General features: G+C 60.0%; 56 protein-coding genes (2 of these 56 running past the window's edge). 23 read left to right on the top strand and 33 right to left on the bottom strand.

Annotation, left to right across the window (positions count from 1 at the left end):
• The 10 genes from H035_RS0102710 to argS all read right to left on the bottom strand — a co-directional run.
• Positions 1-2,958 carry the 5' portion of an efflux RND transporter permease subunit gene (locus H035_RS0102710; protein WP_022947469.1) on the bottom strand. Its footprint begins 93 nt before the window's first position, so the window shows 2,958 of its 3,051 coding nt (coding positions 1-2,958); its start codon is at positions 2,956-2,958; the stop codon falls past the left edge of the window.
• A 1-nt stretch (position 2,959) separates the two neighbouring features.
• A complete protein-coding gene (locus tag H035_RS20670) occupies positions 2,960-4,039 on the bottom strand; it encodes an efflux RND transporter periplasmic adaptor subunit (protein ID WP_161623997.1) in 1,080 nt (359 codons plus the stop codon).
• Between the two features lie 8 nt (positions 4,040-4,047).
• Positions 4,048-5,349, bottom strand: coding sequence for a TolC family protein (locus H035_RS0102700; RefSeq protein WP_022947467.1), 1,302 nt, complete (start codon positions 5,347-5,349; stop codon positions 4,048-4,050).
• Positions 5,350-5,434: 85 nt separating this feature from the next.
• On the bottom strand, positions 5,435-5,818 hold the full coding sequence (locus H035_RS21940) for a hypothetical protein (RefSeq protein ID WP_161623996.1): 384 nt from the start codon (positions 5,816-5,818) through the stop codon (positions 5,435-5,437).
• Positions 5,819-5,960: 142 nt separating this feature from the next.
• Positions 5,961-8,348 (bottom strand): sucrose synthase, encoded by a 2,388-nt coding sequence (locus H035_RS0102690; RefSeq protein WP_022947465.1) that lies wholly within the window; start codon positions 8,346-8,348, stop codon positions 5,961-5,963.
• On the bottom strand, positions 8,348-10,513 hold the full coding sequence (locus H035_RS0102685; RefSeq protein ID WP_026596195.1) for an HAD-IIB family hydrolase: 2,166 nt from the start codon (positions 10,511-10,513) through the stop codon (positions 8,348-8,350). The genes H035_RS0102690 and H035_RS0102685 overlap by 1 nt, the downstream gene beginning before the upstream one ends.
• On the bottom strand, positions 10,510-11,412 hold the full coding sequence (locus tag H035_RS0102680) for a carbohydrate kinase family protein (protein WP_040574325.1): 903 nt from the start codon (positions 11,410-11,412) through the stop codon (positions 10,510-10,512). The genes H035_RS0102685 and H035_RS0102680 overlap by 4 nt, the downstream gene beginning before the upstream one ends.
• A gap of 306 nt (positions 11,413-11,718) precedes the next feature.
• Complete coding sequence (locus H035_RS0102675) at positions 11,719-12,897, bottom strand: DesA family fatty acid desaturase (protein ID WP_235044532.1); 1,179 nt, start codon at positions 12,895-12,897, stop codon at positions 11,719-11,721.
• A 166-nt stretch (positions 12,898-13,063) separates the two neighbouring features.
• On the bottom strand, positions 13,064-13,711 hold the full coding sequence (locus tag H035_RS17915) for an SPOR domain-containing protein (RefSeq protein ID WP_022947462.1): 648 nt from the start codon (positions 13,709-13,711) through the stop codon (positions 13,064-13,066).
• The gene (gene argS / locus H035_RS0102665) at positions 13,712-15,469 is read right to left on the bottom strand and encodes an arginine--tRNA ligase (protein WP_022947461.1); all 1,758 of its coding nucleotides are present in this window, start codon (positions 15,467-15,469) and stop codon (positions 13,712-13,714) included.
• A gap of 76 nt (positions 15,470-15,545) precedes the next feature.
• Between argS and H035_RS0102660 the strand changes: the two genes are divergently transcribed.
• A complete protein-coding gene (locus tag H035_RS0102660) occupies positions 15,546-15,761 on the top strand; it encodes a dodecin (RefSeq protein WP_022947460.1) in 216 nt (71 codons plus the stop codon).
• Here H035_RS0102660 and H035_RS0102655 read toward each other — a convergent pair.
• Genes H035_RS0102655 through H035_RS0102595 form a run of 13 tightly spaced genes read right to left on the bottom strand, consistent with a single transcriptional unit; the run spans position 15,752 to position 24,284 of the window.
• Positions 15,752-16,198, bottom strand: a complete 447-nt coding sequence (locus H035_RS0102655; protein WP_022947459.1) for an acyl-CoA thioesterase — start codon at positions 16,196-16,198, stop codon at positions 15,752-15,754. The two genes, H035_RS0102660 and H035_RS0102655, sit on opposite strands and share 10 nt — an antisense overlap.
• Positions 16,195-17,124 carry an LpxL/LpxP family acyltransferase gene (locus H035_RS0102650; RefSeq protein ID WP_026596192.1) on the bottom strand — a complete coding sequence of 310 codons (930 nt, stop codon included), beginning with the start codon at positions 17,122-17,124 and terminating at the stop codon, positions 16,195-16,197. Before H035_RS0102650 ends, H035_RS0102655 begins: the two co-directional genes overlap by 4 nt.
• Positions 17,121-17,849, bottom strand: coding sequence for a glycosyltransferase family 2 protein (locus H035_RS0102645; protein WP_026596191.1), 729 nt, complete (start codon positions 17,847-17,849; stop codon positions 17,121-17,123). Before H035_RS0102645 ends, H035_RS0102650 begins: the two co-directional genes overlap by 4 nt.
• Positions 17,846-18,202 (bottom strand): ApeI family dehydratase, encoded by a 357-nt coding sequence (locus tag H035_RS0102640; protein WP_022947458.1) that lies wholly within the window; start codon positions 18,200-18,202, stop codon positions 17,846-17,848. The genes H035_RS0102645 and H035_RS0102640 overlap by 4 nt, the downstream gene beginning before the upstream one ends.
• On the bottom strand, positions 18,195-18,743 hold the full coding sequence (locus tag H035_RS0102635; RefSeq protein WP_022947457.1) for a COG4648 family protein: 549 nt from the start codon (positions 18,741-18,743) through the stop codon (positions 18,195-18,197). The genes H035_RS0102640 and H035_RS0102635 overlap by 8 nt, the downstream gene beginning before the upstream one ends.
• 7 nt (positions 18,744-18,750) lie before the next feature.
• Positions 18,751-18,996, bottom strand: a complete 246-nt coding sequence (locus tag H035_RS0102630) for an acyl carrier protein (RefSeq protein WP_022947456.1) — start codon at positions 18,994-18,996, stop codon at positions 18,751-18,753.
• A complete protein-coding gene (locus H035_RS0102625) occupies positions 18,993-19,256 on the bottom strand; it encodes a phosphopantetheine-binding protein (RefSeq protein ID WP_022947455.1) in 264 nt (87 codons plus the stop codon). The genes H035_RS0102630 and H035_RS0102625 overlap by 4 nt, the downstream gene beginning before the upstream one ends.
• Positions 19,207-20,010, bottom strand: a complete 804-nt coding sequence (locus H035_RS21190) for a lysophospholipid acyltransferase family protein (RefSeq protein ID WP_084684812.1) — start codon at positions 20,008-20,010, stop codon at positions 19,207-19,209. The genes H035_RS0102625 and H035_RS21190 overlap by 50 nt, the downstream gene beginning before the upstream one ends.
• Entirely contained in the window at positions 20,003-20,755 is a 753-nt protein-coding gene (locus H035_RS17910) for a beta-ketoacyl synthase chain length factor (RefSeq protein ID WP_022947453.1), read from the bottom strand. Before H035_RS17910 ends, H035_RS21190 begins: the two co-directional genes overlap by 8 nt.
• Entirely contained in the window at positions 20,748-21,971 is a 1,224-nt protein-coding gene (locus tag H035_RS0102610) for a beta-ketoacyl-ACP synthase (RefSeq protein ID WP_022947452.1), read from the bottom strand. Before H035_RS0102610 ends, H035_RS17910 begins: the two co-directional genes overlap by 8 nt.
• Complete coding sequence (gene fabG / locus H035_RS0102605) at positions 21,971-22,702, bottom strand: 3-oxoacyl-ACP reductase FabG (RefSeq protein WP_022947451.1); 732 nt, start codon at positions 22,700-22,702, stop codon at positions 21,971-21,973. Before fabG ends, H035_RS0102610 begins: the two co-directional genes overlap by 1 nt.
• Positions 22,699-23,166 carry an ApeP family dehydratase gene (locus tag H035_RS0102600; protein ID WP_022947450.1) on the bottom strand — a complete coding sequence of 156 codons (468 nt, stop codon included), beginning with the start codon at positions 23,164-23,166 and terminating at the stop codon, positions 22,699-22,701. The genes fabG and H035_RS0102600 overlap by 4 nt, the downstream gene beginning before the upstream one ends.
• Positions 23,163-24,284 carry a beta-ketoacyl-ACP synthase gene (locus H035_RS0102595; RefSeq protein WP_026596187.1) on the bottom strand — a complete coding sequence of 374 codons (1,122 nt, stop codon included), beginning with the start codon at positions 24,282-24,284 and terminating at the stop codon, positions 23,163-23,165. The genes H035_RS0102600 and H035_RS0102595 overlap by 4 nt, the downstream gene beginning before the upstream one ends.
• A 169-nt stretch (positions 24,285-24,453) precedes the next feature.
• Here H035_RS0102595 and H035_RS0102590 point away from each other — a divergent pair, with 169 nt between their 5' ends.
• The 10 genes from H035_RS0102590 to H035_RS17895 all read left to right on the top strand — a co-directional run bounded on the left by H035_RS0102590 (position 24,454) and on the right by H035_RS17895 (position 32,169).
• Complete coding sequence (locus H035_RS0102590) at positions 24,454-24,768, top strand: hypothetical protein (protein ID WP_022947448.1); 315 nt, start codon at positions 24,454-24,456, stop codon at positions 24,766-24,768.
• A 466-nt stretch (positions 24,769-25,234) separates the two neighbouring features.
• Entirely contained in the window at positions 25,235-25,549 is a 315-nt protein-coding gene (locus H035_RS0102585) for a hypothetical protein (RefSeq protein ID WP_022947447.1), read from the top strand.
• A gap of 65 nt (positions 25,550-25,614) precedes the next feature.
• Positions 25,615-25,947 carry a hypothetical protein gene (locus H035_RS0102580; protein WP_022947446.1) on the top strand — a complete coding sequence of 111 codons (333 nt, stop codon included), beginning with the start codon at positions 25,615-25,617 and terminating at the stop codon, positions 25,945-25,947.
• Between the two features lie 39 nt (positions 25,948-25,986).
• Positions 25,987-27,621 (top strand): DUF4384 domain-containing protein, encoded by a 1,635-nt coding sequence (locus tag H035_RS0102575; RefSeq protein WP_022947445.1) that lies wholly within the window; start codon positions 25,987-25,989, stop codon positions 27,619-27,621.
• On the top strand, positions 27,618-27,920 hold the full coding sequence (locus H035_RS0102570; RefSeq protein WP_022947444.1) for a hypothetical protein: 303 nt from the start codon (positions 27,618-27,620) through the stop codon (positions 27,918-27,920). The genes H035_RS0102575 and H035_RS0102570 overlap by 4 nt, the downstream gene beginning before the upstream one ends.
• Positions 27,921-27,952: 32 nt before the next feature.
• The gene (locus H035_RS17905) at positions 27,953-28,525 is read left to right on the top strand and encodes an OmpA family protein (protein ID WP_022947443.1); all 573 of its coding nucleotides are present in this window, start codon (positions 27,953-27,955) and stop codon (positions 28,523-28,525) included.
• A 3-nt stretch (positions 28,526-28,528) separates the two neighbouring features.
• Positions 28,529-29,227: a head GIN domain-containing protein gene (locus H035_RS20665; RefSeq protein ID WP_022947442.1), complete on the top strand. Its 699-nt coding sequence runs from the start codon at positions 28,529-28,531 to the stop codon at positions 29,225-29,227.
• Positions 29,208-29,624, top strand: coding sequence for a hypothetical protein (locus H035_RS0102555; protein ID WP_022947441.1), 417 nt, complete (start codon positions 29,208-29,210; stop codon positions 29,622-29,624). Before H035_RS20665 ends, H035_RS0102555 begins: the two co-directional genes overlap by 20 nt.
• Positions 29,625-29,629: 5 nt before the next feature.
• A complete protein-coding gene (locus H035_RS0102550) occupies positions 29,630-30,805 on the top strand; it encodes an O-antigen ligase family protein (RefSeq protein ID WP_084684811.1) in 1,176 nt (391 codons plus the stop codon).
• Positions 30,802-32,169, top strand: a complete 1,368-nt coding sequence (locus tag H035_RS17895; RefSeq protein ID WP_022947439.1) for an autotransporter outer membrane beta-barrel domain-containing protein — start codon at positions 30,802-30,804, stop codon at positions 32,167-32,169. The genes H035_RS0102550 and H035_RS17895 overlap by 4 nt, the downstream gene beginning before the upstream one ends.
• A gap of 110 nt (positions 32,170-32,279) precedes the next feature.
• Here the strand turns inward: H035_RS17895 and H035_RS20660 are convergent, their stop codons facing one another.
• Positions 32,280-35,123 carry a caspase family protein gene (locus H035_RS20660; protein ID WP_022947438.1) on the bottom strand — a complete coding sequence of 948 codons (2,844 nt, stop codon included), beginning with the start codon at positions 35,121-35,123 and terminating at the stop codon, positions 32,280-32,282.
• 124 nt (positions 35,124-35,247) lie between these two features.
• On the opposite strand from H035_RS20660, the gene H035_RS17880 reads away from it, so the two are divergent.
• The 5 genes from H035_RS17880 to H035_RS17875 all read left to right on the top strand — a co-directional run bounded on the left by H035_RS17880 (position 35,248) and on the right by H035_RS17875 (position 41,198).
• On the top strand, positions 35,248-36,108 hold the full coding sequence (locus H035_RS17880; RefSeq protein ID WP_200861521.1) for an alpha/beta fold hydrolase: 861 nt from the start codon (positions 35,248-35,250) through the stop codon (positions 36,106-36,108).
• A 101-nt stretch (positions 36,109-36,209) separates the two neighbouring features.
• Positions 36,210-37,034, top strand: a complete 825-nt coding sequence (locus tag H035_RS0102525) for a sigma-70 RNA polymerase sigma factor region 4 domain-containing protein (protein ID WP_152485951.1) — start codon at positions 36,210-36,212, stop codon at positions 37,032-37,034.
• Between the two features lie 27 nt (positions 37,035-37,061).
• Positions 37,062-37,949 (top strand): anti-sigma factor family protein, encoded by an 888-nt coding sequence (locus H035_RS0102520; protein ID WP_022947435.1) that lies wholly within the window; start codon positions 37,062-37,064, stop codon positions 37,947-37,949.
• A 199-nt stretch (positions 37,950-38,148) separates the two neighbouring features.
• Positions 38,149-39,930, top strand: a complete 1,782-nt coding sequence (locus tag H035_RS0102515) for a M48 family metalloprotease (protein WP_022947434.1) — start codon at positions 38,149-38,151, stop codon at positions 39,928-39,930.
• On the top strand, positions 39,915-41,198 hold the full coding sequence (locus H035_RS17875) for an AMP-binding protein (RefSeq protein ID WP_161623995.1): 1,284 nt from the start codon (positions 39,915-39,917) through the stop codon (positions 41,196-41,198). Before H035_RS0102515 ends, H035_RS17875 begins: the two co-directional genes overlap by 16 nt.
• A 122-nt stretch (positions 41,199-41,320) precedes the next feature.
• Here H035_RS17875 and H035_RS0102505 read toward each other — a convergent pair whose 3' ends face one another.
• Positions 41,321-42,841 carry a phytoene desaturase family protein gene (locus tag H035_RS0102505; RefSeq protein WP_022947432.1) on the bottom strand — a complete coding sequence of 507 codons (1,521 nt, stop codon included), beginning with the start codon at positions 42,839-42,841 and terminating at the stop codon, positions 41,321-41,323.
• 2 nt (positions 42,842-42,843) lie between these two features.
• Positions 42,844-43,272: a hypothetical protein gene (locus H035_RS21935; RefSeq protein WP_022947431.1), complete on the bottom strand. Its 429-nt coding sequence runs from the start codon at positions 43,270-43,272 to the stop codon at positions 42,844-42,846.
• Positions 43,273-43,354: 82 nt separating this feature from the next.
• Between H035_RS21935 and H035_RS0102495 the strand changes: the two genes are divergently transcribed.
• The 3 genes from H035_RS0102495 to H035_RS0102485 are packed head-to-tail and all read left to right on the top strand — an operon-like array spanning position 43,355 to position 46,495.
• Positions 43,355-43,600, top strand: a complete 246-nt coding sequence (locus H035_RS0102495; RefSeq protein ID WP_022947430.1) for an acyl carrier protein — start codon at positions 43,355-43,357, stop codon at positions 43,598-43,600.
• The gene (locus tag H035_RS20655; RefSeq protein ID WP_022947429.1) at positions 43,597-45,060 is read left to right on the top strand and encodes a hypothetical protein; all 1,464 of its coding nucleotides are present in this window, start codon (positions 43,597-43,599) and stop codon (positions 45,058-45,060) included. The genes H035_RS0102495 and H035_RS20655 overlap by 4 nt, the downstream gene beginning before the upstream one ends.
• Before the next feature lie 4 nt (positions 45,061-45,064).
• A complete protein-coding gene (locus tag H035_RS0102485; protein ID WP_022947428.1) occupies positions 45,065-46,495 on the top strand; it encodes an amino acid adenylation domain-containing protein in 1,431 nt (476 codons plus the stop codon).
• A 78-nt stretch (positions 46,496-46,573) separates the two neighbouring features.
• Here the strand turns inward: H035_RS0102485 and H035_RS0102480 are convergent, their stop codons facing one another.
• Positions 46,574-48,556 (bottom strand): hypothetical protein, encoded by a 1,983-nt coding sequence (locus tag H035_RS0102480; RefSeq protein WP_022947427.1) that lies wholly within the window; start codon positions 48,554-48,556, stop codon positions 46,574-46,576.
• A 236-nt stretch (positions 48,557-48,792) separates the two neighbouring features.
• Between H035_RS0102480 and H035_RS17865 the strand changes: the two genes are divergently transcribed.
• Positions 48,793-49,881 carry an acyl-CoA dehydrogenase family protein gene (locus tag H035_RS17865; RefSeq protein ID WP_235044531.1) on the top strand — a complete coding sequence of 363 codons (1,089 nt, stop codon included), beginning with the start codon at positions 48,793-48,795 and terminating at the stop codon, positions 49,879-49,881.
• 83 nt (positions 49,882-49,964) lie between these two features.
• Here H035_RS17865 and H035_RS20650 read toward each other — a convergent pair whose 3' ends face one another.
• Positions 49,965-50,684 (bottom strand): calcium-binding protein, encoded by a 720-nt coding sequence (locus tag H035_RS20650; RefSeq protein WP_152485950.1) that lies wholly within the window; start codon positions 50,682-50,684, stop codon positions 49,965-49,967.
• Positions 50,685-51,172: 488 nt separating this feature from the next.
• Between H035_RS20650 and H035_RS0102465 the strand changes: the two genes are divergently transcribed.
• On the top strand, positions 51,173-51,826 hold the full coding sequence (locus H035_RS0102465; protein WP_022947424.1) for a phosphoribosyltransferase: 654 nt from the start codon (positions 51,173-51,175) through the stop codon (positions 51,824-51,826).
• Positions 51,827-51,997: 171 nt separating this feature from the next.
• On the opposite strand, the gene H035_RS0102460 is transcribed toward H035_RS0102465, so the two are convergent.
• The 5 genes from H035_RS0102460 to H035_RS0102445 all read right to left on the bottom strand — a co-directional run bounded on the left by H035_RS0102460 (position 51,998) and on the right by H035_RS0102445 (position 56,470).
• Entirely contained in the window at positions 51,998-52,939 is a 942-nt protein-coding gene (locus H035_RS0102460; RefSeq protein WP_022947423.1) for an MBL fold metallo-hydrolase, read from the bottom strand.
• Between the two features lie 16 nt (positions 52,940-52,955).
• A complete protein-coding gene (locus H035_RS0102455) occupies positions 52,956-53,801 on the bottom strand; it encodes a nucleotide-binding protein (RefSeq protein ID WP_022947422.1) in 846 nt (281 codons plus the stop codon).
• A gap of 69 nt (positions 53,802-53,870) precedes the next feature.
• Positions 53,871-54,167, bottom strand: a complete 297-nt coding sequence (locus H035_RS22700) for a FeoC-like transcriptional regulator (RefSeq protein WP_161623993.1) — start codon at positions 54,165-54,167, stop codon at positions 53,871-53,873.
• A gap of 1 nt (position 54,168) precedes the next feature.
• On the bottom strand, positions 54,169-56,208 hold the full coding sequence (gene feoB / locus H035_RS0102450; RefSeq protein ID WP_022947421.1) for a ferrous iron transport protein B: 2,040 nt from the start codon (positions 56,206-56,208) through the stop codon (positions 54,169-54,171).
• Positions 56,198-56,470, bottom strand: a complete 273-nt coding sequence (locus H035_RS0102445; RefSeq protein WP_022947420.1) for a FeoA family protein — start codon at positions 56,468-56,470, stop codon at positions 56,198-56,200. Before H035_RS0102445 ends, feoB begins: the two co-directional genes overlap by 11 nt.
• An 82-nt stretch (positions 56,471-56,552) precedes the next feature.
• Here H035_RS0102445 and H035_RS0102440 point away from each other — a divergent pair, with 82 nt between their 5' ends.
• Complete coding sequence (locus H035_RS0102440) at positions 56,553-56,990, top strand: hypothetical protein (protein ID WP_040574323.1); 438 nt, start codon at positions 56,553-56,555, stop codon at positions 56,988-56,990.
• Positions 56,990-57,424 carry the 5' portion of a hypothetical protein gene (locus H035_RS0102435; RefSeq protein ID WP_022947418.1) on the top strand. 66 nt of this gene lie beyond the right edge of the window, so the window shows 435 of its 501 coding nt (coding positions 1-435); its start codon is at positions 56,990-56,992; its stop codon lies beyond the right edge, outside the window. The genes H035_RS0102440 and H035_RS0102435 overlap by 1 nt, the downstream gene beginning before the upstream one ends.

Raw genomic sequence — 57,424 nt, 5'->3', positions numbered from 1 at the left:
CAGGGGACGTTGGATTTCCGAACCCGGACCGGTGGCGAACAAGAGCGGTACCAGACCGAAGGCGGCGATGCTTGCGGTCATCAGCACCGGCCTGAGACGGCGCATCGCCCCTTCCACCACGACTCGCTCGATGGGCCGCCCCAGGGCGCGGAGCTGATTGAAATAAGTCACCAACATCACGCCGTTCAGGACCGCGATCCCCAGCAAGGCGATGAATCCCACCGACGCGGGCACCGACAAGTACTCGCCGGACAGCCACAGCCCCACCACGCCGCCGATCAGGGCCAGGGGAATATTGCCCAACACCAGCAGCGCCTGGCGCACCGAACCGAAAGTGGAGAACAGGAGCAGAAAGATCAGCCCGATGGCGGCCGGTATCACCAGCGCCAAACGCCGGGCGGCGCGCTGCTGATTCTCGAACTGGCCGCCCCACTCCAGAAAATACCCAGTGGGCAATTGGACCTTTTCGGCCACTTTGCGCCGCGCCTCGGCCACGAAACCCACCAGGTCGCGGCCGCGAACATTGGCGCGAATCACCGCGTAGCGCTGCCCGCGTTCCCGCCGGACGGACACCACACCCTCCCGTTTCTCCAAGCGGGCCACCGCCGAGAGCGGAATGACCCGACCGTCGGGAAGCGTCACCTGCAGGTTGCGCACCTGGTCGGGATCTCCCGGTCCCCGCAACAAGAGAGGCGTGCGCTGGACGCCCTCTTGCACGATGCCCATTCGCAACCCCTCGATCTGGCTGCGCAGCAAGCGACCCAAGGTATCCCCGTCGAGCCCCATGCGACCGGCGGCGAGACGATCGATGACGATATCCAGATACTGTACCCCTTCGTTGCGGCGGGTCATCACATCCACCGCGCCGGGTACTTGCTGAATCACCTGAACCAGCTCTTCGGCTTTGCGATTCAAAGTCTCCAGGTCGCTGCCGAACAGCTTCACCGCCACATCGCCGCGCACCCCGGTGAGCATCTCGGTCACCCGCATCTGAATCGGCTGGGTGAAACCGAAGACGATTCCCGGGAACTGTCTCATCACCTCGCGCAGCTTGTCGATCAAGGCTGGTTTGTCGGGCGCTTCCCATGCTTCACGGGGCTTGAGCACCAAGAAGTGGTCGGTCTCGTTCAGCCCCATGGGATCCAGGCCGATTTCGTCCGCCCCCACCCGGCTGACCACCCGCTTCACCTCCGGCACTTCTTCCAGCAGCGCTTTTTGGATCGCCTGGTCCAAGCGCACCGTCTGTTCCAGATTGATGGAAGGCAGTTTTTCGGTCTGGATGACGATGTCCCCCTCGTCCATCTCCGGCATGAAGGTCTTGCCGATTTGGGTGTAGAGCCCGGCGGCCACCACCAAGCCGATTCCGGCGCCGATCAATACCACTCGTCCGTGGGCCAAACTCCAATGCAGCACCGGTTCGTAGAGGCGATGCAACACCCGCGGCAACCAGGGCTCCCGGTGGGGAAGCTGTTTCAAAATATAGGACGCCAGCACCGGGATCACGGTCAAAGACAGAATCAAGGAGCCGGCAAGCGCGAAAACGATGGTCAAGGCCACCGGAATGAACAGCTTCCCTTCCAGTCCTTGCAGGGTCAGCAAGGGCAGAAACACGATCACGATGATCAAAATCCCCGAAGTCACCGGCGCCGCCACCTCCCTGACGGCCCGATAAATGATATGCAAGTCCGGCAGCCGAGAGGTCTTGTCCTCATGGCTAAGATAGGTGGCGATGTTTTCCACCACCACCACCGCCGCGTCCACCAGCATCCCGATGGCGATCGCCAACCCCCCGAGGCTCATGAGATTGGCGGAGAGGCCGAACCGGCGCATGAGAAAAAACGTAAACAAGGCCGCCAGGGGCAAAATCAGCGCCACCGTCACCGCGGCGCGCAAATCCCCCAAAAACAAAATTAGCAATACCAGCACCAGCACGATCGCCTCGGTCAACGCCTTGACCACCGTATGGACGGCCCGATCCACCAGCTTGCCCCGATCGTAGAGCTCCTTGATCTGGATTCCCGGGGGGAGGGTCGGGGCGATTTGGTCCAGTTTGGCGCGCACGCCTTCCACCACTTGGCGGGCATTGGCGCCGCGCAGGCCCAAGACCAAGCCCTCCACCGCCTCGCCGGTTCCGTTTTCGCTCAACGCGCCGTAGCGGGTCAGGGCACCGATGCGCACTTGGCACACATCGCCGACGGTCACCGGAACGCCGTCTCTTTCCGCCACCACGATCCGGCGCACATCGGACAAGGTCTGAATCCGTCCCCGGGAGCGGACCAACAAGGCTTCCTCCCCCACCTCCAGCCGACCGGAACCGAAATTGCGGTTGTTGCTTGTCAAAGCCGCGGCCACTTGATCCAAGGTCACGCCGACCGCCGCCAGTTTGTCCGCTCGGGGATGGACTTCGAAGCTGCGCACATAGCCCCCCAGCGCGTTCACATCGGCCACGCCGGAGACGGTGCGCAAAGCCGGCCGGAGAACCCAATCCAGCAAGCGGCGCTTTTCCATCAGGTTTAGGGTCTCCCCTTCGATGGTAAACATGAACATCTCCCCCAATGGGGTGGTCAGCGGCGCGATGCCCCCGGTCACTCCCGCCGGCAACGCTCCCCACACGTTGTTGAGACGCTCGGCCACCTGCTGGCGCGCCCAATAGACGTCGGTCCCTTCCTCAAAGTCGATGGTAATATCGGTGAGGGCGTATTTGGCGATGGAACGCAGCATTTTCTGGTGAGGCAGCCCCAAAAGCTCCAACTCGACGGGAAGGGTGATGCGGGACTCCACTTCTTCCGGGGTCATGCCGGGCGCCTTGACGATCACCTTCACCTGGGGAATGGACACGTCGGGAAAGGCGTCGATGGGAAGATTGCGGGCGGCGTTCCAGCCCAGGCCCGCCAGCACCACCACCGCCAACAGCATCAACAGGCGCTGGGTGAGGGAAAACCGAATCAATCCACCCATCTCATTCCTCCTCGCCCAACCAGGCCGCCTTGAGCGCGGCCACGCCCCGGCTGACCAGCAGCTCTCCTTTCCGGAGACCTTCCCGGATAAATACCGCCTCGGCCGTCTCGCCCGCCAGGGTCACCGGCCGAACCCGGAAGCCTTCCGGCGTGCGCACGAACACGTAGTGCTGCTGCTGATGTTCCACCACCGCCGCCTGGGGAGCTTTCCACACCGCATCGGCGGAGGACTCGTACAACCACACCGACAGTTTTCGCCCCGGCTTCAAGTCTTTCGGATCGATCAAACGGGCGCGCACCAACACGGTTTGCGTCTCCGGGTCCACCGCGCCGCCGATCAGAAACACCCTGCCCGATGCGACCCGCGCATCCGTTTCCACGCTCGCTCCCGACTCGAGCCTTTCGGCCTGCGCCACCGGCACCGCCATTTCCAGCCATAATTCTTCGGTCCCGGTGATGGTCAAAAGAGGCATCAAGCGTTCCAATCGCTGCCCGACCACGGCTTCCCGGGCCGTGACCACGCCCGTCGCCGGCGCCTTTAACGCCAGCACGCTGTCCAGTCGACCGGTCTTCAGCAAGCGGTCGATGGCATTCGACCTCATTCCCATAAGCGCCAGCGCTTCCCGCGCCTGCTCGAAGGCGGTCCGGGTCTGACGCAGGGTTTTGCGGGTTTCGAGCCACCGGCTCTTGGCAATAATCCCCTCTGAATACAAAGGCTTTTCCCGGGCGTAACGGGCTTCGGCGACTTGCACTTCCTGCCAAGCGTCGAGAAAGTGCTGTTGATGGGTCAAAAGTTCCGGACAGTTGAGGCGCGCCACCGCCTGCCCCGCGGTCACCGACTCTCCCCGAGTCACCTGCACCGCCTCCACCAGACCGGCCAAAGGCGCGCTGACCACCGTTTCGGCCTGCGGCGGAACGGTGACCTGCGCCGGCACCAACCCCAGCGGAATTTCGTGAACCGATTCGGGCGCCGTCCACTGCAGACCCAATCGATCGATTTGGGCCGCATCCAAAGACAAAACGGGTAATTCCGCAGCAACCGCCGCCGTCAAACCCAAGCCAAGCAATCCGATTGCAGTCATCCAGTTCATCATGGCAATTCCCCCACCGCTTGGTTATAACGGGCGATGTCCCGCTGTACCTGGACCCGCCAGCGCTGGGCATCGCGCAACGCCTCCTGGGCGAACACCTGGACCTTGAGCAGATCGATCAGATTCATCTCCCCGGCCTCGAACGCCTTGCGGCTCAAATCCAGATTGGCCTGCGCCAATTGACGCCGGGTCTCGGCCTGCTCCAACTGCACCCGGTCCACCTGCAGAATGTGTTCGGTTTCGTGCAGATCCCGCTCCAACTTGCGATACAATTCGCCCCGCCGGGTCTCGGCCTCGGCCAAGGCGGTACGGACGGCGGCCACGTTGGGCGCTTGGTAGGCACCGCCCCCGAAAGGGACGGTGAGATTGGCGGCGATGCCGTTCAAACTGGGACCGCCGCGGGTGGTGTGCTGGTGCCGGCTGCCTACGGAAAAATAAATCTGCTGGTTGCCGGTATCCGACTCGAAGCGGGTGAAGCGAAGCCGCGCTTTTTCCTCTTCGATCCGCGCCGACGCGGCCGTCAGCAAGGGATGCTCCACCGAGATGCTTTGCCGGGCGCTGAGTGCTTCCTCGAAATCCGCCGGGGCGCGGTCGATTCGGGTCAAATTCAAGTAGCGCCTGCGGGCGTGCATCCATTCGGCCTCCGCTGACATCGCCTGGGAACGATGCTGGAGGAAGTCGGTCTTGGCCAACAATAAATCGGTGCGGGGCAAATCCCCGGCATCCACCCGCTTGCGTACCGCCTCGGTGAGCTTTTCGCTCACCGCCAATACTTGGTCGGCGGTCTCGTATGCCACCCGCTTCAATTCCAGATCCCAAAGCGCCTCGCGGACGCTACCGGCCACCTGCAAATACAGCGCCTTTTGGTAAAGCCGGGCATAACGCGCCGCTTCCCCCGCCACTTCCTCGGCGGCGGCGCGCTGGCCCCATTTCCAGATCATGAAGGTCAAATCGGTATCCAGCGACCATTGGCCGCTGTCGTCCCCCACCTGATCGCCGCTGTAGGTGACACCGAACAGGGTCGGGCCGGCCAGCCACCCATTGGCCCGCCGATCCCAGGCCCGGGCCTCTTCGTCGAAGGCGCGCGCCAGATGGGTGCGGGGAAAATGGGTCACGGTGGTTTGGACCACTTCACCCAGGGTCAAGGCCGGATCGTATTCCAGTTCATCCACATGGGGGATCAGCATGCTGTCTCCTACCGGAGGCGGAGACGTTTCCGCCCGCACCGAAGGAGGTATCCCGGCGATCAATTGCGCGGCGCAAAGAAGCACCGCCGGCAATCGCAATTTTTCAATACACATTGCGGTTCTCTTCTCAGTAGAAACAACCAGATTCGCCGCCAAGTTTCCAGGAACACGCAGGCGACGACAACGACAAGAAGAGAATTTAGGCGGGAGGAGCGCGAGGGTAGGCAGAGAGGGTGAAATCGAATGCCGCGATTCGTGGCGGCCCCCGACGAGGTGGACGGAGCCTTGGTTCGACAATATCCGGAATCGGTTCGACGGGCAGCGCGACCAAGGGCGGACAAGCCAAGATTTGGCGGCGAATCCCGCCATCCGAGCGAACCACCACCCCCTGCCAACCGGAGGCCAGGGAATTTCCTTTCAGAGCGGATTCGTCGGTTTCTTGGAAGTAAGGCTCCCATCCGGGCACGTGCACGACCCGAGGCGAACCGTCCTCACCCACATGCGCATGCAGCAGGGGCATGAACGCCTGCGGCAGGCTTATCAGCAAGAGGGCGAGGATTCGCAAATAGGGCACGCTAGGCACGCTAGCCTCCAAGAGATACTTGATGCTATTTTAGCAAGCCAGGGGGAGAACGACAATAGCCGCAATTAGCAGGTTGGATAGACAAAGGACGGCGAGAACGATCCTGAACATTCCCGCCGGTTCCATTTCAATTGTGGCTGGATCAATCCCTGCCGATCGCCGCCGCCAAGGGGCGGTACTGAAGTCCGTAGATCACTTCGAGGTAGCGCCGGGTTTCGTCCCGCTCCAGGTTGGTGATGTATTTCCAGAAACCGTAAATCCGCGACAAGGTCATGATGCGCTCGGCGTACAGGGACCAGGTATAACGGCCTTTGATCCGCTCGATCCCGGCGTCGGAAATATGCCGCCATTCCTCCGGATTTTCCGCCGCCCGGGCGAGAAAATTGCGGATCAGCCGCGCGGCTTCCTCGCCGTGATTGGGATCGATATGGAATCCCGATACCCCGTGCTCGATGATTTCCAACGGCCCCCCGTAGCGGGTGGCGAAGGTGGGCAAACCGGAAATCATGGCTTCGATCACGGTCAAACCGAAAGCCTCGAACAAGGCCGGTTGGACGAACACCCCGCGGCGGTCGGCGATGTAGCGATAGAGTTCGCCGGCCAAGGGCTTGTCCAGGCGCGTTCCGAGCCATCGCACCTGATCGTCCAGACCGTAGCGGTCCATGAGTTCATGCATAATCCCGATCTGCTCGGCCTCCTCCTTGTCGCCGGAATGGGAAGCATCCACATAACCGGCGATGACCAGAAGATTCGCCTGGCTGCGCAGTGGTTCGTCCCGGGCAAACCACTCCACCAACCCGGTGATGTTTTTGATCCGGTCCAAGCGCGCCATGGTAAACACCAAGGGCCGGTCCGACTCTTTCAACACGCCCCGGGCATCCTCCCGGGGACCGCCTAAAATGAGATCCTCGATTTCGGCATGCAAGCTGGCGAGGCGATGCGCCTTTTCGGTATGGGGAAAATAGGTATTTTCATTGGCCCCGGGGGAGACGATATTGAATTTGGGATCGAAGATGTTCACCCCGTTCAAAACCCGGTAGAGGCCGGGCATGGTGAAAGTCTGATAGCTTTCATATTGCCCCACCGTGTCCTCGCGACCGGCGATCTCCTGATAGGTGCTGGTGATGATGAAGTCGGCCGCGTTCATGGAGATGAGATCGGCGGTGAACTGGCAGGAGAAATGATAGGCGTCGTCGTTGTCCCGCCAATACAGATCCGAGAACAGGTATTTGGGCTTCTCCAGAGCGTGGGCGATGTTGCATTGGGTGATTCCCAGGCGCTGCGCCATCAAAGTGGCCACCAGATTGCCGTCGGAATAGTTGCCGATCACCAGATCCGGCCGGCCCCCGAGTTCGGCCAACATCTCTTTTTCCGCTTCCAGGGTGAAGCGTTCCAGATAGGGCCAGATTTCGAAGCGGGAAATCCAATGGGGCACCACTTCGCCGGATTCGCTCCGGAAGGGCACCCGCAGGATATAGGCGTTTTCCGTGCCGACGATATGTTCCAGATGCTGATCGCAAGCGGTGCCGGCGGCCTCGGGAATCAGTCGACTCACTACCAGGATGCGGGGAGTGATGTCCAGCCCCTGTTCATCCAAGCGGCGGCGCATTTCCTTCTCCAGGGCCTGCACCTGATCGAGAATGTAGACCACCTGGCCGCCGGTATCCGGCCGCCCCAGGACATTGGCCTGGCCGAAATAACCGTGCACCGAAAAGATGGCCAGCTTGAAAATCATGGGGATGCGGCCGAGAAACCGCTCCAGGTTGGCCGGGTCGGGCGCCTCCAGGATGTCACTGAGCAGATGCAGGGTGTCTCGCATCCGGCTTGCCGTGCGCCCCCAGCCGGCCTCGAAACCGAGACTCCGCAAACGCTGACCCACCGTGTCCCACTCCGCCTCCGGCGACTGGCCGGAGAGGTAATCCTCCGCTTGGCGCAGCGCCCGGCGCAAGGTGGGCACGTCGCGGATGGTTTCCCCCAGCATGAGCTGACGTCCGTCGATTTGGTGGACCCGCAGAAACTCCAACAGCCAGCGCTCCCCCTTGCCGACCTCCTGGAACAATTGGCTGGACAGCCGGCGATTGAGAAACTCCACCCCGCGGCCGATGGAGCGCGATTCCACCATGCGCGGGAAATCCCGATTGAAGGGGCCGAAGTCGATCTCCATCACCCAATCCTCGCCGGCGTCGCGCCCTTCCACCAAGCGTTCCTTGAAGGCGAGGTAGTCGCGCACCGGAATCTCCTCGTGCTCCATTGCTTCCACGTGAAAGCGGATATACCGCCATCTGCCGATACGCGGGCGCATGGCCACGCACAGCCAGGGAGAATCCATGGCGGCTTCCTGCATGCGCGAGATTACCCGGGAAAAGGCGGGATCGCAGACGCCTTCCGAGCCAACCTCGGCGCAAAAGGACTGAAATTCGTCCCACAAATCCGAACGCAGCAAAAAAGCGCGATCGATCGCTACGTAGCGCCGCAACAAGAGATAGAAAGCATCGTGCTTGACGGACAGCAAATCAGAAAGTTCTTCCATCAAAAATCCTCGGTTTCTTCAGGCAAATCCATACTTCCCAGGAAATGGTAATAGTCGAGTCCCTCCAATATCCCGCCGGCATAGGTCGCCTCGGCGAAATAAATCCGCGGCTTGCCCCGCAAGCGCTCCAGTTCAGGGCTGTAGTTGCCGACCACCACGCCCAGGGTATCCCCCACCAGCATTTCCGCGTCGTTGCCGGAATCCCCCGCCACCAGGATTCGCTCCAAGGGCAAGCCCCAGCGCCAGGCGAGAAAGCGGATCGCCAATCCCTTGGAGGCGCGGATGGGCAGCACGTCGAGGAAGGCTTGGTGGGAATAGATCACATTGGCGTGCAGATCGAGCCGGCGCAAGTGACGCTTGATCTCCGCCACCGACGGCGCCTTGCCCGGCTCCATGTAATAGCTGATCTTATGCGCGCGCTGCTCGCTGCGCGGCTGCAGGGTCAAGCCGGGCAGATTGATCATCGCCTCGTGCACGGCCTTGGGCTTCCAGCGATAGTCGATATGCCGCTTCCAGGCTTCTTCCTCCAACAAGCGCCGGCCCAGGTGGCCATAATGGATTTCGCTGCCGACGGCGCTGATGAGCACATCCGGCCGGGGCACGCCCCATTCCTTCAGGACCTTGACCGCCGCCTCCACGCGCCGACCGGTGGCGATGCCGAATCCCGGTCGCACCGAATTGGTTCGCAAACGGTTCATGAGCGCTTCCACGGCTTCCCGGCTTCCGCCGATCAGGGTATTGTCGATGTCGCTGATCAAAAGCCGCTCCACCGTGGGCAGACGGCTGGGGGTGGGCGCGCGACGTGCGCGCTGGCGCTTACCGATGACCCGATGCAGCTGACGCAGATATTTTTCCACGTGCGCCTGCCAACTGTAATGGCGATGGACGCCCCGGAGGCCGCTGCGCGCCCAGCGCCGCCAGCGGTCTTTTTGGGCGAGCGCCTCCTGCAAGGTTCGGCCCATGGCCTCGGTATCCAGGGGATCCACCAGCATCCCGTTGCGGCAGTGCCGGACGATATCCCGCGGCCCGCCGTCCTCGGTGGCGACAATGGGCAAGCCGCTGGCGGCCGCCTCCACCAGCGTCAGGCCGAAAGGCTCGGTGAGCGCCGGGTTGACGAAAACGCCCCGGGTCCGGGCGGCGATGCGATATAGATCGGGCACGTCTTCGGATTGATGATGCTTGGGATAGGCGCATTTGCCGTATAGGTCGTAGCGATCCACCGCCAGCAGAATCTGGGTCAGCACCTCCCGGGGGCCGCGTTCCAGGGTTTTGATATCCTCCCGATTGCCGGCCACCAGGACCAGATTGGCCGCTTCCTGCAGTTCGGGATTTTCCCCATAGGCGCGGATCAGGCCGGTGTGGTTTTTGCGCTCGTCGGCACGAGCCAGCGCGAGGATCATGGGTTTGCGGGGACGCGTCAGGAAGCGGGACAGCTCGTCGAAAATCGACGGCCAAGACTCGCCGCGGCGAGGCGGCTGAAAGCGGGACAAATCCACGCCCGGCGGAATCACCCCCATGTCGCGAGGCTGATAGTTATCGTACAGGGCGTACTGCTCTTCCACCTCCTGGCGCGTGCTGGCGACCACGAAGGCCGCAGTATCCAGAGCGAATTCCTCGGCTTCGATCCGCTGCGAGATATTGTAGCGGTCTTCGATGGTCTTGGGTTTCAACCCCCTCGCCTGAAGGCGCTCGCGCTTGACTCGCCCCAGGGAATGGCCGGTATAGACGAGCGGCACGCCCAGCAGCGAAGCCAGACGCGCGCCGGCATAGCCGGCATCGGCGTAATGGGCGTGAATCACATCGGGGACCCTTCCCACCGACCGGATATGCAAAAGGGCGTGATCCACGAAGGTATCCAGATAGGGCCACAGGGTCTCCTTGTATAGATAACGGCGGGGGCCGCAGGTCACCCGTACGATGCGGGCCTTGTCGCTCAAGGATTCCTCGGGGCGGGCGTAGTCGGAAGAAATTTTGGCGTCCTGGACGCGGCGGGTGAGCAAATCCACCTGCGCCACGTCGGGATGCTCGGCCAGATGGCGCGCCAGTTCCACCACGTAAAGCACCTGACCGCCGGTATCGGCGTCGCGGCCGAGTTCCAGATCCTTGCCGCGGATCAGCCCGTGCACGCTGATCAGGACGATATAGAGTCCATCCCTTTGCTTCATTGCCATGCCTCCAAAAAGCGCCGGTACAGGGAAGGATTCTCGGCGGTGGCGCCCTTCTGGGCACAGAGGGCGGCGGCGAAAGTATTGGCCCGCTTGAGAGTCACCTCCAGACCCCAATCACGCATCAAACCCAGAACCATGACGGCGCTGAAACCGTCGCCGGCGCCCACGGTATCCGCCAACCGGCTTACCGGTGCGGGGGGCACCGTCCACCGTTCTTTCTCCTTGACCAGCAACCCTCCCTCGGCGCCTAAAGTCACCACGACGAAATCGAGCCCGTGAGCGGTTAGCAAGCGACGCGCCGCATCCGTTTGCCCTTCGCTCTGCAAAGAAGAGGGCGCCGCCAGTGCGGTCAATTCATCGTCGTTGAGCTTGAGCCACCGCGAATGATCCAGAAGCGCTTTTACCCGATCCATCCGCCACCACGGCTCGCGCAAGTTGATGTCCATGAATACCGGCAATTGCAAATCACGCTTCACATGTTCCAACGCCGCCCAGCCGGCGTCGGTGCGCGCGATCAGGGAGCCGTGATACATGAGGCTGAAATTGTCGCCGGCACAGGCCGCCAGCACGCCATTGGGGTCGATGCGATCGTAAGCCTGGTCGGGCAATATATCGAAGCTGGGTTGCCCTTCCTGCAGGGCGACCTGAACCCGTCCGGTCGGCTTTTGCGGATCTTCCTGCAGGAAACGGAGATCCATCCCCCAACGCAGCATGGTCTCCCGCACCTGCTTTCCCAGGTCGTCGCGACCGATACGGGAGACGAAACAGGGTTCGAGTCCGAACCCCTGGAGATGCCAGGCGACATTGAAAGGGGCGCCCCCCAGGACGCAGTCGCCGTCCTCGAAACAATCGAACAACACTTCCCCGTAAATCAGTGGCCTTCGCACCGACGCCATATCCTACTCCTTGTTGTTTTAGAGGCGGTTGACAACACGGAAGCAGAGCCGGCAAGAATCCATGTCAACCTCCCCAGGCTTGCTTGTGTGCCGCAATTATGGGAGGGGGATGTTCCCTTTATGAGCCTCTACTCGATTGAAGGATTGATGTAGAACTGATTTACATAGCCAAAGCAGAGGCGGTTCATCCAAACCTCGGTAGCCACCCTCTTGAAAAAGCATATCATAAGGATAGGAAAATCGATAAAACACGGTGGGGCCGGACGAAACCAGCCCTTCGATCGGAGTAGTGAACGTCGACAGGTTCTAGCGAGCCGGGCGGAAGGTATAACCGCGCAGCAAGACGGCAAACTCGTGCAGCGCATCGATGCCCGACTGCTCAGCTTCCTGGCACCAGGTTCTCAAGCGTTCGAGACGGGTTTCGGAATACAAGCCGTGGCGGGTCCAGATTTCCTTCAACCGGAGCTTGAAGCGATAGACGGTTTGCAGGCGCTCGTTGTCCCCGATGGCAGCGAGGATCACCTGTTCCTTGCAAGGCTTCAGCAATAGAATATCCTCGCGCACCAACAATGGCTTGACTTGCTTCAGGGATTTGCGAAGCTTGCGGTCGGCGCACCGGTATTCCCTTTTCAACACCGGCAGGACCACCGTGCGGGCGTACAGAGTCAAGACGTGGAAACGGTTTCTCATCAGCGCCTGCACGGTATCACCGTCGAGCGTCGCCCGGCGATGAGGTTGAATTTGAATCCTCGGCGCGACTCGCTTGACTCTTGCCAACCGTATCAAAGCAAGCAAACGGATATACAACCATCCCAAATCGAACTCCCACCACTTGTTGGACAACTTGGCCGAGGAGGGATAGGCATGATGGTTGTTGTGCAGCTCCTCGCCCCCGATCAGGATGCCCCACGGGATCAGGTTGGTCGCCGAATCGGTGGTCTCGAAGTTGCGGTAGCCCAGATAGTGTCCCACTCCGTTGATCACGCCGGCGGCCCAGAAAGGAATCCACAGCATCTGAATCGCCCAGACGGTGATGCCGATCGCTCCGAAAGCCGCCACGTCGATAAAGAACATGAGGGCAATGCCCAGCTGGGACATTATTTGATGGCCGTACACATGACGCTCCAGCCAATCGTCCGGCGTCCCCCATCCGTATCGCTCGATGGCATCCCGGTCGGCAGCGGCGGCGCGGTACAGTTCGGCGCCCTCCAGCAGAACTTTCTTGATGCCGAGCTGCTGGGGACTGTGAGGATCTTCGGTGGTTTCGCATTTGGCGTGGTGCTTGCGGTGAATCGCGGCCCAATCCTGAGTGCGCATGCTGGTGGTCAGCCACAGCCAGAAACGAAAGAAGTGACTGACGATGGGATGCAAATCCAACGCCCGGTGGGCCTGACAGCGGTGAAGATAGATAGTCACCGCGGCGATGGTAATATGCGTTAGGGAAAGAACGACGAGAAAATAGCCCCACCAAGAAAGTTCAAACAAACCGTGTAACATCGTCTAGAAAATGGATAGATAACTACCGTTAGAGTGTAAGCGAGTCACACCCGGAATACAATCCAATGTTCAATAGCGCGCCCAGAAAGGCTGGTAGGCGTAGATCGCATTCAGATGATGCATAAAGGCTGGCGGGTCTTGGTTATCCAAAGCTTCATCGCTTAGCCGTTTGCACCACGCTGTCGATTCGATGCTCGCGCAGCCGGGCCCGGATCGATTGAACCTCGCGGATACTCTGGAAGGGCCCCATGCGCACCCGGTGCCAGACCGCGCCGCCGATCTCGGCCTTTTCGATGCGCGACTCCACCCCCAGCAGCGCCAGTTGCGCCTTGAGGCGGTCGGCGTCCTCGTAATTGCGGAAGGATCCGGCTTGAATGAGGTAATTGTCCGGCTTGGCCGTACCCAAGCTTTCGGCGCGTTTGCGCGCGCGCACCTCCCCGTCCGGAATCACGACTTCCTTTTCCGGCAGCATGGTATAGAAAGTGAAGCGCGGTTCTTCAGGCTTGGGCTTTGCCTTCGGGGGTGGCTTGGCGGGCTTTTGCTTCGCAGCGGTTTCCGCTTCGGCGGATGCCGATTCCACCTTCTGCCGAGGGGGCGCCGTATCGGAAGGGACGTCGGTCGCCAAGTGATACAAAAAATAAGCGAACGCCCCCAGGAGCACAATCCCCAGTACCCACTGCCATGCAGGTGCCGGGCGGCGCTCGCCGCGCAGGTGGCGCGGCGGCTTCCGCTCGGCGACTCTTCGAGGCCGTCGCGACGCGGCGGCGGAGCGGCGGTTGCGTGGGGCGGGTCGACGAGCCATCTACATCGACTCGGGCGCGGAAACGTCCAAAATTTTCAGACCGTTGGCGATGGTCCGGCGCACGGCGTCGATCAAATTCAAGCGGGCATCGCGCAAGTCGGCGTCCTCCACTAAAAAGGTATGGGCATTGTAATAAGTATGAAACTCTCCCGCCAATTCGCGCAGATAATGGGTCAATTGATGGGGTTCGCGCTGCCGGGCGCAGCGCTCGATCACCTCGGGATAGCGCGCCAGGGCAGTCAGCAATGCCTGCTCGTGGGCTTCTTCCAGGCGGGACAGGTTGCCCTGACCGCGCGCCACGTCCCGCGCCCAGCCTTTTTCCTGCAATTGCTTGAACACGCTGCACACCCGCGCATGAGCGTACTGGACGTAATAGACCGGATTGTCGTTGGAGCGGGAGACCGCCAATTCCAGATCGAAGTCCAGGTGCTGTTCAGCCTTGCGCATGCAGTAGAAGAACCGGGCCGCGTCCTTGCCCACCTCTTCGCGCAGTTGACGCAGGGTGACGAACTCTCCCGCCCGGGTGGACATGGAGAGCTTTTCCTTGCCCCGGTAGAGGGATGCGAACTGGACCAGCCGCACCTCGAGGCGCTCCGGCCGGCTGCCGAGCGCCTCCATGGCGGCCTTCAGCCGGGGCACGTAGCCGTGGTGGTCGGCGCCCCAGACATCGATCGAATAATCGAATCCCCGTTCCCGTTTATCCAAGTGATAGGCGATGTCGGAAGCGAAATAGGTCATTTGGCCGTTGTCCCGCACCACCACGCGATCCTTCTCGTCTCCGAATCGCGTGGACGCGAACCAAACGGCGCCGTCCCGCGGGTAAAGATAACCGGCTTCCTTCAGCCGCGCCAAGGCCTCTTCCACCCGATTCGATCGAACCAGGCTGCGCTCCGAGAACCATTCGTCGTAACCCACGCCGAAGGCTTCCAGGTCTTCGCGGATATCGGCGAGGATCGCCTCCAATCCCGCTCGGAAAACCGCTGCATAAGCTTCCTGCCCCAACAGTGCCTTGGCCCTGTCGACCAAGGCGTCGATATAAACTTCCTTATCCCCTTCCGGCGCATCAGGAGGCAAATCCTGCAGCACTTCCGCCGCCGGTTGGCTATATCGATCTCCGACTCGGCCGGCCAAATCTTGGGCGATTTCTCGGATGTAGTCGCCGCGATAAGCATTTTGAGGAAAAGGCAAGGATTCGCCGCGACACTCCAGATAGCGCAGCCAGATGCTTGCCGCGAGAATATCCATTTGCCGGCCGGCGTCGTTCACGTAGTATTCCCGATGAACCTCGCAGCCGATCGCTTCCAGCAAATTGGCCAGCGTCGCGCCATAGGCGGCGCCGCGGCCGTGGCCCACGTGCAAGGGACCGGTGGGATTGGCGGAAACGAACTCGATGTGAATCTTCTGCCCCCGACCGGTCTCGCTGCGACCGAAGCGTTCCCCCTCCTCCAGAATCCGTCCGATGATTTCGAACTGGGCGGCCGGATCGATGAAGAAGTTGATGAAACCGGGACCGGCGATTTCCACCTGCCGTACCGCCGAATCGGCCGGCAACGCCTGGACGATCTTTTCGGCCAATTGGCGGGGCGGAATCCCCGCGGGCTTGGCCAGAACCAGGGCGATATTGGTGGCGAAATCCCCGTGGGAAGGATCGCGGGCTCGATCCACCCGTACCGGGACGTTCGGTTCCGAAGGCAACCCACCCTGCTCCCGCAGTCGGGTCAGGGCTTGCCCCACAAGCTTTTGTAAACGTTCTTGCATTCATTCACCGGGATGGGAAAAGTGCGGTATTATCCTCGAATCCTAAGACGGGTTTCAATCAAAGTGGAGGAAAACCATGTCCGAACACGTTTATAAGGTCATCGAAATCGCCGGTTCGTCCACCCAAAGCATCGACGATGCCATCCGGGGCGCGGTCGAACGGGCGTCCCAAACCCTTCACAACCTCAACTGGTTCGAGGTGGTGGAAACCCGCGGCCATATCCAAGACGGCAAAGTCGCCCACTTCCAGGTGGTTCTGAAGATCGGCTTCCGTCTGGAGGATCATTCCTGAGCGGCGACAAAGGTCTCCAGTTTATCCAAAAACACCCGGGGAGAACCGAAGCACATCTCCCCGTCGTCCACCGAGACCGCCACTTGCACGGTGGTGCCGCGGGCAAGGCGATCGCCCGTTTCGGCGGCGCGGATCTCGTAGCCGATCTTCATGCGGTATTCGTATTCCTTCAGCACCGCACTGACCTTCAGCGTCTGACCGAAACGGGCGGGGGCCAGGTAGCGGATTTGCAGATCCACCACCGGCCACACGTAACCGGTGGCTTTCATGGTCAGATAATCGTAACCGATCCGGTCCAGCAACGCACAGCGGGCAACCTCGAAATATTTGACGTAATGTCCGTGCCAGACGATGCCGAGCATGTCCGCATCGAAAAACGGCACCGTCAGGGTCACCTCGCTCCCGGGCAAGGACGCTACCGGCAACGCCTCGTTCATGTCCGCCTCCAAAAAGGGTAGAAATTGAACCACTGGAGCGGCGCTTCCAGACAGTGGGATTCGAGGCGCTCGGCGAATTCCCGCGCATAACGGGCCATCGGCTCCATGCGGGCGGCGGGCTTTCGTGGCAAGCGGATACGATCGGCCCATTTGTCGAAATAAATCTGATACTGCCCGTCCCCGCCGAGATAGCAGAACAGGGTATAAACGGGGCATTGGAGCAAATGGGCCAAAAGATACGGTCCTTGGGGAAAGTCCGCCGCCTCCCCCATAAACGGTACCGTCACCACCCTATCCGGACTGCCCACCGGGATTCGATCGCCCACCAGCACCACGAACTCGCCCGCCTGAATCTTTTCGTACAGTTGAATCGCCACCGCCGGGGTGATTTCGGTCACCTGGATCAGGGTCATCTGTCGGGCCCGATCCACCCCGGCCAGGAGGCGATTGAATTTTTCCGCGTGTTTGGTGTGGACCAGGATATTCAGCCTGAGCCGACGCCTTTCGTCCGCCAGGGCGCGGCACACCTCGAGATTGCCCAGATGGGCGGTGACCAGCAGCGCCCCCCGTCCGCTGTCCAGCAGATCCAAAAACACTTTCCGCTGGTGAAACACGACCGATTCGGTGTCGAAGCGGCCCAGCCAAACCACGAGCTTGTCCAATAGACATTCGGCGAAGCTGAGGAAATGGCGGTAACTGTGCCACAGGCGGCCCTTCAAGCCCAACCGGGGGGCGAATCGATGGAGCTGGTCGAGATAGTCGCGGGAAGCGGCCCGGGCGCGATGATTGGTCAGAAAATAGTAGCCCACCACCGGGTACAGAAACAGGCGGAAGAACGGTTTTCCCAGGAGTAGATAAACCCCCAGCAGAAAACGCATTCCCCACAGAATGCCCCGCTCCTCCATGGTCGCCCAGTGATCGCTCACAAATACCCCATCCCCAGCCGCCGACGCAGCATTCCAAAAAACAAGCGGGCATGCATGCGGCTGATATGCCAGTTATCTTCCAGCGGCCTGAAGTGGGATACCCCGTCGGCGTGATAACGCACCCGGGTCGGCAACCAGGTCATCGCCACCCCGCGCCAGTGCAGTCGCACCAGGATCTCGATATCGAAGTCCATCCGATCGCCGAGCGCTTCCCGGTTCAACAAAGGCATGACCTGCGTCAGCGGATATACCCGAAAACCGCACATGGCGTCGGGAATAGCCAGAGACCCCGTATTGATCCAGACCCACAGATGGGTCAGATAGCGGCTGTAATAGCGACCCTTGGGGATGGAGGCGTCGAACACCGGCCGGCCGCAAATCAGCGCTTCCGGATCGGTTTGCGCTCGGGCAAGGAAGATTTTCAGATCGTCCAGATCGTGCTGACCGTCGGCATCGATCTGGACGGCGTGACTGAATCCTCGTTTCCCGGCGGCTTGGAGGCCGGTCTTGACCGCCGCGCCCTTGCCCCGGTTGACGGGATGGGTCAACACCTCGATTCCTGAATCGGATTCGCCCAAGGAACGGATTAGCTCGGCGTGTTCGGGCGTACTGCCGTCGTCCACCACCAGACAGGGCAAGTCCTGCCGGCGCAGCCGATCCGCCACCGCCGCCAACGAGGCACCGTGGTTGTACACCGGGATCACCGCGCAGGGACGAAAATTCATTTTTTACTCCAATACAAGCGGCCGGAACTGTTTTCCACCGAGCCGGCACGGTAATGGAAAGCCAAACGCAAACGTTCGGGATCGTAATCCAATTGCAGGGTCACCTCCATTTCCGGCACCAGCAGGCGTTTGAATTTGACCACCTCCATGCGCTGCAAAACCAAGTCCGCGTCGAATTCGCGCAGAAACAGCAAGCCCGCCCAGTGAATCTGCACCACGCCGGGCAGAATCGGGCAGTCCTCGAAATGCCCCTCGAAATAAGCCAGCTCCCGCGGCAAGCGAAGCCCCAGGACGATGCTGTTCCCGTCCCGTTCTCGCCCCCGGATCTGCGGCCACACCACCGGCTCAGGCATGTCCGTTGACGCGCTTCATCCGACGCCGCACCCAATATTCCACTGCCATCAGCAATCCCATCAACAAATAGGCCAGCAAACCATTATAAAAAGTCCACAGCTCCAGGTTCCCGAGCGCCACGGTGATCGCGGCGACAGACCCGTTGAGAAGAAAGAAACCGCTCCATACCCAGGTCACCCGACGGGTATAGCGCACCCCTTCGGGAGGCAAATCGGGATCGCTCAGGCGCGCCAAGCGCTCGACCATGGAAGGCGGGCGAATCAGAGAGACGGCGAACCACAGCAAAAAGAACCCATTGATCAATACCGGATAGAGCATGACCGACAACTGCCTGCCCCAGGCCATCAGGCCCAAGGCCACCAGAGCGGGACCCCAGCCCATCACGCCCCAGCCGGCCCAAGCACCGCGCAACCCCAGCAAAGCGGCCAGCATCGCCAGCAGCCAGCGGGGATCGAAGCGCTGCAGGGAAAAGTAGATCAGAACCGGATAGGCCAAAGTCAACAGCACCAAGACGAATAACCCGATTCGCCGGATCGTCACGCTGCGGTCACGGCCTCTGCATGCGATGGATGACCGCCACCACGTCTCCCACCGTCTGGATGCCCTTGAAGTCTTCCGGGCGGATGCGCCGACCGATGATCTCGTGCAGACGCACCATCAGATCCACCGCATCGATGCTGTCGATGTCCAGTTCGCGGAAACTGGTGTCGAGCTCGACCTGAGCGGGATCGATTTCGAACATTTCCTCGAACAATTGTTTCAAGGTGACGAGAATCTCGTTTTGGTCTTTCATTCGGATGGTCGGGAGCGGCGGATGAATCCGGCCAGGTCGGAGACCGAGGCGAATATCTCGCGGACCTGGGGGGTTTGATGGGTAATGCTGATTCCGTAGCGTTGTTTCAAGGCCAAACCTAATTCTAGCGCATCGATGGAATCGAGGCCAAGACCGGCACCGAATAAAGGCGCCCCGCTGTCGATATCGGCGGGGGCCAAGCCTTCCAGATCAAAGATTTGGATGATCAACAGTTTGATCTCTGTTTCCAACGAATCCATGCCGGCGCTCCCAGGCTGTGAAATAACGTTCCAACCAGCGGCTCAGCCGCCGGCTGGCGATGGAAAGCGGCAACTCCTCCCCGATGATCTCGGCGGGTTGGATTTCCTCGCCGACCGTCATCCGGACCCGGGGCTTGACCGCGGGAACATGGTACCAGCGCTGGTGCTTGCCAAAAAGCAGCGGCCGATAATCGAAATAGACCGGCACCATGGGCACGCCCGCCTCCAGGGCAATGCGGGCCACGCTGCGTTGAAAGCGAATCTCGCGACCCGGCAGCGTCCGGGTGCCCTGGGGAAATAAAATCAAACACGCCCCTTCATGCAGCGCCCGAACCGCTTCCGACACCAGCACTCGCGAGTCTTCGGCGGGCAAGTGCCTGCAGCAGCGAATCGGGCGTCCCACCAGCGGCACCGCCGCCAAGCTCGGCTTAACGATGCAAACCGCGTTTTCCAGCCGGGAAAACAACAGCAGAATATCCAGAAACGAGGGATGATTGGCGACAACGATCCGCCCGGATTGCTGGAGCCTATCCGCCTTCTCGACCTCATAACGCCACATGCCCACCCACGCCATGAAACCGGTGAGAAAGCGGAACGCCCGATGACTCAGGCGACGGGCGTACGCTCCCCGCCGAGCCGGCAGCACCCGCCAGAAGGTGAGCGGATAGACGCCGTACCAGAGCAGCAGGGAGCCCAAGCCGTAGACGCCAAAACTCAAAGCCGTGGCGATCACCCGCCAAGCGCGATCAAACATGTTCCAACTCCCAGTGCCACTGGGCTCCCTCGGCCGCCGATATCCATCGATCAACCCCGGCGCTAAATCCCTCGATCACCCGTACCAACGGGCTTTTTTCCGCCGATCGATCCGTCCCCTTCCCCGGCACCCGATCAACCGTTAGGGCGGTGCCTTGTCCCCGCCAAGCACCCAAGCGCACCGCCAAGGCCATTACGCCGGGAGGATCAGGCGCATAAGGATGATAGACGGCGGGCAAGGGTTGCTCGTGCCAGAGTACGAGCACTTCTTGCGAGGCGCTCATTCCCTCGCCTCCCCCACCTTCCTGAAACAACAAAAAGCCGGCCGCATCCAACAACGCCGCCGCATAGCCCTCGCTCCCCGGCGCAATGACCAGACACGGCGCTTGGCTTCCGATCAGCTGAGTCAGCAAACCGCCGACCGCACTATGCACCGACAGAGCGAATTGGCTCGGCGAGACTTCGTCGGCCTCGGCCAAAGCGCTCAAAATGCCAAAGCAATGGCGGGTTTCTCCGTGCAGCGAACAACAGATGACGGGAATTTCAACCTCTTTCGCCAGACATGGCCAAGCCGCTGCGACCGCGGCCCGGGCCATGGGCGACAGCCGCCGTCGCTGCATCAAGGGAAGAAAGGACACATCCGGTGCATCGCCCGGCAACAGCGCGCCCACTTTCGATGCCACCGGGTCGGGACGCAGCTCCGGCGGCAGCCAGGCGCGCCAACATTTGACCTGAAACTTAATCATGCCGTCGGAAAATCAAGGCGGTGTTGATGCCCCCGAAGGCGAAATTGTGGCTCGCCACCGCTTCGCAACCGATGGGACGCATATCCCCCACGATGTAATTCAGCGGCGCGCATTCGGGATCGACGGCGGTGAGGTTGAGATTGGGATGAAAGACGCCGCCCCGCATCATCTCGATCGCCACCCACGCCTCCAGCGCACCGCACGCGCCCAGCGTATGGCCGGTATAACTCTTGAGGGTGCTGACCGGGACCCGATCGCCGTAGACATCGCAAGTGGCCCAGCTCTCGGCCACGTCTCCATGGCGCGTCCCCGTTCCGTGGGCGCTGACATAGCCGATCGCCTCCGGCGGCAGGTCGGCGTCGGCAAGGGCCAATTCCATCGCCACCCGCATGGTGGCACGCGACGGCTGGGTCACGTGGGAACCGTCGGAGTTGGTGCCGAAACCGATCACTTCGGCGTATATCGGCGCCCCCCGCGCCAAGGCCCGTTCCCGCTCTTCCAAAACCAAGGTGCAGGCGCCCTCGCCCAGCACCAGGCCGTCGCGCTCGGCGTCGAAGGGGCGCGGCGTGGCTTCGGGGCAGTCACGGGTACTGGCGGCATAAAGCGTATCGAATACCGCCACCTCGGTGGGACACAACTCCTCGGCACCCCCGGCGATCATTACCTCCTGGCGGCCGTTCTGAATCGCCTCATAAGCGAAACCGATGGCCTGGCTGCCGGAGGTACAGGCGCTCACCGCCGGAATGACCCGTCCCTGGACCTGGAAAAACAGGGCCACGTTGACGGCGGTGGTATGGCCCATCATTTTCAGATAAGTGTTGGCGTTGAGGGCACCGATTTTGTGCTTCAACAACATATAACCGAAGTCGGCGATGGCCGGCGTCGACCCCACCGAGGACCCGTAAGCTACTCCGGTGCGCCCCGAAGCCACCACCGGATCGCCCAGCAGACCGGCGTCGTCCAGGGCCCGCTCGCTGGCCCGCACCGCCATCAGGGCCACCCGCCCCATGCTGCGGGTCTGCTTGCGGGTGTAATGGGCGGGCGGCTCGAAATCGGTCACCGGCGCCCCCAACTGGCAATGCAACCCCTCGTAGACGGCCCAATCAGGCATGCGCCTGACGATATTGCGCTGCGCTTCCAGACGGGCAAGAATGGAGGGCCAGTCGTGCCCCAGCCCGGAAATTCCCGCCATACCGGTCACCACCACCCGCCGCATCAACACAAGCCTCCATTGACGGAGATCACTTGGCGGGTCAGGTATGCTGCCTCTTCCGAGAGGAGAAACGCCACCAAGCCCGCCACCTCTTCGGGTCGGCCGAGGCGTCTTTGCGGAATCATGGCCTTGATTTCGTCCAAAGGCAGTTCTTCCACCATATCGGTTTCGATCAACCCCGGTGCAACGCAGTTCACGGTGATCTGACGCTTGGCCAGCTCCAACGCCAGCGCCTTGGTAGCACCGATAATGCCCGCCTTGGCGGCGCTGTAATTCACCTGGCCGCGATTGCCGATCAAGCCGGACACCGAGGCCAGGGTCACGATGCGGCCCGGCCGGCGCCGCCGGATCATGGGCATGACCAGCGGATGGAGGACGTTATAAAAACCGTCCAGATTGGTGTGGACCACCTGATCCCAATCCTCGTCGGTCAGGGCCGGAAAGACGGCATCCCGGGCCAGACCGGCGTTGCAAACCACCCCGTAATAGGCCCCGTGGGCCGCCATATCGCGCTCCAATGCCGCGCGCGCGCCGCCGCGGTCGGCCAGATCGAATTGCAGCAGGCGAATCCAAACATCCTGAGCTTCGCGCAACTCCTCCGCCAAATCCTCCAACAAAGACAGCCGGCTTCGGCAATGGAGTACCAGATCGTAGCCTTCGCGCGCCAGACGACAGGCAATGGCGCGGCCGATCCCCCGGCTCGCGCCGGTGATCAAGACGGTTTTTCGGCTCATGATGTCATTTCTCCTCGCAGGAATGGCTTCAGGTCGGGGGGCAACAACACGTTCAAGCGGGCCCGGGCCACGGGCCTGGAATCCTCGATCACGCAATCGAATACGCACATATCGTTGGCGGCCTCGAACACCCGCTCTCCCCGCACCGTCAAGGTGCTGCCGCAGGCAAATTCCGCCGTCTCGAGGTCGAATCGGCGGGAGCCCAACAACAGGCCGGGCCGGATCGGTTCCCCCCGGCGGCGACAGTGATAGCCCGACCAGGCCGCCACGGCCTGGGCCATGTACTCCAAACCCACCCATGCCGGCACGCTGCCGCCGGGCAGGGAAAACAGATGATCGTCCCGGACCGTCAAGGCGGCGGTGGCGGCTTCATCGGTCACTTCCAGCAAACGGTCGAGCAGCAGCATATCGCCGGACTGGGGCAACAGGCTGGCCAGGGGAAAACGGCGGGGATCGTAATTCATAAATCCGCGCGGCCCAAGATCAAGGAAATGTTGGCGCCGCCGAAAGCGTAGGTGTTGCTCATACAGAATGGTTTATCCGGATTAATTTTTTCACGCCCATCGGTGAAATGCAACGCGGGTAATTCCGGGTCGCCGCAACCGTCCCATTCGTGCCGAGGCAGGGGTTTGTCCAAATCGAGCAATGCCTCCCCGCAAATGGCCGCCTCCACCGCGCCGGACGCCCCCAGGCAGTGGCCGGTAAGCGGCTTGGTGCTGCTGCTCGGCGGCGGCGCATCTCCAAACAGGGCACGCACCGCCCGGGCCTCCATGGCATCGTTATGCCCGGTGGCGGTGCCGTGCAAATTGAGATAGCCGATATCCTGCGGACCCAAGCCGGCCTCTCGCAGCGCCCGGGACATCGCCAGCTTTGCGCCGCGACCGGCGGGATCGGGCGCCGACAGGTGATAGGCATCCGAACTCATTCCCGCTCCCATCAAAGCCAAAGGCGCGAAATTCCGGGTAAGCAGAAATACCGCCGCCCCTTCGCCCAGTATCGTGCCGTCGCGGTGGCGACTGAAGGGATTGCAGCGGGTTCCGCTCAACGCCCCCAGAGAAGCGAACCCTTGCACGGTGGTGCCGGATAAGGTTTCCACGCCGGCGGCGACCACCGCGTCGCATATTTTCAAGCGTAGCAGATTTCCGGCGCAGACCAGGGCATGCGCCCCGGAGGCGCAACTGGTGGATACCGTATAAGCCGGCCCCCGAATCCCCAGCCAACGGGCGGCAAACTCCGCCGCCCCGCCCAACTCCTGCTGTTTATAGTGAAACCATGGCGGCATGGCGCCTCGATGCAGCCGATATTTCAGCGCCGCCTCGCCTTCCGCGATCCCCGCGCTGGAAGTGCCGATGACTACCCCAATCCGATCCGGAGGGTACCCCCTCAGTCTTTCTCGAACCTCGTCCAGTACCGTCATCAGCAGGCGATTGCTGCGGGAACGATAGCGGGCCTGCGAGGACGGCACTTCCGCCAATCGTGCGTCTTCGATGGCAAAAACCGCCCTCGAAACCGGACCTGAAAGCTTGTGGCCCGCCTGTTTACCCGACTCAGAAACGGCATAGAAAAAGCATGGAATATACATATAAAAAAATACCATAAACAATTTTGGCGGAAAAAACATTTCGCGTCCGTGTTACAAGGGCGAGAGACAGAGGACGCCGCAACGAATTCATTTTTAATTCCTCTCGACTCAACTACAATCGAGATTGCCAACAGGCAAGAACACTCAAATGTCAATAGGAGATCTAATCATGAACAAAACCTTCACCGTACTGACCGCAGCGATCCTGGGCATGAGCATGGCTACCGGCGCGATGGCCGCAGGTTCCAAGATCAAAAACTCCACCATCACCAACCGGGCCAACATTAAGAACTCCGCCAACATCGCCCAAGGCGGGCTGTTGGGCGACGCCGAAGCCAACCAGGGTTCGGTCAAGATCAAGGGCTCCACCGTGAAGAACTCGACCATCAGCAACCGGGCCAACGTCCAAAATTCCGCCAACGTCGCCAAAGGCGGACTGTTGGGCGACGCCCAGGCCAATCAAGGATCGATCGTCGTGGAATAAATTTTCCAACCTCGGGAATCAAACAGCCAGGGACGGCTTACCCGGGGAATCCAGGCGTCCCTCAAGCGCTTGCCGAACTCCGCCCCTCTCCTAAATTCCACCTTTCCTGCCTCCTTCGCGGACCTAAAACACTCCGCCTGGATTCTCGATTCGCACTTCCCATTGACTCCATCTCCCCTTATCGTCGCCGCACTTTCACCGCCGATCCCCTTTGGCAACGCGAAAAAATGCTCTTTTCCGCCGATATGCTCCAATTAGCGATCGCTCCTACGAGTCAACATAATCATATATACATATGCAAAATTCTTATAAATTTTTTGGCGGAAAATACTCGTCGTGTCCGTGTATCAGAGACGAGTAAGAGAGAACGAAATGACACTCACGCCTTATATGTTTCTCTCGACTCAACTACAATCAATTTTGCCAAGAGGCAAATACACAGCCAACTACCACAGGAGATCTAATCATGAACAAAACCTTCACCGTACTGACCGCAGCGATCCTGGGCATGAGCATGGCTACCGGCGCGATGGCCGCAGGTTCCAAGATCAAAAACTCCACCATCACCAACCGGGCCAACATCAAGAACTCCGCCAACATCGCCCAAGGCGGGCTGTTGGGCGACGCCGAAGCCAACCAGGGTTCGGTCAAGATCAAGGGCTCCACCGTGAAGAACTCGACCGTCAGCAACCGGGCCAACGTCAAGAACTCCGCCAACGTCGCCAAAGGCGGACTGTTGAGCGACGCTCAGGCCAATCAAGGTTCGGTCGTCGCGGAATAATTTTCCAACCTTCGGGAATCAACCAGCCAGGGACGGCTTCCCTATTTGCAATCAAGGAGGGCTCCATGAGCACAACCACCACTTTTCCCAAACTGCCATTAGGCATCGCCCTAAGTCTATTGCTCATTCCCGCAATGGCTTGGAGCTCGGACCTGGACGACGGTATTCCCCTGGATACTCCCATCGACGATTCCTTGAAAACCGGCCTCAACGACTCCTTCATCCTGATGAAAGCGAAAGGGAAGGAATTGTCGGGAAACCGAAAGACCCTGATCACCAACGAAAGCAATAGCGCCGGTCAGGGCAATATTATTCTGGGACCCGGGACCAAACTCGCTCCGGGCACCATCATTCTCAACAATTCCGACAACCGTGGCGCTACGGCGGTCGCCAAATAATCCTTTTTTCAACCGCCCCGGATAACCTGAGGCCGCACGATGAACACCTCACTCCATCTAGCCAAGATTTTAGGTATCAGCTTTTTGACAGTCTGGATCGGCGCTTGCGGGGTAAACCCCCAAGACGTGGACCTGGATCTAAACACTTCTTTGCCGGAAGTGAAAACCACCATCTTCACGCAAGCAGTGCGGGATCTGGGGCGGGCCAATGTCATTTACAACCGGGGGCTGCTCAAAGTGATGTCCAAGCCGGCGATCGACCGAACCGGCACTTCCCTGCCGACCAGCGGAGAAATTCCCCAGGACATCAGCGAGATGGTCAAAAGCACGCTCAATTCCATCGGCGGGAATATTCTTTATGTCCCCTACGATCCGGAATTCATGCTCAATACGGCCCAGACCGGCTACTCCGAATGGGGAGACAAACTGCTACCCGACGTGGTTTTGGTAGGCGGCTTGACCGAATTCGACCGCGGACTGGTGACGAAGGAAGAAAATCTGGACCTGAGCGGGACAGTCGAGGAGCTCGGGGTTCCCATGGGCTTGGATTTCGCCGACGTCCGCAAAAACTCGCTGGCGAGCATTACCCTCGATTTCAATTTGATCGACTTTCAAACCTTTACCGGCATTCCCTTCATGCAGGCGGTCAACAACATCAAGGTCCACAAAGGGGTCGGCGCCGACCAGCTGGGATTTACGGTTTATGGACAGACCCTCGGCCTGCGCGGCAATATCAAGAAGATCCAGGGACGCCATGCCGCCATTCGTCTGCTGGTACAACTGAGTATTCTCCAAGTCGTGGGCAAATACCAAACCCTGCCCTACTGGCGGCTGTTGCCCAGCGCCGACCCGGATCCGGTGGTTCTCGACGCGGTTCGCGAGGAATTTTATAGCTTGGAGCGACCCGATCGTATCGCCAAAATTCAGGAATATCTCTATCTTTGCGGCAAAGACCTGAAGGTGACCGGCCGCTTGGACGCCTCCACCCGGGCCGCCATTGAAAGCTTCAAAAGCGAGTACGGCGTCGAGAACACCCGCCCGGTCAGCGAGGAGCTCTATCTGGCCCTATTCCAAAACGTGCCTATGGACTTCGAGGCGCAATTCCGGCGCAAGCAAGTCAACGCCCTGCTGGAAGACTATCAAAACCGGCTCCGCGCGCTGGCATTCCAAGCACCGGACAAATCGGTTTCCCCACCGGCTCAAGCGGAAGCATCCAAACCGAAAACGCTTCGGCCGCAACCGCCCGAACCGGAATTGGGTGAGCTCAAAGTGTGGCTGAGCAAGCAGGCATTCAAGATCGGCGAACCCATGGAAATCTTTTTCGAGGTGAGCCGTCCCATGTTTGTACGCATCGTGACCATCAACTCGGTGGGCAAAATGTCCACCCTGTTCCCCAACCCTTATCAGAACGATAACTTCGTCCGCCCGGGGCAAACCTACCGGATTCCTCCGGCCAACGCGCCGGCCAAACTGACCGTGGGCGCTCCCGCCGGGATCGATAAAATCCGCGCCGTCGCCTCGGTCTCCCCGATTTCCGCCGATGCGCTTCCGGTGGATGAAAACGGAGAGTTTGTCCCCGATGCGGGCCAGAATTTCGCGGTTGCCGGGACGGAGTTCCAGGTAACGGACGGATCTTCCCAACAAGCGGCCATGAACCAAGGAGCCCAGCCATGAAGAAACCCGTATTTCTAGCTGCCGCCGTGCTCCTGTTGGCGGCTTGCGAAACCGCACCGGTCCGGCGCGAGGACTATATCGCCCAGCATCCCGAATGGAAGCCCCAAATGGTGGAACTGATCCGCGCCGGCATGATCGCCAAAGGCATGACCAAGGAGCAAGTTCGAGCCGCCTGGGGGCGACACTGCTATACCTGCCAGGGCACCACCAAAGGTGACTGGGGGGAATCGCGGGAATTTCGCACCCAGGTGGTCTTTTTCGATCCCGACGGGCGAGTCACCCGTTGGGAGCCCAAATGACCCGACCCTGACAACCTAACGAGGTACTCCCTATGAACACAAAACCACGCCATTCCCCCTTCCGCCACCTTCTCTTGCCGCTGGCCCTGGCTGCTTGCGGACAAACCGTCCTCGCCGGAGACGTCCGGCTCTTCACCGAACCACCGTCGGCGGACGAAATGGGAAAATTGCTGTTTCCGGATAAAACCGAGCGCCGCCCCAAAACCCGCTCGCTGACCTTCAATGCCGCCCCGTCCGCTCAACCGGCCGAGCAAGCCAAGGAATCGGTCGCCATCGCCTTGCCGATCCAATTCGATTTCAACTCGGCCAAACTTCGCGAGGAGGCCAAGCCCTTCCTGGACGAAATCGGCCGGATGCTGACCATGGATCAATTCCAGCGGGAACGCCTCATCATCGAGGGGCATACCGATGCCAGCGGTTCGGATAGTTATAACGAGTGGCTCTCCCAACAGCGCGCCAAGGCGGTCAAGGAATACCTGTATTCCCGGTTCTCGGTGGAACCGGAACGCCTGCAGATCGTGGGCCGCGGCGAGCATACCCCCCTCCCGGACAAGGATCCTTTCGACCCCTTGAACCGGCGAGTAGAACTGCACCGAGTGGATTAAGTCATGAACCGGCTTAAAGTCTTGTCACTCCTCGGCTGCCTCGTACCTGGCTTGGCGGCGGCCGAGGCGGTCACCGGTAAAATCGTCATCGACGGGGTGGAATACGGCAACGAAGATCTGGTTCGCGGCAATCATCGGCGCGCCGAAGAAACCCGCGAACTGCCCTGCTTCGAGCGTATCGCAGTCGAAGCGGGGATCGATGTGGTCTACCGCCCGGGCAAACGATGCCAGGCACGCCTGGAAGCGGATTCCAACCTCCTGGACCTGATCCAAACCCGAGTGCGGGGCGATCAACTGCGGATCGAAGCGAACCGCTCGATCCAAAGCGAGGGACCTTTGCGGGTAGAACTGCGTAGCCCCCGTCTCGAGGAACTGGCCATCCGTTCCGCCGCCGATGTCGAACTGCTGGACTTGGATTCGCCCCGGTTCAGAATCGAGGCAAACGGCAGCGGCGACGTCTACGCACGGGGCCGAACCGGAACGTTGGAAATCATCGCAGGGGGCAGCGGCAGCCTGGATTTCAGCCAGTTGCGGGCAGAACAGGCCCAGGTCAACGTCTCCGGTGCCGCCGATGTGGCAGTCAACGCTCAAAAAACGCTGAAGGTCGATGTGTCCGGCGTAGGCGATGTCACCTATTACGGCCGCCCCGCTCAAGTGATCACGCATATTACCGGGGTGGGGGATGTGGAACCGGCGGAATAAGCTCAACTTTTGGACAATATCACGGCTGGGCATCGGGGTTTTTGCTGCGCTAGGCGCTTATTGCGCCGAGGCGCAGCATGATCCCGGCTTCATTTCCGCCACGGCCATTTTTCAAGCGGAATCGCCCAACGGCAATCCCATTTCAAAAAAACAAGCCCGAAGGTCGAAAAACCGCCTAAGAAAAGGAGAATGGATCAAAGTAGGGGGATTTACCGATTCCAAATATTTCTATGGCCAGGTGCAAATACTGGATAAACGCAAAGTCGCCGGTTATCTGTATCCCCCCAAAAGAGGGAAAATCTACGTCTACGGGGAAATCACCCCCTCGGGGGCATACCGTATGTTCGATAACAAGGGGGTTCTTTACCGAATGCTGCGGGTAGAAGAGGACTACTAAACCCGATGATCCCATCCAGGTGCAGCGCGGAAGCGGCGGTGTATTTTTACCTCGCGACTTTCGCTCTCCCCTTTAGCCTGGACATCGGCCTGCTCGGCTTGGCTGTCTTGGGAAGCCGGGCCGCGCTCGTCGCTGCCCCCCGATTTCCTTCCGGTATCCTCGCTGCATTCCTCTTCCTAATGCTGGTTATCGGCATAGGCAATCTCAACAGCCCGAATTTCCACCGAAGTTTGCACCTGAGCCTCGCGTTAATCCCCGCCTGCTTGGTGTACTTTCTGATCAGCGGCTATTTCGGCAAGCGTCAATTGATCGGACTTTGTTTGACATGGACACTGATTGCTTGTGTTTTGGGGGGCTGGATGCTCATGGTTTCCGCCACTCACCCGCAAATGTCTCCCACCGAATGGATCGTACAAAGCCGCTTGACCGCTTTCAAAGTCCCCAACGACATTATTCTATTTCAAATTTTATTACCGTTTCCGCTGGCCTTGTTCAAATTAAGCCCGAAATTTTCCGCCCAATCGTGGCTGGCCTGGGCGGCGATCGCCATCTCCTTATCACTCGCCGTCGTTTACCATAGCCGGCTGGCGATATTGATCGCGGGAGTGAGCATGGCGCTGTTCTTTCTTCTCCTGCGAGAATCGAAGCAGCTTTTTCGGATCGGTACGGTTGCCATTCTCGGGCTGATTTTGATGGATGCCGCTCTCTGTTTTACCCTGACCACTAAATTCCTGAGTTCCTGGACCAGCCGCCTTCCCTTATGGTGGGCCGCCTGGCAAATGTTTCTGCAATCCCCCCTCACCGGTCACGGTATTGGAAGCTACCTGCTCCTTTATAAGGATTATCTGAATCCAACCCAATTGCCCGATTGGGTCGTCCACGATCCGCGCGTCACCCCTTGGGCGCATAATCTCTACCTGGAAATTCTGGCGGAACTGGGCATAATAGGCGCGCTCGCTTTTGTGGGGTTGTTGCTTTTTTCCATAAAATCCAAATATTTTCAAGCATCTAAAAATCCACAGCAGCAAATATTAACTTCTGCTGTTATTGCAGCCCTAATTGCATTTTGCCTGAGCGGCCTGTTCGAGCTAAGCTTATGGCGACAATGGGTCGGATTGACATTTTTACTAATAATTGGTTGCATTTCGGCAACATACAAATTTCAAGAGGGCACATCATGACCATACCAATTAAAAAACCACCCCGCCCCGCCCTGGGAACGGCAACCACCGTCACCTGTTCGCTGCTGTGCGGAGCGGTGGCGGTCATGACGCCGGATTGGCGCCATAAGCTTCTGGCCGCATACGAGAACCCTATCTCGGAAGGGCAGTCTCTCAATCAATCACAGAAGAGCATGGCGGACGTGGTATTCGAGGCCTGCTCCCAACGCAACGACGTTTTGGAAGAAGATTTCCGGAATCGTTGCAACGCGCTGGTGGGCGCGTCCGTCGACGACCCCGGCAGCGCGGCCGTCGGTGAAGCCCTGTTCGAAGCTTCGCCGGAGCAAATCACTTCCTTCGGCCAGGAATCCACTCGCACCATGGCAGGCCATGTCAATATCGTCAACGCATCGGTCCTGGGACGCCTGGAAACGCTCCGGGCCGGCCTCGGCACAACCCGGTTCGCCGGCGTTCAGCTGTTTCAAAACGGCCAACCCATCACCGGCGGCAATGCCGGCAGCGATGCGTTCGGCCCCCTGGGAGTATGGATCAACGGCAACTATCATCTGGGGGAGGTCGACTCCATGCCGTCCCAACGGGGCTTCAACTTCAAGAACTGGGGCGTCACCGGCGGGGCCGATTATCGGATCACCGACTCCCTGGTCGCCGGCGGGGCTTTCAGCTACGTGACCTCCGACAACGAATTCGACAGCAACGGCGGCCATGCCGACAACGACTCCTACATCGGTAGCGTTTACGGCTCCTATTACCCCTTGGAGAATCTCTACGTCGATGCCTTGGCCACCTACGGTCATATCAATTTCGATACCACCCGCAATATCACCTACACGATTCCCGGCGATACCGTCAACGCCCGGGCCAATGGCGATACCGACGGCAGCCAATGGGGATTCGCGGTCTCAACCGGGTACAATCTCCACTGGCAGGGCTTCAACCTCACCCCTTATGGGCGGTTCAGCTACAAGCGGCTGCGGGTGGACGATTACCGCGAAACCGGCGGCGACGGTTGGGCGATCCGCCTGGACGAGCACAAAGTCCGCTCGATGAAATCCATCGTCGGGGCGCAGGCTTCCTACGCCATCAGCCTGCCTTGGGGCGTCGTCACGCCGCAATTCCGGGGCGAGTGGCATCACGAATTCCGCGATCCCAGCCGCACCATCTCGGCGAGTTTCGTGGGCGATCCCTTGGGACAAACCTTCGCCATTCGCGTTGCGCCCCCCGACCGGGATTACGCCACCTTCGGCGGCGATCTGACCGCGACTTTCGCCCACGGCATTTCGGCCTTCGTCGGCTATGAAGCGTTGGTGGGATACCGACACGTCAGCAGCCATCGCATCTCCTTCGGAACCCGCATCCAGTTCTGATGGTTGATGCAAGCGAGCGGCCCAAAGGCCGCTCGCTCTTTATCCTTGGCTTGGCTGAACCTTCCGTGGCTCCGCACCCCTGGGGCAAGTAGCGGCGCCCGAATTTTTTCTTACAATCCAGCCTGTAAGCCGGCGCCCCGCTTGGGCACAAAGAAGAATTCTCCCGCCTCGTGGCCGGCGTGGCGAATGGGGGAAAACTCCGGCACTTGGTGGAAATTCTGATCCTTGGCCGCGTCGGCGACGAGCGCCGAGACTTCGGTATACAGCCGGAACGATTCCACGATGCGGCGATTGTTTTCCAGCGCCTGGATAAGCGCCTTGGCGAAGACCGAATGCCCGCCACCGCCGCCGTCGAGGACCGGATTCAGCCCTCCCGAAGTTAGCGCGACGCGTGAGCGAGCCTTGAGCAGCATCTTGATCCATTCGGCCTTCTTTTCCGGCGTCATGCCCGCTTCCAAACGCGCGACGGAGCTTCTCGTAAGGGCCCCCGAGTAACAGGAATCGGCGATCACCATCACGTGGGCGGCGGACATGATCCGCAAAATATCGGTGATATCCTGATTGGACACCCAGTTGGCGGTGTTTTCCAATTCCGCATCCACCGGCAGCCAATAACCGCGCTGGGTGACTTTTTCCAGAGTCCCGTGGCCAGCATAATAGACCAGCAAGTTGTCTTTTTCGGTCAAAGTCTTGCGGTATTCGTTCAAGGCTTTGAGAAGATCATAACGGCTGGCGTCCAGCAGCAGACGGGTCTTGAACCCGTAGCGATCTCGCAGCACCCGCGCCAATGCTTTGGCGTCATTGATGGGCGTATCCAGCTTGGGCAGATATTGATAGTCGTTGTTGCCGATAATCAAGGCGTGATAGCCGCCAAACATCTGGCGCGGTAAAGCCTTCGCCAAGCTTTCGCCCTGGTTGGATTCATTTTCCACTCCGACCAAGTCAGGGGCGGGGGCGGCGGTTTTGGCATCCCGGAAAATGATGAAATTCAGCTCGGTGCGGCGGCTGTTGCGATCCACCGCCACCAGATGCACCGGGGTTTCCTTCCCTTTGAGAGGCACTTTGACTTTGAAGGTGCCATCGGGCTCCGGAGCGAAATCCCGGTCGTTCACGTTGAAGGCTAAAATACCTGCCGAAGAGTGGATTTGTCCCACCACGGTACGCGCCTCCACCATGCCCCGGGTGACCACCATCAAACTGCCGCGCTGGGGGCGCAAGGGCGGATCGATGATTTCAATCCACGCACCTTCATCCGAAGTGGATTCCGCCCGGGCCAACGGCGTGGCTTGCTTGGGCCGCGCCTGTTGTTGTTTTTCCAATTCCGCCACATTGGCTTTCAGGCCTTGGATGATTTCCTGCTGGCGGTTGACCTCGGCCTCCTTCTCCTGCAGACGAGCGGCGAGCATGGCCAATTCCGCCTGACTGACATTGCTATCGGTCTGTTTTTGCGCCAATTGTTGCTGCAGGGCCTGAACCGTCTGTTTCCGGGAAGTCAGTCGATCGTTGGCGTCGGCCAATTGCCGGCGCAGCGCTTGCAGAGATTCGTCGCGGCGGACGATCTCGGCCTGCAAGGTTTCCATCTGGCCTTCCTTGGATTGAACCAGTTGTTCGGCGTTGCCCAAGCGGTTTTCCAGCTGGGCCAATTGCTGCTGTCTTTGCGTTAACCGTTGCTGGAGATTGCGATTGGTCTCGCTCAACTCGGCCATCTCCGATTTCACGCTCGCGATTTCCGCTTTCTTGCGATCGATCTCGGCCTGCTTCACCTTGAGTGCTTCGGTCAAGCGCGCCAGTTCCTCCCGGCTGGCGGAGCCTGTCGCCTGCTTTTCCTCCAATTGGGCCTGCAGCTCGCGCTGGATTTTTATTTGGGCATCCAGGCTTTGATTGTCGCCAACGACCTGTTGACGCAATTCTCTCAAGCGGGACTGACTTTCGGTCAGCTGCCGGCGCAATGCCAACAAAGCCTGATTGCGCCGGGCGAGCTGGGTCTTCAAGTCCTGAATCTCGGCTTCCTTCTCCTTGACCGCCTGGGCGCTTCCTTCCTGGATCGATGCCATTTTTTGGCTCTGCTCGGCGACTTCCTTTTCCAGCAAAGCCACCATTTTTTCCTTTTCCTGAAGCTGCATCATTTGTTGCTCGAGACGCTGTCTCAATGCTTCGCCTTGGCTTGACGACTTAGCACCGGGAGCTTTGGGAGCCGATTGCAACTCGCGCTTCAACCGCTGCACCTCGCGCCGGCTGGCCTCCATTTGCTCCCGATAACGCCGGAGGTACTTCTGAGTCTGCTGGTGCTGCTGTTGCAAGGTGGCCAGCTGCTCGCGCAAACCGGCTGCTTCCTGCCGATATTGCGCCGCTTCTTCACGCAGCGACGCCATCTTGCGATTATAGACCTCCACCGAGGCGGCGAAAGCGATATCGGTCTGATCCAATCCGGAAGCCTTTCGATACCAATTCAGCGCCGCCACCGGATCGCGCTCGACGCCCAACCCTTTTTCGTATAAGAAGCCAAGGTTGATCATCGCCGCGGCATAATCCTGCTCGGCCGCCTTGCGGTACCATTGGGCGGCGGCGTCGTAGTCCGGCTGGATTCCCAAACCTTTCTCGAAAATCTCCCCCACATAGGTTTGGGCTTGGGGGTCTCCGCCTTTGGCCTTCGGCAGCCAGACCTTCAGGGCGGTGGCGTAATTGCTGCGATCGTAGGCCACATATTCCCCGCCCCGGATCTCGCAGTCGACGGCGGTCGTGCGAATGGGCCGGCGAGCGGCCAGATAGGTGAAATGCTGACCGAGCTTACGCACTTGGGCCGGCAACAAGCAATCCACCACATACAATTTATCAGCCTGCTCCGGCCCCACCGCGATCTCTTCCTCCACGGGCCGGGAGGCACACCCAACCAATAGGCCGGCCAAAAAGATACAAACCGGCATTTTCGATATCGTCCACCACAAACGCTTCATGGCAATCCCCTGGCATTTAGGCATCATATGGAAATTAGACGTTCCCACAACGGAACTTTCGCCGATATTAATTGAGACCCTAGCATACTTAAAAATATTCCCCATGATTATCGGATATCGCCTCATGCGCGGTGAAATTTTCCTGATGGGCATTCTTTGCTGCCTGTTGAGCGGCTGCCTCGCACCGGCCAGGCTTCTCGACCGACAAGCCCAGGGTTTGGGACTAATCAAACTCCGCTTCAGAGGCGAGCATTTCGAACACATCGCCTATGCCAACGACCGCCGAGCATGTACAGGGGGCAAGTTACACGTCTATTTGGAAGGGGACGGGATCGCCTGGCTGACAAAAAATCGTGCCTCTCCGGATCCCACCCCCGATCATAGCTGCCTGCTTCCCTTAATGGCGAAGGACCCGGCCCCGGCCGTCTATTTGGGCCGCCCCTGCTATCACGGCTTGGCGCGTACGGCCGGCTGCCGGCCTCGCCTTTGGACCCAAGCGCGCTACGGGGAAGCGGTGGTCGCCAGCATGACCGCGGCGCTGCGACGAATCGTGGGAGACAAACCCTGCCGTCCCGTGCTGATCGGCTACAGCGGCGGCGGGGCGCTGGCCATGTTGATGGCGGCGCGCTCGCCCGCCGTCGGTGGTGTCGTCACCATGGCAGGCAATCTCAACGTCGCCGAATGGACCGAACGGCATGAATACAGCCCTTTGGAGGCTTCCTACGACCCGGCACGGCAATCCCCTTTATCGAAAAATATTTTTCAAATTCATATCGCAGGGGAAAGGGATGATAATATCCCGCTAACGCTGATTAGAAAGGAAGCCGGACGTCAGCCCAATGCGCGTTTGGTCGTCCTGCCGGAACTGAACCATCGCTGTCCCGGCGACGATATCTGGCCCGGTATCCTCGTCAGCCTGACTGTTTTGGAAAAAAACAATACTCGGCCGGCCAAAAAACCGTCATCGGTACGTCTAGAAAGGTAAACAATCATGATCGACGGAGAGCAGCATTGGCTTATCACCCTGAAACCGCCCTCGGGGCGCCGGCCTGGTCCCTCTTTTGGCACCAGAAAAACAATTTACCTATGAAAACAACCGACACCACCGAGCTGACCTTCCCCCTTTCCGGGGACACGGCGAAAAAACTGGTTTTCGAGCACTGGGATTTCCTGCAGCATCTATCCCGGCGCCGCTTTCCCAACGACGACAATACCGCTCACCTGGCCTTGGATCACGTCCTGGAAAAACTGGAAGAACAACAATGGCATCGGGTGCGGACATGGAGCGGCCAGGGCAAGTTCGCCACTTTCCTCGCGGTGCTGACGGCCCGCTTGATGACCGACTATGTCCGCAAAATCTATGGCCATCAGCGGCCGCCCAAGTGGCTCACCGAACAAACCGACCCCATTTGGAAAGAAGCCTACCGCGTTCTGATCCTCGAGCGCTTCGAGCGCCAGGAAGCCATCAGCCTGCTGCAAACCCGTTACCAGGATCTAAATCTCGGATCGATCCAAGAAATCGTTTCCCAAGTCATCGCCTACTGTCCCTCCAGAACCCGTTATCAAGACAGCCACAGCGTCCCCATCGAGGACGTCGCCGAACCCGGCAGTCGGGATTATTCTCCGGAAATCGAAACCGAGCCCCAACCGCGGGAACTTTTAGAAGTATTGGAGGGTTATATACGCGGGGAGACCCCCCAACCGGCCGAGGCGAAACCCTTGTTGGAGAAACTGCAGCCCCACCTCCAGCTCAGCGACGAGGACCGCCTGCTTCTCCGGTTGCGCTATTGCGAGGGGCTGAAGATCAATCAAGTCGCCAAATTAATGCATTTGAAGGGCGATCCTTACAAACGCTTGAACAAAATCCTTAATTCACTCCACACCGCCTGCGAAAAAGCCGGGCTGACCTGAGTGTCGCAACCAAAAAGGAGTACAGCCATGACTGAAAAAACGGTATGCGCGGAAGAAGAACGCTTCGCTGCCCTGCTCGGCTTGGCCGCCGGCAAATCCGAGCCCACCGAGCAATGCCCGCCACCGGAACAGCTATCCGCCTTTATCGACGGCCAGCTCTCCAGCCCCCAAAAAAAGGCGATCACCGCCCATCTCAATCACTGCGAGCAATGCTATCACGAATGGCTGGAAGTGGCGCTGGTCATGGAGGAAATGCAGCCGACAACCGCCCCCGCAAAAAAACGGACCTGGTGGAGGCGCTTGCAGGAAGCCTGGCAGGGCCGTCCGTGGATGATTCCGTTGACCGCGGCCGTCGCGATGACTTTTGCGGTGATGGCGATCGTCATTCAAAGACCCGCATCCGAGGAAGACTGGCAGATGCCCCGCTTGGCGGCGGTGGTGCAAAACCACCCCGACTTGAACCGGACGCTGGAAGCGATACCGCAAGTCTCCAGCGATTCGGCTTTCGCTTTCAGCGATAGCGACCGGGACCCCGCCAAGCAAGCGTTTACCGACGGGTTTCATCAGGCTCGGCGTTGGTTCGAAGAGCGCGAAACCGCGCCTTCTCTCGATTCCTATACGCCCTCGACCGCCTGGCAAGATTATTACGAACTGGGGCAATGGACCTTTTTGACCTGGGCCCTCGCCCATGCCGATGACGTTTCCGCCGAGGAATGGCGAATATTCCATCGCCACGGGCAGCAGTTCGTCTCCCGTTTCCAAGGCAAAACCGAACAACCGATCGCCGAACGGGTGGTGGCGTCCTTACGGGAAATCAATGCCCTGTTGGACAAGCTGACGCGACAAGGCGATTCCGCCCAACAGGCTCGCCTCGTCCGCAGGCTCAAGCTGACCATCCAACAATTGCTGGTTTAAGATGCTAGGCTCGGTTGTCGTTTATAGGGAGAGCCGGAGAGGGCGCGCCGGAACCCGCTGTAAATACTTCCCTGTACGCTCGAATCGCAGCATCCTTGCTGCGAACGGTCCCGGCACGCCCTCTCCGGCTCCTGGTCAGCGTGGGCGAACTAAATGTCACCAGATGGTGGGGTCAACACGCATCCGGTGGAAGTGGCTGGTGGCGATCCTGATTTGGGCCTCGCTTCCCCTCGCCGCCCATGCCACACAGACCGAAACCGGCGTGGACTTCTACATCGATACCTACGGCGCCATCGATCCCAGCCAGAACGCCCGCGTCGCCCTCGCCCACCAGGTATTCGAGCAAGTCGAGGCGGCGGCCGATAAAAGCGGTCGCCGGACGCCGCGGCTGGTGGTCATCGACGGCGCCACCGATGCCTGGGCGATCGCCCTGCCCAGCGGACATATCGTCCTCTCCCGCAAGGGGCTCGACCTGTGCTTCAAGGAGGCCGACCGGGACCTGGCCAAAGCCCGACTGGCTTTCATTCTGGGCCACGAACTCGCCCATCTCGCCCACGACGATTACTGGCACAACGAGGTGGAAAGCTTTCTCTCCCGCTCCCCGGACACCCAAAAGATCGCCCACTTCCTGGATCAGAGTTTCGAAGCCCGGGAAGCGGAACTGGCCGCCGACGATCAGGGGTATCTGTATGCCGCCATCGCCGGCTATCCGGTCGCCCGGCTCATCGACACGCCGGGAGGCAAAACCGATTTCTTCACTTTCTGGATGCAGCAGACCCAAGCCCGAATCACTTCCTCCCATCCGTTTCCCGAGGACCGGGCGGCGCTGATCCGCGAGCGCCTCAACATGCTGGAGGAAAAGGCCGCCTTTTTCGACATGGGAGTCCGGCTGGCCCATTTCGGCCGCTGCGCCGACGGCATGTATTTTCTGCGGGAATTCCAGCAAGTATTCCCGGGACCGGCGGTGCTCAACAACCTGGGCGTCTGCGCCCTGCAGTTGGCTCGCCAGGAAATGTCCGAGGCGCAGGCCCATTTCTACTGGCTGCCGTTTCTCCTGGATGTGGACACCCGGGCGCCCCGGACGCGCGAGGCCATTCCCGGCTCGACGCCCACCCACCGTTTTCTCAAAGATTTCCAAGCGGATAACCGGCAGGTCCTGAACCGTTTGAAGGAAGCGGCGAACTATTTGGAGCAGGCCGTGAAAGCCGCTCCCGATTACTTGCCCGCCCACTTGAATCTGGCCGCCGCCCAGCTCTACCTGGGGCGCCCCCACCAGGCCCGGGCCACCTTGGCCGAAGCCTTGAATCTGGCTCCCGAGGACCGGCGGGCGAAAATGCTGGACGCCCTCGCCCTGTATGAACAAAGCGACGCCGGCATCGATCTTTGGCCCGCCGCGGTCCAGCGGCTGGAAACGCTTGACGGCGACATGCCGTCCGCCTGGCGTTATAATCTGGCCCGCCTGCTGGAAATCCGCCCTCGCTCCGGAGAAGCGTCGATCCACTGGAACCGACTGGCGCAAAACGCAGCCCGGCTACCCGCGCCGTTTCGAAAAACCGTCTGCATCCGCCAGTCCCTGAAACCGGCCGGCGACTGCCTGGAATCTGCCCCGACTTCTGCGGCGAAGGACCTGCCCTGGCGCTGGCCGGTCACCACCGAGGGCGCGTTCCCCTTGACCCCCACCCTGCGCAGCCGCTTGTTCCGGGAATGGGAAGCGATCCCCTTCGACTGGTATCGGGCCAAGCTTTACGGTTTCATCCACCGCTCGCCCGACCGTCGAGCAGCGGTCATGGAAATGGATCAATACATCCAGCTCCAAGTGATCAAGACAAAGCTTCCCTTATCCGTTCAACAACTGCCGAAATTCTGCCCGCAACCGCTGACGAAACGCCGGCTTCTAAGCGGAGAGCTGCACAGCTGTGAAAACTGGGCGGTTCTGGTGCGGGAAGACCAACCTGTCGAGGCCTGGTGGATCACGCGTTAGCACCTCATCCTCCTTCTTGCGTGCTTGCACAGGTTTCCCGGGCACGCCTTCATGAATACGCCGCCCGGATTGCCGGAACGCTTCCCGCAGATACCGGCGTACTCAATCTGTGCGAGGATCGGTTTCATTTCACCGCCACCTTGCTGGCAACCGCCGCTCGACGCCTTCCTTGCCTACTTCCTCCCAACCGGACTTCCACCGCGCTGGAAAGGCTGGCCGCCGACTACGACCCGGTGGTTGCCGTCTGTGACCGGCCAACGAGCGTGTCGCTACCCGCTGTGGATGCCACCGATCTGCCTGAATCGCCGCCCGCCAAGATAACCGAATCCTCGATCGGGTTCCTGAACTTGATCGCTTTTACCTCCGGCAGCACCGGCAACCCTCAACCCTGGCCCAAAGACTGGCAAATGCTGAGGGAAGGGGCGCGACGCGCACTTCAAGCTTTGGATTTAACGGAACGCCGCTGGGCGGTGATGGCCACCACGCCGGCCCAACACCTGTTCGGACTGGAGACATCGGTGATATGGCCGCTGTGCTCGGAATTGGCACTGACCGATCACCGGCCTTTTTATCCCGAGGACATTCGCCGGGCGATCGCCGCCGCCTCGCTACCGGTGCTTCTGGTTTCCACTCCCCTCCATCTCAAAGCATGCCTGGCCAGTTCGGGAAAATGGCCCAATCTGGCGGCGATCATCTCCTCCACCGCCCCGCTCGATCCGGCATTAGCCCGGGAATTGGAAAGCGTCACCGAAAGGCCGCTGTGGGAACTGTACGGCAGCACCGAGACCCAATCCTTCGCTTGGCGGCGCCCGGCCCGGGACGTCCTGTGGCGGCTTTATCCGGGTGCCGAGCTACAGGGAGATTCGGATGAAACCCGCCTGACGGCCTCTTGGCTGCCTTCTCCGTGGGTACTCGGCGACAATTTGGAAGTTCATCCGGATGGGCGTTTTCGAGTCCTGGGAAGACGGGGGGATCTGATCAAAATCGGCGGTAAGCGCGCCTCCCTGGCGGAGTTGAACTGGCATCTGAATCGGATCAGTGGAGTCGAGGACGGCTGTTTTTTCGTTACCGAACAGGATCGAGTAGGCGCTATAGTGGTCAGCCGACTTCCCAAAATAGAGATTTTGGCCACTCTGCGTCGCCAATTGGACGAAGTATTTTTGCCCCGACCCCTGTATACGGTCGATCGCATCCCCCGCAACGCCACCGGAAAAATTGTAAAAGCCGAGCTGGACAATTTATTGGGTCGCCTGCGTAGTCAAGCGTGAGCCGACAACGCCCGACAACCAGGCTGATCCGATATTCAATCGGTGACGGACGATGTTCGGGCCGCAAACACGCTATCCGACCGCTCTCGCCGACATCCAATGAACGCTGGCTTTACGCAATGTCAACCCGTCCTGGAACCCAACCATTCCCAAAGACTTGCCTGATCGGGTAGCCCTAAAACGACTTGCGCGGTGCTGATGCCTGAAAGTGCCGCCCCGTATACGCCTCCACCCGGTGTACTCCAGTGACCGGCCAAATAGAGTCCGTCCAACGGCGTTTGGACCGCCGGCCGGCCGGGGCCGATTTGCCGGGGGGTCGGCGCCCAGCCGTAGGCGGCGCCGTGGTGATTGAGGGTATAGCGTTCCATGGTCCGCGGCGTTCCCGCTTCGGTCAGCAGTAAGTTTGCCTGTAAACCGGGGACGCAGCGCTCGGCCATTTCCAAAAGCCGATTTCGATACACATCTTTGTGCATACGCCACGAGCCTTTCAGAGCATAAGGTGCGAGCGTGGTCAACATCAACAAATGGGTTCCTTCCGGCGCCAGAGAAGCATCGGTGTGAGTAGGGACGGTGATTGAAAGCCAATCCGGATCGCCGGCGCAGGTGGCGCGGAAATGGCGTCGGTGATCGAAATGGGGATAATGGAAGGATTCGTGCCAGCCCGGATCGATCCGTTTGCTCTCCGCGCCGGCATACACCACGAAGACCGACGTGGATGGCTGCAAGCCGCGCAACCGGGACAAATAGCGTCCCGGCACTCGATCGGCCGGGAGCAAATGCTGAAAGGTTTGCAGCAGATCGGCATTGGAGATCACCACCGGCGCCCGGATCTTCTGGCCGTTGTCGGTGATCACGCCGGCCGCCCGGCCGTCCTCCAAAGCAATGGAGCGCACCCCTATGCGGTACAGCATTTCCCCGCCCGCCGTCTCGATGGTTTCGGCCAGCCCGTCCGCCAGACGCTGGAACGAGCCTTGGCAATAACCCGCCCCGTCGGCGACATACCCCACGAACATCAAGGCCCAATAGAGAAAGGACAGCTGCCCCGGCGGCAAGCCCATGTACGGCCACAACGCCCCCAGCACCGCCTGCAGGCGGGAATCGTCCAGATATTCGGCCAACACCTCGGCCAGGGTGGCATGACGATAACGGGGCAGCCACCGCCATTGGCCGGGCAATCCGGCCGCCGCGCGCGCCGCCTCGTCCGCCAATTCCTCGGCAAGGGTCAGAAACGCCGTCAGATTCCGGTACTCGCCCGGGAATGCCTCGGTCAAATTCGCTTCGAGCGCATCCAATCCCTGAGGAATGGCGATTTCCAGGTCGGGAAAACACACCCGGGCCACCGGGTCCACCGGCAAAAAGCGCACCCGCTCGCCAAGCCCCAAGCATTCCACCAGCATACCCAGGGCACGCCGATGGAACGGCCCTGTCTCGGCACAGCCCCCCACCGAGTGAACGCCGGCGTCGAAACGGAAACCGCGCCGGGAAAAGCCGTGCAGGTACCCCCCGGGCCGGTCGTGGCGCTCGACCACCAATACCGAGCGACCCGCCCGGGCCAGCAGGGCCCCGGCGGTCAGCCCGCCGATGCCGGCGCCGATGACGACGGCATCGTAGCGTTCGCGCCGGGATTCGCGGTGAAAGTTCACGCTCAGTCGGCGTAACCGTCCTCGGTGGGGTCGTAAATGACCTGGTAAACTTTGTAAACGCCGGTTCCCCACATGCCGCTGGCGGTAAAGACGATGCGCCCCTGACCTTTGTAGAGCGCTTCCTTGCGATGGGTATCGGGACCGTAATAGAAGGGAATCCAGCTTTTTCCGGTCATATAGGTTTTCACTTCCGTGGGTTGACCGATCAGGTCGTAAACCCGCCCTTCGCTCATCTCCTTTTCAACCTTTGCGAAGGGACTGTTCGTGGGAATCTTCTCTGCCGCGATGGGGCCTGAACTCTGCTGAATCGATGAACTGCCGGAAGAGGCGGGTTGAGCGGTGTCGGCCTTTTGTCCCTGGCTGGCGCAACCGGCGACCAAGGAAGCACTCAAGCCGATCGTCAATAGTTTTTTCCGCCAGTATTGTTCCATGTTTTTCTCCTTGTTTTAAGATTGGGTTGTCGTAAATCAAGCTATGGTATCTTGTAAAGTTTAGTAAAAATAGAGATATGCCATGGCCGACATCCAATCCAGACTGCGGGAATTCGTGTTGGGAGAACTGGTGTACTGCGACGATCCGGAGAATTTCGGCGACCAGGCGGACCTGCTGGAAGCCGGTCTCGACAGCCTCGGCATCATGCGCCTGATCATGTTCGCCGAGCGCGAATTCGACGTCACCCTGCCGGACGCCGATATCGAGCCGGACACGGTCCGCACCCTCGACGCCTTAACCCGCTGGATCGAAACTCACCGCCAATGACCGATTTTATCCCCCTCAATCCGGCCGACCATGTGCTGCTAGTGATGGACCGGGAAATTCGCGCCGCCGGCCTGCCCGGCGCGTGGTGCGGATTCGCCCTGGAATTGGCCGGACCACCCGACGAAGACCGTCTTCGATCCGGTCTCGCGGCCTTGGGCGAAGCTTTCCCTATGCTCTCGGCCCGCCTGGCTCAGCGGGGCCGCCACTATGGGTGGCAACCGACCGGCGACCCCGTTCCCTTGACCTGCCATCCCCCCTCCCTTGCCCTCCCCCCGGCGGGGGGAGGGTCGGGTGGGGGGCAATCCCGCCTGCTGGAATTGATGCATGCCTCGCCTGAGGGCGATGAGACCGCTCCCTTCAGTTTGCACCGGATCGACGAAGAAGGCCACACGCTGCTTCTGGCCCGCTGGCTGCATCCGCTCATGGATGCTGGAGGCGTGAAACGGGTATTCGACTTTCTGATGGCCGACGACGATCGACGCCGACGGTATCTCAAAGGCGACGAACCGCTGGTGAGCAAAAAACTCAATGCCTGGCCCTGGCGGCGGAAACTCCGCCTTCTGTGGCGCGGCAAACGCCACAACGACTGGATCGACCGGCTCGACAGCAGTCTCCCAACATCAAACGCTTTAGACGGGGCGGCAAGTGCCCCCCTCCCTTGCCCTCCCCCCAACGGGGAGAGGGTTGGGGGCTCCCTTGCCCTCCCCCCGTTGGGGAGAGGGTTGGGTGGGGGGAAGCCCCCAGGGAAGGGTTCACGGCGTCCTCCGGCAGCACTTGCCGTCCCGTCCCCAAGACAACTGAACACCGCGCTCCTCACCCTGTCGGAAGAAGAAACCCGAACCGTGACCCAAGCCACCCGCCGCCGCGTCGGGCTGGGGGCGCAATCGCTCTACCCCATCGGCTGCCTGATGCGGGCGCTGGAGGCGATGGGACCGGCGGTTTCCAAGGACGCCTGGTGCATTCCATACGCGTTCAACCTGCGCCCCGGCAACGCACCGGTGCCGGTGACCGGCAACCAGGTCAGCGTCTTGTTCGCGCAGGCTTCCCACGACGTGGTCGCCGACCGGGACCGACTGTTCGAACATCTGCGGCGGCAATACGCCGACACCGTGCGCCGGGAACTGGATCAAGCCTATCTGCCCTTGATGTGGCTGGGCCGTTGGCTGTCCCTGGAGCGCTACGCCCACATTCTGCGCCGGCAGAAATCCGGCGGCGAACGCAGCTCGGTCTGGTTCTCCGACATCGGCGAGATCCGCTTCCTGCGCCCCGACTTTCTCGGCGCCCCCATCGAAGGGGTGCGCCACGCCTGCTTCGTGACCGCCCCGCCCTCCTTGGCGGTCCTGTTTAGCCGCTTCAACGGCCAGTTGAGCGCCGCCATCAACTATCTGCAGCCGGATTTCGACCCGACCTGGATAGAACGCTTCCGCGATCTTCTAAGATCCGAACTCCTGGCGGATTGACGGCATGTCCTTATTGCGAGATTTTCTCATTCAAGTGGAGACCCGTCCTCACGCACCTTGTCTGCGGGAAGGCGAACGCGACCTGAATTACGGCCAGGCCGTCCGCCGCGCCGGAGGCATTGCCCGGGCGCTCAAGGGGCTGCACTTGGACCCCGGACGTCCGGTGGCCCTGGCGCTTCCCCGGGGACTGGACGCCACCTGCGCGGTGCTGGGAATTCTCGCCGCCGGTCACCCCTACCTGCCCTTGGATATGAAAGCCCCGCCCGCGCGGCGGCATTGGATCGTCCGGGACGCCCGGGCCGTAGCGGCCATCGGCCGGAAAGAAGCAGGTGCCACCGATCGTCCTTGGCTCGATATGGACACCATTGAATCGGCCGACCTATCCGCGGTTGATTTAAATCCCGAAGCACTGGCGGCGATTCTCTACACTTCCGGTTCCACCGGCACACCCAAAGGCGTGGCGCTCAGTCATCGGGCGATCCACACCTTCAGCGATTGGGCCCGGCAATTGGTGAACCTGAGCCCGAGCGACCGCATCGCCGCCATCGCCCCGCTCCATTTCGACTTGTCCACTTTCGATCTGTTTTCCACGCTCGCCGCCGGCGTCTGCGTGGATTTTCTCCCCGAGGGACTGACCGCCGCCCCCAGCCGCCTGACCGCGTGGCTCGCGGACCGGCGGATCAGCGGTTTCTACACCGTGCCCTCGCTGTTGTCTTTTTGGGTTTGGAAAGGCAATCTCGCCGCTATCCCTCTGCCGGCGCTGCGATTTCTGCTATTTGCCGGCGAGGCTTTTCCGACCCCGCGCCTACGCCGCATGACCGAATTGCTCGCGGAGGTGGACTGCTACAACCTGTACGGTCCCACCGAAACCAACGTTTGCTGTCATTGGCGGGTGCGCCGCGAGCGGCTGACCGACGATCGCCCCATTCCCATCGGCCGCCCGGCCTGCGGGGACGAACTTCGCGTCGATCCCGCCAGCGGCGAACTGCAAGTGCGCGGCCCCACCCTGCTCAGCGGCTACTGGCGCGAAGGCCGCCTGCAGCCGGCCTTAACCGCCGATGGATGGTACGCTACCGGCGACCGGGCGGAACCAAACCCGGACGGCGATTATGTCTGGCGGGGACGATTGGATCGAATGCTGAAAGTGGCCGGCCACCGGGTGGAGCCGGCCGAAATCGAAACGGCATTGTCGAATCTGCCGGGTGTGGCCGAATGCGCGGTGGTCGGGATCGACAATCCGGACGGTACCCGCCCCGCCGCCGCGCTCGTCCTGGCGCCGGATGCCTCCCTCGCCGCAATTCGCCACGCCCTGAGAGAAAAGCTTCCTCCCTACATGCGCCCCGGCCGCTTCCTGGCGCTCCCCGCCTTGCCCCGTCTCAGCAACGGCAAGCCGGATCTGGAAGCCGTCCAACGAGTGTTTCATCATAAAACATAAAAAAACGCCGGCAAGAAGCCGGCGTATCTTAAACCGCGGGAGCCGGAGAAAATACTCCGGCTCCTCCAGAGAATACCCTTACATCCGGTTCTGATCGAAAATATCGGAAACGAACCCCTCATGCCCCGAGGATGCGGCGTTGCGGTAGACGTTCTCGAAATCCCGCATGTCCATGGCATCGCCGTCATTGGCCACGGCGTTGCCCAGATAGAGGCTGATCACGGCACCTTTGTGGATAAACCAAAGGATATCGTCACCATCGGCGTGGGTGTCGTGCAGATCCCAGAAGGTACGAGCCACCCACACTTCGTTTTCCCAACCGTTGCTGCAATTGGGCGGGCTGGTGCGTTGTTCCGCATCAAAGTCCAACGCCCAGCGACCGCCGTTGAAACCGCCGTCGGCGACGTTGCGTGCGGGATAACCCACCCAGGCGGGCATGAAGTTGGCGAAGCCTTCGGTCAATGCCATGCCCAAGCGGCCGGAATAGCACCCGCTCAAGGTGTGGCTGCCGCCGCTTCCGGCGGGCCATTTTTCATCCCAAAACTTGCCTTGCAGCGCGTGCGCCATTTCGTGGGTCACCACATCCGCCTGACGGCCATGGGAAGCGATCAACCAGATATTCAGCCCGTCCCAGCTGGCGCAGCTCCAGGGGCTACTGCCGCTGCAATTGTTCCAGGTATTGGGGAAGTGGAATTTGATCGGATCGGACGCCACCGGATCGATCTCCGCATCCCAGTACAGCCGCGACCAAGTGTTCATCGCCGCGTCCACCAATTCGCCCACGCTGTTGAATTCGCCCCCGTCGGTATCGGCATAGCGATGGCCGGCGTAAAAGTCCGAGCCGATATCGTACTGGTCGGGATCGCGCCAGGAATAAGTGTCCCCATTCTGGTTCTGGGGTTGATAATAGCGGTTGTAGGAGCGATACAAGACGCGCAGATGATCGCCGCGATAACCCTTGCCGGCCGGCACTTTCAGGGTCCAGTGACCGTTGTATTGCACCCAGTCGCTGGCGAGCTTTTCCCAGGAACCGTTTTCATTGGTCCAGGCTTCCACCCGGAAGCCGAACCCCGGATGCAGGCTGTGATCGGCGCTCCATTTGGTGGAGAAGATGCCGCTCAAGGTGTGACTGTAAGCACCGTGCGACGCCAGCCGCGATTTTGAGACCACGGGAGCGTTCAAACCCAACTTGGGCGACAAAAACGAATCCGGAGAATTCAAATCCAACGCCGGATCCATTCGTTCCTGTTCGCTTCCGCTGCCGGCCTCGTAAACCCGCTCCAGGGGGAGCTCGTAACCGGGCTTGACGGGAACCTCCGGCAATCGTCTTTTTTCCACGTAAGGGCGCACGTCCACCGGCATGACCTCCCTCACCCGTTCATAATCGCGGGTGACACCCGGCCCTTCGGAGGGACTTCCGAACACGAATTGATAATCCCCCGCCTGCCAGACGGATTTGTCGGCATCGAGCCGGTAATACAAATCCAATGTCACCGTCGCGGCGGGATGAACCCGGTCCTTGTAACGGGCCAACTCCTCGGCGTCGTCGATTTTTTTAGCCCAGGACCAGGAGACCTGATATACCGTCCCCATCAACCTTGGCGACATGCCCTCGGACACCGGACGCAAAAAGTCGACGTTTAACTCCAATTCGACTTTCTCACCGGGATAGAGCAGCAGGAACTTTCGATCCGGACACACCGACCAGCGCGGATCGGGGGTTTTGTATTCGACAAATTCGGGATTCACGGAAGGATCACGAATGATTTCATCCAAATTCCACACCGCTTTGCCCTGCACCTTGGGGTCGTAGTCGCATTCGGGGAAGGTGACCAGAAGCGGGGTATCGCCGGCGACACGATCGTCATTGGCCAGTTGCACCCACACTCGATCGTCTCCGTCCGGGGTGACGCCGGGCTTGAAGAAGCCGGATTCGGCTTGTTTCAGGACCGTCCAGTCGACCGCATGGGGCTGGTCGGCCTGGGCCGCGGAAAGAAGGACCAACGAACCGGCGACGGTGATGGCCAAGGGCTTGAATATTCGGAAAAATTCGTCATACATACTGAACTCCTTTGGGATGAAATCTCTCTGCACCCCCATGGCACGTACAAGAAAAGAGGGATTTGCCGAATTGCTTTGAAGCATAAAAAAACGCCGGCTACGAAAGCCGGCGTACCAAGGAAGGGAGGATGGATGAAAGCGACTGTAAGCAATGGCAGCGAAAGAAACTGTTAAACTCGCCTTCAATACACGTACATTCCGGCGATTTTTCGCGCCGAAAAAATATGGACATCCCGATGACGCATTCACGACGTTTCAAGATGACCGCAAGCCCCGCAAAATCCATGGCCCGACTGCGCCTATGGGGCGAGGAAGGGCTATTCCGTCACGCCGTGCCGAAACAATGGAACGGCCACGGCGACCGCTTCGCCGATCTCCTCGCCGCCCATCAACAAGTGGGCTATGCCTGCCGCGATCCCGGCTTGATCCTGGCGGTCAACGCCCACTTGTGGGGGGCATTATTTCCCCTCTTGCGATTCGGCACGGAGGCCCAAAAGCGGACCTGGCTGCCCGACCTGGTCGCCGGCACCCAAATCGGCGGCCATGCGATCACCGAAGCCGAAGCCGGCTCCGACCCGGCGGCTATGACCACTCGCGCCGTCTCCGACGGCGAGGGGTATCGCATCGACGGCGAAAAGCGCTATATCACCAACGTTCCCGGGGCCGATATACTGATCGTCTACGCCCGTCTGGACGCGGGCTTATCGGCTTTCGTAGTGCAACGAAACGATCCGGGCGTGGCGTACGCCGCGGCCCATTCGGTCGACGCCTGCCGTAGCGCCGGCATGGGAGAAGTGATCTTGAACCGCTGCCGGATTCCCGCCGATCGACTGCTGGGCAAACCCGGTACGGGGCTGCGGCTGATTCAAAGCGCCCTGGAAGGGGAAAGGGCCTTCATTTTCGCCGGCATCGCCGGGGCCATGGCCTGGCAGTTGGAGCAAGTCATCGCCTTCAGCCGCGAGCACCGCAGCGGGGACGGTCATCTGGGGCGGCATCAGGCCATCTCCCATCGCATCGCCGACATGGCCACTCGCTTGGACACGGTGCGCTTGTGGCTCAAGGAATGCGCGCGCCTGGCGGATGAGGGCAAACGGATCACCTTGACCTCGGCCCAAATTAAACTGGTGGCCTCGGAAGCCTTCCTGGCATCCAGCCTGGACGCGGTTCACATCCTGGGAGCACGAGGACTGGAAGAAGCGACGGGGCTTTCGGAGTGGATCAACGACGCGGCGGCAGGACGGCTGTTTTCCGGGTCTTCCGAGATTCAGAAAAATCTGATCGCCGCCCTGCTCGGAACAGGAGAAGGTTTTCGCTGGAAGGCCTAATGGGAACGACCCGGCAGAAGTGTTACCCTCCCAAAAATAAAATGCCCGGCGCCTCGGGGCACCGGGCCGGGAAAGCGGATGATTCAGAAGACCATCGCTTCCAAGGAATGCCTCAATGCCGGCTTGAGCTGATCGAAGTCGATCGGTTGCGCCGGACTCACGGTTAGATCCAGCACCTCGATCTGCCCGCCCTCCCTGCTCGTGCAGACCAGCACCTCCACATCCTTCAAGTGCAGAGTGACTCGTACCCCGTTGTCTTCATCCTGTGCACCGGCTTCGAAGGCATCGCGAACGCCTCGGATGGAAAAACGCACCAAATGATCAAGCCCCAATTCGTCCAGGGCCTGATGGGCTTCGGGACTGCTATTGCGGTCGACGATTTCGCAGAATCCCGGTGAATTGGAAACGTCGACTAGAGGGCGGCGGGTATGCGGATCAAGAAACACTTCGCCGGCTTGTTGGTCATTCACTACCCCGAATACCGTTTGTCCGTCTTCCACTTCGCCGACCAGCCCAAACACGACAGCGTCCTGACCGTGTCCGCCTTGAAACAGATCCGAACCGTCTCCCGGGGCCCAAACAAACACGTCTTCGCCCGGCCCGCCAAATGCTCGGTCACGGTTGGCGGGATTGAAATGTTCGGTGCCGCCGATCAGCACATCGTTGCCGAAACCGCCGACCAGAATATCGGTACCCAATCCACCGATCAGAAGATCGTCGAAGAAGCCGCCCAGCAACACATCGCCGAACTGCAGGCTTTGATCGATGCCGCCTCCGGAAAGCGCAGGGTCTTGCGGTTGCACGACCGGATTTTCGATGGAATTGTTGTCAGGACCGATTTTTACATCACCCAACAAGCCCAGGACGCCAGTTGCGGCAGCTGTGGTCAGATAGGCTGATGCGAACAAGCCCGCGATGGATAACGAAAATACAGATTGATATCGTTTCACAGTTCTATCCCCTCAATTTAAGTTGATCGATATAACAAGCGGCACATGTTTCAGGCTTTGTCGACATTCCCACCGGCACTCAGCTAGGGTGGAACTTGATTCAACGTCGCCAAATCCTGGCAAGCGCTCGAACTTGATATAAACCTAAAAGACGGACATCACGTGGTAATTTCGCACCATGGAAAAGCACCCTGCCGAGAGGAGAAAATCGGCACCGGCGGAAAAGCTCAACCGACTTCACATCCATGACGTCTCAGCTGGGGTCGATCTTTTTTTCCTTCCTTCTCCCCACCTCTTGTATCATGAATCTTGTCTTAAAAAGAGACGCAAGAGGCCGCACGATGTTTTTCACCAATCGAGAGGAAGCCGGGCGGTTGCTGGCGGCAAGGCTGGAAAAGTTCCGGGATCGAAACCCGGTCATTCTGGCCCTTCCGCGTGGGGGACTGCCGGTCGGTTATGAAATCGCCACCACGCTAGACGCGCCCCTGGATATCATCTTGGTGCGCAAGATTGGCGCGCCGGGATCGCCCGAGCTGGCGGCGGGAGCGGTCGTGGACGGCGATCACCCGGAGCTGATTCTGAATCAGGAGGTCATCTCCATTCTTAACATTCCGGACGATTTTCTGGAAGATCGAAAAAAACAACAGCTCATCGAAATTGAACGCCGCCGCGAACTTTACCTTGCCGGCCGCCCACCCATCTCGGTAGAAGACCGCACCGCCATCGTCGTGGACGACGGCGTCGCCACCGGCTCGACGGTCCGAGCCGCCGTCCACGCCCTGAAACGCAGAAAGCCGAAACAGGTGGTGATCGCGGTCCCGGTCGCCCCTCCCGAAACGGCGCGACAACTGGCCCAAGAAGCCGACGAAGTGATTTGCCTGGATACGCCGGATCCGTTTTACGCCATCGGGGTTTTCTACCAGGACTTCGCCCAACTGACCGACGAAGATGTCATCCATATCCTCAAAATGGCGGAGGAAAAGCAACAAGGATAGTCGGAATAGAGGTTGCCAACGACTTAACCTATCCAAATAGGTAGGAAACATGGGTATGGGGGAGGCTTTCGGGGATGTTGGCGAAGGGACGTTACTTGCACCATTTCCGAACGGAGAGGGGATTTGCTGCCTCACAAGCTTGCACGGTATGTCGAGTTTGGAAACAGTCCGTTAGAACCCCATGCCTCGATCCTTCAGAACATCTAGAAAGTCGCTGAGGTCCAATCGGCCTTGGGCATATCCCTCGTGCCATCCGTCCGGAACGGGTATTTCTCGATAAAGCCGCGATCTCTCCGCCTCCAGCAGCCGCCTGGGCTTGCCCATGAAATCGGCGGCACAATACACTTTTCTGCCTACCGTTTCCGATAGCGTGTCCAGCCAGACGAGACCTTCCCTGCTACGCATTATGTGATGATCGAGGATGACCACATCGATGCTACGGGCAAGACGCACCGCGTTTTCCCAGGCCCCTTCACGCTCGGCCTTGGCGAGCCGTTTGAGATAAAGCGGCGGGCCGGCGGCGAGCACAATATCCGGACGCCAGTCGATCACCTTGTTCACGGTCGCTTCATCCAGCAATTGGATGTCGGAGGCGTGGACGAATACCCCGCCGTCCATTTCGATCCGGGTCATCATCACGGTTCCCATTCGGCTACCGGCGGCCCCGTGGGGAACCGCTCGGGAGAAAGACAAGGGACCTTCCGACCGCCCTTCCGCCATCCGAAGATTATCGCCGAGCAGATCTGCCAGATCGTGAAAACGCTTTCTCAGATCGGGAGATAAGTCTTCCTCGGACTTGCTCCAACATGGCAGTTGAAAAAAGCGGTCCGGCAACGATCGGATGGACAATTGATAGGGATTGGCATCCATCAGCGGCACGTGATCGCCGTGAAAATGGCTGAACACCACATCGGTCGCCTTCTCCAGAGCCCGCAGAATACGCTCGCGAACTTCCCGCCCTGCCGCGATCTGCACCGGATGCGGGAGCAAGCCGCTGCGAACGTATCCCAGCGATACTCCCGGATCGATGAGAATGCGCCGATGCGGCAACGTCACCAGGCAGCAAAGGCCGCGTACCCCCATGGATTCCGCACCGATGATCTGCAAGCTCATAAATCGAAGACTCCGGTTAACGTCCCGGGGAACAAACCACCTGCTCCAGCCGGTTCACGATATTTTCAACCTCCGTCGAGGCCCGGCATTCACCGAGCGCATTTCCCGACAAACCCGTCTCGATCAATTTCTGATCATAGGCAATGGAACCGATCACCTTTTCCTTGAGATGCCCCAGTTTCTCCATGAGTAGCGATTTCACTTCTTCGGAGCCGATCTTATTCAAGACCAGCCAGAAATTTTCGATGCCCGCCTCACGACAAAATTCGGCCATCCTCTTGGCGATGGAAACGGATTCCAGAGTGTAATCCAGCACGCCCAAAATGATATCCCTTCGATCCGGAATTTTTCTGCCGAAATGCTCGACGCCCGCTTTCATATCGATGAGATTGAGCGCCTCCCCTTCGATCATAAAATCCCGCACTACCTTCTCCAGCGGTCCATCGCAGCCTTGCCCGTAGGTTTGGATCTTTCCCACCTGGAGCAAGGTCGTGTTGCCCTTTCGCAGATAATATTCGGGAGAAATCTCCCGATGCAGATCGATGCGATGCTCCGGAACGGGTCTTTCGTCATCGATTCGCGTCAGCGGCGACGGATCGTCCACCGGGCAGGTGACGACGTTGACGCCCCCGAAAAATTCGACGAGCGGCTTGGGCTCTCCTTCCACGCCTACGCCGAACAACAAGCGGATCAACCCCTCGGGATTGGAGGCATCGCCGTCCAAGACCACCACCTGATAGGATTTTCGCTGCAGAATGGCGGTCATCAGGGCAACCAAGGTGCTTTTTCCGCTCCCGCCCTTGCCGCAGACCAATATCCGTCGTCCCAAGAGCAGCCGGTTCAATTTACGATCACGAGTCATTGGATTTCTGTCTCTCATAGCAGTCCCACTCCTTCTTATATTCTATTGACATTGCATTATTCGAAATGCTCATCGGAAGCCGGAGAGAGCGCTTCCTCTCCGCATGTCAACAGAGCTTAACCATTGTTCGCCCTTGCGGCTAAGCACCCAGATTCGGGGGCGTTGATCCCCTTGGCACATCGCATACATCAGACAGCGGTCACAGGAAACCGAACATCTTCCTGCCACCACCTTCAGATATCCTCGACCCGTCAACTCATGCAACATGTTTTCCGCGAGCGCGGGACTGACTCCCAGGCGACGGGAAAGCTCGGCGCTGCTTATGGTTCCTCTCGTCACGACAATGCGCAAAAGCTTTTCCAGCACGTCACACCCCGATTCCCAGCCACACGGCCCCCTGATACACGACGATTCCGGCGCTCATAGCGATCAGCAGCAACAACCCCACACCGAAGAGCGTCCAGCGCCAACTTCGCGTTTCCTGGTGCATCACCGCCACCGTGGCGACACAGGGGATGAAAAGCATCGTCACGACCAGAAACGAGAGGGCCGAAGCCGGAGATACAATCGCCGCCATCGTCTCTGCGAGTCCCCGGCTGTCATCCCCCGCCCCGTAAAGAACCCCCAAAGTCGCAATGGCGTTCTCTTTGGCGATAAAGCTGCTGAGCAAGGCCACCATCAAGCGCCAATCCATCCCCATGAGTTGACCCAGAGGGGTCAGGCCTTGCCCGAGGCGGGCCAGATAACTGTGTTCGACGTCCGGTCCGGGGAAATGGCTGAGCGCCCAGACCACGACCGAGATCAGCAAAATGATCGTCCCCGCCTTGCGCAGAAAAGCCCAGGTATTGTTCCAAACGAAGTAGCCGATCGACCTGAAGCGGGGCCTGTGATAGAGCGGCAGTTCCATGATGAAGGCGGCGTGCCGACCGCGAAACAGCGTGTGATTGAGGACGATGCCGATGGCCGCGAGGGCCAGAAAATTCAGCAGCACCAGCCCCGCGGAGACCACCGCCGCCCAGTGGCCGAAAAACACCGGGGTCAACAACGCCAATATCAACAAGCGGGCGCTGCAGGGCACCAACGGCGCCAACAGAATCGTCAAAAGCCGTCCGCTTGGCGAATCGATCACGCGTGCGCCCATCACCGCGGGCACGTTACAGCCGAAGCCGAGAAACAGGGGCAAAAAACTCCTGCCGTGAAGGCCGAGAAAATGCATGAAACGATCCATCACATATGCGGCGCGCGCCAGATAACCGGTATCTTCCAGCAAGGCGAGGGCAGCAAAGAAAACAATTAAAATGGGGACGAAGGTGACCACAATGCCCGCGCCTCCCAGAACGCCGTGGACAAGCAGATCTTTAAGCCACGTTGGCGCATTCGCAAGCGTCGCTGCCAGCCAGGCTTGAAGCTGCTCGATGACCAATACGTCCAGCCAGTGCTGAACCGGGACGGCGACGGCGAAGGTGAGCCCGAAGATCAAGACGAATATCGCCAACAATACCAGAAAACCCCAGAGCGGATGCACGGCTATCCGGTCCAAGTGGTCGGTCAGACTGATCTGTCCCAACCGCGGATGGATCACCGCCGCACGAACCATCCGGGCGATCCAATCGTAGCGGCCGCTGGCGATATCCAACACGGCGTCCTCATGTTTCCTGAGCAAGATCGAAATTGATGACCAGTCGCTCCTCGGCAACCAAGATTGCACCTTATCGGTGATCTCCTTATCGCCCTCGAGCAGCTTGAGGGCGATCCAATCCTTTTGATAGGGAGCGGGAATGTGCTTGTTCAACCCGGCGCGGACTTGCGCCAGCACTTCGCGATGGCGTTCGGCGATCTGAGGCCGATTCGGCCGATATCCGCCCGGCTCCCGCGCCAAGCGCTCAGCCATCCCGATGAGTTCGGCAACGCCCTTGTTTTGGGTCGCGACCAAGGGAATCACCGGAAGCCCAAGCGCCGCCTCCAGCACATGCGGCTCGATGCGAATCCCCTCGGCTTCGGCCACATCCATCATGTTGAGTCCCAGCGCCACCGGCACCGGCAGCGCGAGCAACTCCGTCAAAAGATAAAGATTTCGCTCCAAAGCCGACGCATCCGCGATCATCACCACCACATCCGGTTGTGAATGAATGATGAAGTCGCGCACGATGCGTGCTTCCTCGGAATTCGCGGTCAGACTGTAAGTCCCTGGCAGATCGATAATGCGCAGACGGGTTCCTTCTCGGAGAAACACCCCTTCCTTGCGCTCCACCGTCTTGCCGGGCCAGTTACCCACGTGTTGGCTGAGGCCCGTCAGAAGATTGAAGAGGGTCGACTTGCCCACATTGGGCTGACCGGCCAACCCCACCACGAGCGTTCTTTCGGTAGGTTCAGTCGGATCGAAGCGTTTCGCCGAATCATTCTGCACGGGGCGGTTCTCCCTCCGGTTTCCTGACCGAAATCTTCGCCGCTTCGCCTCGGCCTAGCGCGATGCGCGTATCCCGGACCCGAACCAACAACGGACCGGACGCCGGGTTCTGCAGCACTTCGATGGGGCAGCCTATCGAAATGCCCATGCCGGCCAAGCGGCTGATAAAGTCCTTTCCACCTCGCAACTCGCTAACGACCGACCTGGTTCCCGCAGCGAGTTGCTCTAGAATCACCTGCTCTTGCTGTATGGAGCCGGCCATTTGACCATACCCCCTAAATTAACTTTTCATCATGGGCCACTCTATTCCAGCCCTGCCCAAGACACAATCTAAGGGATCACGCATGTTAAGACACCGGTTGACCCAAAGCCTCAGGAAAACAACGAGAACATTCGTCAATCTACTACCCATCATCCTGGGCATGATTTTATTGACCAGCCTTGCTAGCACCGTGTTTCCGGAACGGATATCGGCGGATTTGTTCGGTCGCCATGCCGCATTGGATGCCCTGATCGGCGCTTCCGTGGGGAGTATTGCGGCAGGCCATCCCCTGGCCAGCTATCTTTTGGGGGGAGAATTGCTCAAAAGCGGGGTGAGCCTGATCGCCGTGACGGCGCTTATTGTCAGTTGGGTCACCGTGGGGATGGTTCAACTTCCCGCCGAAGCCCTCATGCTGGGAATGCGCTTTGCGATTTACCGCAATGTCATCTGTTTCATCAGTGCGATCGCAGTGGCCATTCTCTCCTTCCACACCCTGCAACTCATCAGCCAGGTCCAGTGATGAAACCCAAGCAAAAAAAGACGGGCCCGGGCGGCTGGATATTCTTACTCCTGGTCCTTGCCGTCTATGGCCTGACCGCAGCGATTGACGCCGAGGTGGCGACGGAGGCACTCGGATTCTTCGGCAAAGTCATGCATACGGTGCTGCCGGTTCTGGTGTTGGTATTCGTCTTGCTTTTGGCTGCGGATTTACTCCTCGAACCACGCTGGATCCGGCGACAACTGGGAAAGGAATCGGGCATTCAAGGCTGGTTCGTGGCGGCGGCCGGCGGGGTGCTTGCCACCGGTCCCGTCTATGCGTGGTATGCGCTGCTGAAAGAGCTGCGAGAAAAAGGCATGTCCTCCCCGCTCATCGCTGTATTCCTATACAGTCGCGCGGTTAAACTCCCCCTGCTACCGCTCATGGTGCATTACTTCGGCACCGCCTATACCTTG

It is taken from the genome of Methylohalobius crimeensis 10Ki (assembly GCF_000421465.1).
In the GTDB taxonomy this organism is placed as follows: domain Bacteria; phylum Pseudomonadota; class Gammaproteobacteria; order Methylococcales; family Methylothermaceae; genus Methylohalobius; species Methylohalobius crimeensis.
Note: the sequence above shows the minus strand (reverse complement) of the source record. Positions and strands in the feature narration are given on the sequence as shown.

Excerpts from the sequence above, each read along its gene's own strand:
- H035_RS0102655 (WP_022947459.1), bottom strand. The coding sequence starts at position 16,198 with ATGAACGAGGCGTTGCCGGTAGCGTCCTTGCCCGGGAGCGAGGTGACC.
- H035_RS0102690 (WP_022947465.1), bottom strand. The coding sequence starts at position 8,348 with ATGGAAGAACTTTCTGATTTGCTGTCCGTCAAGCACGATGCTTTCTAT.
- H035_RS0102685 (WP_026596195.1), bottom strand. The coding sequence starts at position 10,513 with ATGAAGCAAAGGGATGGACTCTATATCGTCCTGATCAGCGTGCACGGG.
- H035_RS17880 (WP_200861521.1), top strand. The coding sequence starts at position 35,248 with ATGCGCGGTGAAATTTTCCTGATGGGCATTCTTTGCTGCCTGTTGAGC.
- H035_RS0102555 (WP_022947441.1), top strand. The coding sequence starts at position 29,208 with ATGTGGAACCGGCGGAATAAGCTCAACTTTTGGACAATATCACGGCTG.
- H035_RS20655 (WP_022947429.1), top strand. The coding sequence starts at position 43,597 with ATGACCGATTTTATCCCCCTCAATCCGGCCGACCATGTGCTGCTAGTG.
- H035_RS0102495 (WP_022947430.1), top strand. The coding sequence starts at position 43,355 with ATGGCCGACATCCAATCCAGACTGCGGGAATTCGTGTTGGGAGAACTG.
- H035_RS0102595 (WP_026596187.1), bottom strand. The coding sequence starts at position 24,284 with ATGTATATTCCATGCTTTTTCTATGCCGTTTCTGAGTCGGGTAAACAG.
- H035_RS17865 (WP_235044531.1), top strand. The coding sequence starts at position 48,793 with ATGACGCATTCACGACGTTTCAAGATGACCGCAAGCCCCGCAAAATCC.
- H035_RS0102460 (WP_022947423.1), bottom strand. The coding sequence starts at position 52,939 with ATGAGCTTGCAGATCATCGGTGCGGAATCCATGGGGGTACGCGGCCTT.
- H035_RS0102550 (WP_084684811.1), top strand. The coding sequence starts at position 29,630 with ATGATCCCATCCAGGTGCAGCGCGGAAGCGGCGGTGTATTTTTACCTC.
- H035_RS0102525 (WP_152485951.1), top strand. The coding sequence starts at position 36,210 with ATGAAAACAACCGACACCACCGAGCTGACCTTCCCCCTTTCCGGGGAC.
- H035_RS17905 (WP_022947443.1), top strand. The coding sequence starts at position 27,953 with ATGAACACAAAACCACGCCATTCCCCCTTCCGCCACCTTCTCTTGCCG.
- H035_RS20660 (WP_022947438.1), bottom strand. The coding sequence starts at position 35,123 with ATGAAGCGTTTGTGGTGGACGATATCGAAAATGCCGGTTTGTATCTTT.
- H035_RS0102520 (WP_022947435.1), top strand. The coding sequence starts at position 37,062 with ATGACTGAAAAAACGGTATGCGCGGAAGAAGAACGCTTCGCTGCCCTG.
- H035_RS17910 (WP_022947453.1), bottom strand. The coding sequence starts at position 20,755 with ATGATTAAGTTTCAGGTCAAATGTTGGCGCGCCTGGCTGCCGCCGGAG.
- H035_RS0102440 (WP_040574323.1), top strand. The coding sequence starts at position 56,553 with ATGTTAAGACACCGGTTGACCCAAAGCCTCAGGAAAACAACGAGAACA.
- H035_RS21190 (WP_084684812.1), bottom strand. The coding sequence starts at position 20,010 with ATGTTTGATCGCGCTTGGCGGGTGATCGCCACGGCTTTGAGTTTTGGC.
- H035_RS0102465 (WP_022947424.1), top strand. The coding sequence starts at position 51,173 with ATGTTTTTCACCAATCGAGAGGAAGCCGGGCGGTTGCTGGCGGCAAGG.
- argS (WP_022947461.1), bottom strand. The coding sequence starts at position 15,469 with ATGCAAGAACGTTTACAAAAGCTTGTGGGGCAAGCCCTGACCCGACTG.
- H035_RS0102630 (WP_022947456.1), bottom strand. The coding sequence starts at position 18,996 with ATGAAAGACCAAAACGAGATTCTCGTCACCTTGAAACAATTGTTCGAG.
- H035_RS0102445 (WP_022947420.1), bottom strand. The coding sequence starts at position 56,470 with ATGGCCGGCTCCATACAGCAAGAGCAGGTGATTCTAGAGCAACTCGCT.
- H035_RS0102660 (WP_022947460.1), top strand. The coding sequence starts at position 15,546 with ATGTCCGAACACGTTTATAAGGTCATCGAAATCGCCGGTTCGTCCACC.
- H035_RS0102625 (WP_022947455.1), bottom strand. The coding sequence starts at position 19,256 with ATGGATTCGTTGGAAACAGAGATCAAACTGTTGATCATCCAAATCTTT.
- H035_RS0102640 (WP_022947458.1), bottom strand. The coding sequence starts at position 18,202 with ATGCCTGAGCCGGTGGTGTGGCCGCAGATCCGGGGGCGAGAACGGGAC.
- fabG (WP_022947451.1), bottom strand. The coding sequence starts at position 22,702 with ATGAGCCGAAAAACCGTCTTGATCACCGGCGCGAGCCGGGGGATCGGC.
- H035_RS0102480 (WP_022947427.1), bottom strand. The coding sequence starts at position 48,556 with ATGTATGACGAATTTTTCCGAATATTCAAGCCCTTGGCCATCACCGTC.
- H035_RS0102700 (WP_022947467.1), bottom strand. The coding sequence starts at position 5,349 with ATGTGTATTGAAAAATTGCGATTGCCGGCGGTGCTTCTTTGCGCCGCG.
- H035_RS20665 (WP_022947442.1), top strand. The coding sequence starts at position 28,529 with ATGAACCGGCTTAAAGTCTTGTCACTCCTCGGCTGCCTCGTACCTGGC.
- H035_RS0102590 (WP_022947448.1), top strand. The coding sequence starts at position 24,454 with ATGAACAAAACCTTCACCGTACTGACCGCAGCGATCCTGGGCATGAGC.
- H035_RS0102575 (WP_022947445.1), top strand. The coding sequence starts at position 25,987 with ATGAACACCTCACTCCATCTAGCCAAGATTTTAGGTATCAGCTTTTTG.
- H035_RS0102585 (WP_022947447.1), top strand. The coding sequence starts at position 25,235 with ATGAACAAAACCTTCACCGTACTGACCGCAGCGATCCTGGGCATGAGC.
- H035_RS17915 (WP_022947462.1), bottom strand. The coding sequence starts at position 13,711 with ATGGCTCGTCGACCCGCCCCACGCAACCGCCGCTCCGCCGCCGCGTCG.
- H035_RS21935 (WP_022947431.1), bottom strand. The coding sequence starts at position 43,272 with ATGGAACAATACTGGCGGAAAAAACTATTGACGATCGGCTTGAGTGCT.
- H035_RS0102580 (WP_022947446.1), top strand. The coding sequence starts at position 25,615 with ATGAGCACAACCACCACTTTTCCCAAACTGCCATTAGGCATCGCCCTA.
- H035_RS0102570 (WP_022947444.1), top strand. The coding sequence starts at position 27,618 with ATGAAGAAACCCGTATTTCTAGCTGCCGCCGTGCTCCTGTTGGCGGCT.
- H035_RS0102645 (WP_026596191.1), bottom strand. The coding sequence starts at position 17,849 with ATGAATTTTCGTCCCTGCGCGGTGATCCCGGTGTACAACCACGGTGCC.
- H035_RS20670 (WP_161623997.1), bottom strand. The coding sequence starts at position 4,039 with ATGACTGCAATCGGATTGCTTGGCTTGGGTTTGACGGCGGCGGTTGCT.
- H035_RS17895 (WP_022947439.1), top strand. The coding sequence starts at position 30,802 with ATGACCATACCAATTAAAAAACCACCCCGCCCCGCCCTGGGAACGGCA.
- H035_RS0102485 (WP_022947428.1), top strand. The coding sequence starts at position 45,065 with ATGTCCTTATTGCGAGATTTTCTCATTCAAGTGGAGACCCGTCCTCAC.
- H035_RS0102610 (WP_022947452.1), bottom strand. The coding sequence starts at position 21,971 with ATGCGGCGGGTGGTGGTGACCGGTATGGCGGGAATTTCCGGGCTGGGG.
- H035_RS0102455 (WP_022947422.1), bottom strand. The coding sequence starts at position 53,801 with ATGACTCGTGATCGTAAATTGAACCGGCTGCTCTTGGGACGACGGATA.
- H035_RS0102680 (WP_040574325.1), bottom strand. The coding sequence starts at position 11,412 with ATGGCGTCGGTGCGAAGGCCACTGATTTACGGGGAAGTGTTGTTCGAT.
- H035_RS0102600 (WP_022947450.1), bottom strand. The coding sequence starts at position 23,166 with ATGAATTACGATCCCCGCCGTTTTCCCCTGGCCAGCCTGTTGCCCCAG.